Raw genomic sequence first — 57671 nt, forward strand, 5'->3', positions numbered from 1 at the left:
ACTGACACATCGGACATAACGGAACTGCCATGCGTGAAATTGTTCTTGATACGGAAACAACCGGTCTGGACCCCTATGCCGATCATCGGCTGGTTGAAATTGGCTGTATCGAGTTGGTCAATCACATGCCAACGGGCAATCAGTATCATCAATATATCAATCCGCAGCGGTCCATGCCCAAAGAAGCCTTTGATGTGCACGGGCTGGGCGATGAGTTTTTGGCAAAACAACCGGTTTTTGCCGAAGTTGTTGATGATTTTCTGGCATTTATTGGCGATGATTCCAAATTGGTGATCCATAATGCCGCGTTCGATATGAAGTTTTTGAATGCGGAACTGGGTTGGCTGAACAAACCGCTGATTGCCAATGACCGTGCCATCGATACAGTGCAAATGGCGCGCAAGAAATTTCCCGGATCACCTGTTAGCCTGGATGCCCTGTGCCGTCGTTTTAAAATCGACAATTCCAATCGTACCCTGCATGGCGCACTTTTGGACTCCGATTTGCTGGCCATGGTCTATCTGGAACTTCTGGGCGGGCGTCAACACGGGTTGGGCCTGGATTCCAGCCTGTCGGGTCAGTCTGAATTGGGTTCGGCCCATCGGGTGGTCAAATCGGCAAAACCGTATCGTGAACCGCGGCCCCATGCGGCAAAACCCGAAGAAATCGCACGTCATCAGGCCTATATTGCAGATAAAATAAAAGATGCTGTCTGGTTGAAATAGCACGCATCATGTCGGGGGGTGAGGGTGTTGGTCGGTCGAAAAAAACTGCGGGTTTTGGGCCTTAAGACAGGCTTGAATACTGGCATTGTATTGATATGTCTGTTTGTGTTTGCAAGGCAGGGATACGCCCAACAACAATTTGCAACATTGCCCGATGCGACCTTAACGGAACAGGTACCCCCGTATATTCTGCATCAGAGTTTTCCCCGTGATATGGAGGAAGGGCGCCCCGAACAGTTGTTTTTTGACGCGATGGCCCGGAACCTGTTTGAGGATGCCGGGCTTTCCTTTGTCGAGCAACCGCAACAACCCTGGAAACGGGCCTATCAGGAAACAATATATGGCCCGCGCCACGTTATTTATCCGACAACCCGTACAGAGGACCGTGAAGATAAACTGAAATGGGTTGGTCCCATCAGTCGCACATTCTGGAATTTATATAGTCGTAAAAATTCGGTTTGGGCGGGGCGCTCGCTTGCTGAAATTTTCAAATCTGCCCGGATCGGCGTAGCGATGGGCTCTGCCCGCGAGCATTATTTGCGCAAACGGGGTGCGCAAAACGTTGTTGCCTTTGCCCGGGATGAGCAGCTTTTTGCCATGTTAAATGCTGACCGGGTTGATGTTTTGGCAATGGGGGTCCCATCGATTGATTTTTTGACCCATAGTTCCGAACAGCCGGAAATAGATATTGGTCGGCTGACAAGCTACCGGGTGTGTTATTTGTATTTTGCCCTGAGTAAAGACAGTCCCGATACCGACATAACGGATTTGCAAAACAGTCTTGAACAATTTTATCGTGATGGACGTTTTTTGGCGATGCGCCGCAAATTTGACCTGAATGCAGACCCGGAAAGCAATTTTATCAAGGCCATTACAAACCCTGAAAACCGGAATGTCGGCTGCAAAGATATTGACTAGAATGTATTGATTATATCAATTTTGAAAAAATCATAGGAACCTGAACAGAATTTGCCATTTTAGTCCGGTTTTTTCTTCTTTGATTTCTGGAATGCTTTTCAGATCGTCCTGCATCAAAGGCTGGACCGCAGAATACAAAATTGGTAATACCAATTAGATATTTTTGGCAAAAGAGCAGACAGATCCCGCATATCATGCCTGCCAATGCGCCTATCAGAGAGGGAATCGGAATGTCTTTTGCGCCATCATCGGCATCGTCTGCGTCGTCACCATCATCCAAACCCCGTGTCGGTTTGTTTGTGACCTGCCTGGTTGACATGTTCCGCCCGACTGTTGGCTTTTCCGCGGTTAAATTGCTCGAAGAGGCAGGCTGCGTTGTTGATGTGCCGATGGAGCAGGTGTGCTGTGGTCAGCCAGCCTTTAATTCCGGCGATCTGGAATCGGCGCGCAAGGTGGCAAGGCCCCTGATTGCGATGTTTGAAAACCATGATTATGTGGTTGCCCCCAGCGGGTCCTGTGCGGGTATGATGATCAAACATTTTCCCGAACTGTTCGCCAATGACCTGGAACTGGCCGAACCGGTCAGGGCGCTGGCGGGCAAAACCTGGGAACTGGTGTCGTTTTTAACCGATGTGATGAAGCTTGATGGCGTTGCCGCTGCCTTTGAGGGCAGCATTACCTATCATGACAGTTGCTCGGGTTTGCGGGAGCTTAAGGTTAAGGAACAGCCGCGTAAATTGTTGCGTAGTGTGAAGGGTCTTGAGATCAGGGAATTGCAGGAACCTGAAACCTGCTGCGGGTTTGGCGGGACATTTTGCGTCAAATACCCGGAAATTTCCGGCAAAATGGTCGGCGATAAAACCACAGACATTAAAAATAGCGGTGCCGACATGCTGGTGGCTGGCGATATGGGGTGCCTTTTGAATATGGCAGGCAAGCTGCGCCGTGAAGGGTCGGACATGGAAGTGCGCCATGTTGCCGAGGTCCTGGCGGATATGACAATGGCGGCCCCGGGCATTGCCGGTTCGGAGAAGGGCTAAGTCATGGAACAGTCAACCTCGCCGAAATTCAAACAGAACGCCCATCACGCCCTGCATGATGCCAGCCTGCAGCGTGCCCTTGGCCGGCTTAAAACCGGTTTTAAGGACAAACGCCTTGCTGCCATTGCCGATATGCCGGAATTTGAACAGCTTCGTGATACGGCGCGTGACATTAAAAATCATACCCTGGCCAATCTGGACCATTATCTGACCGCCTTTGAAGCCAATGTTATTGCCAATGGCGGGCATGTGCACTGGTGCGCGGATGCCGAGGAAGCCCGGCAGACGGTTTTGAAGATTTGCCAGGATAAAAAGGCCAAATCGGTGTTAAAGGGCAAATCGATGATTTCGGAAGAAATCGGCCTGAATGCCTTTTTGGAAAAGCAGGATTTGAAGGTCGTGGAAACCGACCTTGGCGAATATATCATTCAGTTGCGCAATGAACCGCCCAGCCACATCATTGCCCCGGCCATTCATGTTCACAAGGAACAGGTGGCCGACAGTTTTCGGCAAACCCACAAGGGACGCGATATTAACCGCCCGCTTGATGAACCGCGCGATTTGCTTGATGAAGCCCGCGAAGTCATGCGCGAGCATTTTTTTGCCGCCGATGTTGGCATTACCGGGGCCAATTTCCTGATTGCGGAAACGGGAACCTCGGTGATTGTCACCAATGAAGGCAATGGCGACCTGACCCAGACCCTCTCGAAGGTGCACATTGCCATTGCCAGCCTGGAAAAAGTCGTGCCAACACTGGAGGATGCCTCCAGCATTTTGCGGGTGCTGGCACGTTCGGCAACCGGGCAGGAAATGTCGTCCTATACCACCTTTTCAACCGGGCCCAAGCGTGATGGCGACCTGGATGGACCGGAAGACTATCATGTTATTTTGCTTGATAATGGCCGGTCCAACATGCTGGGCACCGAATTTCAGGAAATGCTGCGCTGTATTCGCTGTGCCGCCTGTATGAATCATTGTCCGGTTTACGGGGCGGTGGGCGGCCATGCCTATGGCTGGGTCTATCCGGGGCCGATGGGATCGGTTTTGACACCATCGCTGATTGGCGTGGACGAAGCGGGGCATTTGCCCAATGCCTCGACCTTTTGCGGGAAATGCGAGGAAGTCTGCCCGATGCGCATTCCCCTGCCGAAAATGATGCGTCACTGGCGCGAACGCGAATTTGAAAAGCATCTGGGGCCGCAATCGATGCGGTTTGGCATTCGTTTATGGGCCTGGTTTGCCAGCCGACCGGCACTGTATGGCAAGGCGACCGGGCTGGCAGCGCGAATTTTAAAGTCAATTGGCGGACGCAAGCAGAAGATTGGCAAATTGCCATTGGCCAGCGGTTGGACAGACATTCGCGATTTGCCAGCACCGCAGGGCAAAACCTTCAAACAGCTTTGGGCGGAACAGCAAGCCGCGAAAAAAGCCTGACGCCGGAGCAGATTTTATGAACCAGTCATCATCATCTTCGCGCAATGCCATTTTGGGCCGTATTCGCAAAAATCTGGGTCGGGGGAGTGGCCCGCGGGATGCCCCGGCCGAAGTAGTCGCGAGGCTTGCCAACCCGCCGCGCAATATCATGCCTGCGCGCGCGCAGATTGATCATGATGCCCAGCTTGATCTTTTTGTTTCTATGGCAAAGGGCGTTGCCGCCAGCGTAACACGCCTTGAAAATATGGATGGGGTACCGGCCGAAATATCGCGTTATCTGGCTGAACATAACCAGCCTGCTGTTGTGCGACTGGCGCCGGACGCCGCAATTACCGGTTTGGACTGGGCCAAAACCACACTGGAAATTTCAAGCGGGGTTGCCGGGCCGCACGATATGGTCAGTGTCACATCGGCCTTTGCCGGGGTGGCCGAAACCGGCAGTTTGATGCTGCGTTCCGGGCCGGATCAGCCCTATACGCTGAATATGCTGCCCGATACCCATATTGTGGTGGTCAAAACCAGCCAGGTTGTCGGTACTTACGAGGAAGTCTGGAGTTTGCAGCGCCAGGATCAGGGCCGGGGTACCATGCCGCGAACCTTTTTGTGGGTGACAGGCCCGTCGCGCACTGGGGATATTGAACAAACGATACAGTTAGGCGCGCATGGCCCACGTCGATTGCATATTGTTCTGGTCAATGACGAAACCTGAGGCGATTTAAAGATCAAGTGCCATGATGATGCCGGATGATTGGCAAATCAGATCGAAAAAACAGTTTGAAAAACCGGCGGCAGCGATCGCCGGTTTTTGCTATTTGGCATGATGAGGCCGGTTTTGATCAAATTTCACCGGTTTTACCCGTTTCTGACCGATGCAATTTTTAAACATTCCGGCTATATGTTAGCCGATGACAGATCGCAAGAACCATCGCCGACGCCGAAATGTGACTGAATCGGAAAAAGCCCTGTGGGAGGCTTTTACCCGTGATGTCGTGCCCTTGCGCGCGCGCCGCAAAGCATTGCGGGATCACGACGATGCCGATTTGGAAGATGAACTGGCAAAGAGCGCCAACCAGCCTGCCGGGGATACGGCAATTTCACCCACGGCGTCATTGGGGGACGAACTTGCCCGCTCCGAAGCCAACCGGCTGGCGCGGAACCTGCCGTCCGCCCGCGATGCGGATCGCACGGCAACTCCGAAAAATGCCGGTCTTCAGGAAATTAAAACCGGCAATATGGCCGGTATTGACCGTTCGACGGCGGATCGGTTCAAAAAGGGCCGTATGCCCATTGAAGGCCGGATCGATTTGCATGGCATGACCCAGGATGTGGCGCACCGGGCGCTGAACAGTTTTATCGAAGCGGCCTGGCGCAGTGATAAACGCTGTGTGCTGGTGATTACCGGCAAGGGCAGCCGGGCCGATGAATATGGCCGTACCGGTCTTTTGCGCCAGCGATTGCCACAATGGCTTAGCGCGCCACGGTTACGCCCGCATATTTTGGCGGTAAGCCAGGCACAAATCGGTCACGGTGGGGCCGGGGCCTTTTATGTTTTGTTGAAACGGAGACGTGTGTGACCCCTTTTGGCAATCGCATTCGCGAATTGCGGACGCGCCAGAATGTAACGCTAACCGAAATGGCCAATGCGCTGCAGCTTTCGCCTGCCTATCTTTCGGCGCTGGAGCATGGTCATCGTGGTCGTCCCAGCCCTGGTCTGGTGCAGCAGATTTGCGGCTATTTTAATCTGATCTGGGATGAGGTGGATGAAATCAAACGCCTTGCCCAGCTTTCCCATCCCAAAATTACCGTTGATACGGCGGGTCTTGAACCCGAGGCGACGGAATTGGCCAATTTGCTGGCCGAGCGTATTGCCGGGTTAAGTGATGATCAGCTTGCGCGTATGCTCATGATCATTCGCGAATAATCAGGTTAATCAGGTTCCAGGACGGTTAAATTCCGATTTGGATATATGGGGCGGATGGTCAATGACACATCCTTGAAGTGTAGATCCTGCATTACAATATCCCTAATTGCACCTGAGAATGGTGCCAGATCAAATACGTGGAATTTTTACAATACTATTATCGTCGCAATTGGCATTGGTTTCCGATGTCAGGAGCGACGGTATTTGTTTGTCCGTTTGATGATGATTTTTTCCAGGGAATAAAGATGTTTAGCGACATTCGGATTGGGGTGAAACTTGCCATTTCTTTGGTGCCACCCGTCATTGCACTGGTTGTGTTATCACTGTTTGTGATTGGCGCGCGTTACCAGGAAATGAACGAGTTAAGCAAGATTCGTGGCCTGGCTTCGCTGGCCGGGGAAATCGGGGAAACGGTTCACGAATTGCAAAAAGAACGTGGCGCATCGGCCGGGTTTATTGGCTCGGGCGGAAAAGAATTTGGCGCTCAGCTTCAGGAGCAACGCACCCTTTCAGACCAGAAAATCACCGCCCTGAATGATGCGCTTTCCGGTTTCGACATGGATCGTTATGATTTGGAACTGCAATCAAAGATCATGGCTTTTACCCGCCAGGTCGACCAGATTGGCAAAACACGCATTGCGGTTGATGCTCTTGATCTCAAGGTGCCTGATGTCGTTGGTTTTTATACCGGTATCATCACAAGCATGCTGGGGACTGTTAATGAAGCCGCCCAGCTTAGTAATGATCCCGAAATTCTGCGTTTCATCGCGTCTTACAATAATTTCATGCAGGCCAAGGAACGTGCCGGGCTGGAACGTGCGACCGGCGCGGTTGGCTTTGGTATGGGGAAATTTGAACCGGCCCTGTATCGCCGCTTTATAGAATTGATCACCTTGCAGGATGGCTATCTGTCGGTTTTCAAGGAATTTGCCAATCCGGATCTGACAAATTTTTATAATCAGACGATGGCTGATCCGGCGGTTAAAAAGGTCGCCGATTTACGCGCGATTGCCCTGAATTATCCGGTTACGGGCACAACAAATGATGTTGCCGGTTCGGACTGGTTTGCCACGATTACCCAGAAGATCAATCTGTATAAGACGGTCGAGGATTATATTGCCGCTCAGCTTGTGCTGCGGGCAGATAACAAGTTTTCCACGGCACAGATCTTCTTTTTCGCCACACTGGCGGGTCTTTTTATCGTTATTGCGCTTGCCTGCGGACTGGTTTTTGCGGTTGGACGCAGCGTTACAAATCCGATCCGGGATATGACCTCCTGTATGACAGCCCTGGCTGATGGCAATTTCAGCCAGAATATTGGCGGCCAGGATCGCGGGGATGAAGTTGGCGATATGGCCCGTTCGGTCGAAGTTTTCCGGCAAAATCTTGAGGAAAATCGCAATATTGTCCGTCAACGCGAGGCCGATCAGCGGGCGCGGGACGCGCACGCCGAACGCATTGAAAAACTGACCAATGCTTTTCGGGGCAATGTGGATAGCCTGCTTGACCGGGTTGCGCGCGCAAGTGACGATTTGCAGGGCACCTCGATGACAATGAATGATGCGGTTTTACAAAGTCGTGACCGGGCCATCGAGGTTGCCAGCAATGCCGAGGAAGCGTCGGGCAATGTGTCGACGGTTTCTGCTGCAACCGAGGAGTTGGCAAATTCGATCCTTGAAATTTCCCGGCAGATCGAAGCGGCCTCCAGTGCGGCGTCCGAAGCAGCCAAGGATGCGCGTGATGCGGATGGCATTGCCAATACACTAAGAGAGGCGACAGGCCGCATTGGAGAAGTCATTGGTTTGATTGGGGATATTGCCAATCAGACGAACCTTCTTGCATTGAATGCGACGATTGAGGCCGCCCGTGCCGGCGAGGCAGGCAAGGGTTTTGCCGTGGTTGCGGGCGAGGTTAAAAATCTTGCCAGTCAGACGTCAAAAGCCACGGATGAAATTAGTGGTCATATCAACAGTTTGCAAGCTGCGACGGACCAGGCCATCGGGGCCTTTGGCCGTATTGGATCACGGATCGAGGAACTTGATACAACATCTGCTTCCCTCTCGGCAGCGGTCAACGAGCAACAGGCGGCCACATCGGAAATTGCCGTGAATGTTGAGCGTGCCGCAAGTGGCACGGGGGAAGTCTCGCGCAATATTGCCGATGTCAGTGCCGCCACCGAACAGGCTGATCAGGCGGTACAGAACCTGATGAAGGCCTGTGAAAGTGTCACGGGTGTATCGACCGATCTGCGTACCGAGATCGAGGACTTTCTTAAATCGGTTGCGGAAGACAAGGCCGTTTGATTGCCTTGTGCACCATCGGAGATTTGATAGCGGGACGGGCATGTGTCCTGTCCCGCTGTCAGCCTGAGCGGTATGATCCACCGTTGATGTGTGAATGTGCGACTTGCTGGTTAAACCTGTTGCGGGATTAAAACCGGATATATTGACGGATATGCGGCCAGTTTTGTTGCAATGGGGTTGAAATTTTCCGTCAATGTGACCTCAATCACATTGATAGCGCCTGTTGGGGTCAAACCGGTTTGACTAATTGCCAGATCGGCGTTATCTGTTCCTCATGTCTCGTCACGTTCTGGACGAAGCATCCCTACCTTAAGCAATCAGCGGTTTTATTGTTGGTCTTTCTATGTCGTATTTCAAATGCGGCTTGGAACACCATACGCAAATATCGCCCTTCCATTCTGATCTATTCGCCCTTTCCGGCAATTACAAATCATCATACGCAGACATGCATCTCCAGGAACTGAAACTTAAATCCCCGACCGAGCTTTTGGCCCTGTCTGAGGAACTCGAAATTGAAAACGCCAGCACCTTGCGCAAGCAGGAGCTGATGTTTGCCATTCTCAAGCAGCTTGCAGAAAACGACCATGCCATTTACGGCGAAGGCGTTCTGGAAGTGCTGCCGGACGGTTTCGGCTTTTTGCGCAGCCCGGAAGCCAACTATCTGGCGGGCCCGGATGATATTTATGTCTCGCCAAGCCAGGTGCGCCGGTTTGGCCTGCGTACCGGCGATACGGTGGAAGGCCAAATTCGTTCTCCCAAGGAAGGGGAACGTTATTTTGCCCTGCTGAAGGTCGACAAGGTTAATTTTGATGTGCCGGAAAAGGTCCGTCATCGTATCAACTTTGACAACCTGACACCGCTCTATCCTGACCAGTCCCTGAAAATGGAACGTCATCTGGATCAGGAAGGCAACAAGGACATCACCAACCGGGTGATCGAACTTGTTTCGCCACTGGGTAAAGGTCAACGTGCCCTGATCGTCGCGCCGCCGCGCACCGGTAAAACCGTGATGCTGCAAAATATCGCGCATGCGATCGAGGAAAATCATCCGGAAGCCTATCTGATCGTTCTTCTGATCGACGAACGCCCGGAAGAAGTGACCGATATGGACCGTTCGGTGAAGGGCGAGGTGATTAGCTCGACCTTTGACGAACCGGCACAGCGCCACGTCCAGGTCACCGAAATGGTGCTGGAAAAGGCCAAACGTTTGGTCGAACACAAGCATGATGTTGTCATCCTGCTCGATTCGATCACCCGTCTGGCGCGGGCATACAACACCGTGGTTCCAAGCTCGGGCAAGGTTTTGACCGGTGGTGTCGATGCAAATGCCCTGCAGCGCCCCAAACGGTTCTTTGGTGCGGCGCGTAACATCGAAGAAGGCGGGTCGCTGACCATCATTGCAACCGCGCTGATTGATACCGGTTCACGTATGGATGAAGTCATCTTTGAAGAATTCAAAGGTACGGGGAACTCCGAACTTATCCTGGATCGTAAACTGGCTGATAAACGTATCTTCCCGGCAATCGATATTCTTAAATCGGGGACCCGTAAGGAAGAACTGCTGGTGGGCAAAAACGAGCTGTCGAAAATGTGGGTGCTGCGCCGTATCCTCAACCCGATGGGCCCGCAGGATGCGATGGAATTCCTGCTGGGCAAGCTCAAGACCACCAAAAACAACGACGATTTCTTCGATTCCATGAATGGCTGATCGCCGTTTCATCCGGTAATCGACCTGTCATTGAAAACCCCCGGCTTTGTCGGGGGTTTTTTCTTGGCCGGGGAAAAGACAAATCGCTTTAAATCAGTGTGATCTACTTCGCTTGAAGGGGAACGGGGACCTGCCTACATAGCGTAAAGTATCAATAACATATTGTTTTAAAATGAAAATTACGCTTCCTTCAAAGCCGGTTCAAACAAGTCGTCTTCTGCTCCGTCCTTTTATGGCGTGCGATTTTGAGCAATATGCTGCCTATCATGCTCTGCCATCGGTTTATCGTTATCTTTATGCCTCGCCACCGGTTGGCAAGGCGTTGCACGAACAGTTCTCTGCAATTCTGAACGCATCATTTGAAACTGAAAATGATGTGTTCCGGCTGGCCGTAATTCGGCAGGATGATGATGCTTTGATCGGCGAGGTTTTGCTGAAGATTGCCAGTCTTGGCGCCCTTCAGGCCGAAATCGGCTATATTTTCAATCCCGATTATGAAGGCTATGGTTATGCGACCGAGGCGGTTTCGGCGATGATCGATCTGGGTTTTGATCATTTTGGCTTTCACCGCATTTTTGCCCGTCTGGACCCGCAAAATGTCGGATCGGTCGGGATTGTTGAACGGCTGGGGTTGCGCTGCGAAGCGCATCTGATCGAAAACGACCGCTTTAATGGCGTCTGGGGGGATGAGTATATTTATGCGATTCGCGCAGTCGAATGGCAGGCGCGCCGTCTTGTTCATGCGCGATAGGCCAGGTGCAGGGACACGCGCCATCCCCTAAAGCGATGTGTCTTTTCGATTTTGATGCGTGACGCAAAATGTTTCACGGGAAACATTCCGGCCACTTGCAAACGATGTTTTAGCCCAGGCGAAGGGTGATGTCGGCCTGATGGCCCGAGATGGCCTGATATTCTATCTCTGCCAGGCCCGGTTCTACCTCCAGCTTGCCATTTTCCAGCGAAATTCCGATATGCCAGCTGCCATAATGCAGGGTGATGGCGAGACGATCGGACGTGTCGATGCGACAGGTTTGCCGTGTACCAGGGGCGAGATGGCGGGGAGGTGGGGTTTGCCAGCCCTCTTGCGGGGCCAGGCTGGTGAGATGCAGGGGCGTTGTCGCATGCCTGTTTTCCAGCGTCAGCATTAAGGTCATGGGGGATGACATGGAGGTTCTCCGGGTTTTTGTATTTGCTTATCCGGCCTTTATGTGGGGCGTGCGAAATTCAATGTCGAGAGACGATCAGTGCTTGCAGCGATTTTAAAGTCGTGGGAGGCTGAGGCCAGTATTCACGATGTCCGACAGGAAGATGCAGCTTCTTTTAAAATCCGTTGATTTCGCCGCCCGTGCCCATCGCGATCAGCGCCGCAAAGGTCCGGCCCAGGAACCCTATATCAACCATCCGGTCGAGGTCGCCCGCCTGATTGTGGAATGCCAGCCTGATACGTCGGAAGATGTGCTCTGTGCCGCCATTTTGCATGATGTGATCGAGGATTGCGGGGCGACCCACGCGGAAATCGCGGCCTGTTTTAACGAAAATATCGCCAATATCGTTCTGGAAGTTAGCGATGACAAGGCACTGCCGCGCGACGAGCGCAAGGCCAAACAGATCGAAATGGCACCGCATTTAAGCGAGAGCGCAAAACTGGTACGCCTGGCTGATAAAATTGCCAATGTTGGTGCCATGCTGACTGATACGCCGATTGGCTGGGATCGGGCACAGATTTTAGGGTATGTTGACTGGGCCGAAGCGGTTGTTGCCCCGTGCCGGACGGTTTGTGACGGCCTGAGCGACCGCTTTGATGCCATCTCGCGCGATGTCAGGGCGTGGCATGACAGCAAAATGCAGCCAGCAGAAGGCTGATTTTATCTGCTATCGCGGCGATCATGTGCATCCGCAAGATATAATGGATTTTTACTTAGATATTCTCGTTTGATCCAAGAACGGGAATTATCGGCAAAATAGATACACTAAAAGGCTCATTAGCATCCGGTTTGGCGCTTTTCCCGGCTGTTTTATAGATTGAAGGTATCCTGCCTTTGGTCTTGGCCGGGGTTGTAAAGATCAACGCCTTCGAGCCTTAACAGCATTTCCTTGGTTTCCAGCCCGCCATCGCCGGAATAGCCACCGGGCTTGCCGCCGGTTGCTAGAACCCGATGGCAGGGGATCAGGATGGGAATCGGGTTTTTGCCACATGCCATGCCCACGGCACGAAACCCCTTGGGGGACCCGGCAGCGCGGGCCAGTTCCTGATAGGTGGCTGTTTGTCCCAGCGGAATGTCACGGATTGCGGCCCATACGGCAGCCTGAAAGGTGGTACCACCTGGCGCGAGGGGCAGGTCAAAGCGGTGCAGTTTTTTGGCGAAATAGGCGTTGATCTGTGCCTTGGCCTCGTTCAGTACCGGGCTGGTTTCCATTTCTTCGACAAAACCCCAGTCCAGCGAGACAATCTGGTCGTCAAATTCAAAAATGGTCAGCGCACCAACCGGGCTGTTGATTGAAATCTGGGGCATGGTGCTTTTCCAATGTGGCAAAGGGGACAAAGGTATTGTTGTCCCGTTATGCGGCGTTTTTCCCCGGGACTGCAAGTGTTTTGCGATGGCTTACGGCAGCTTGACGCCTCCTGGATGGAGCGTATCGCGATCAGTCTTGTCCAATATGGTTTTCAGTTCTGGCAGGGTCATTGGCACGCAATAGGCCGGTGTGCCGCGTTCAAATCGCCAGCTTTCCTCAAGACTGCCGGTATCAAGCGCATCAAAGCCAAATTCTTCTGTCAGTTGAAGGGCGGTGTTGCGGGCAAGGGGATCATTTGCCGCAATCGGAAGGGCCCGGCGGCCTGGTGTGTGGGCCGGTTTGCCATCCCTTTCAAAGTCGGACATTTTAATGGCGTTAAACGCCTTGGCGATACGCACAATGTTGCCTGCTGAGCTGAGATGGGCGGCAAGAAGGCCTGTGGTGGTTGCCTGTTTTTGGTCAAGTGCTTCAATTCTGCCATCGCGTTCCGGAGCGTAATTGCCGGTATCAATCACAATTTTGTCCGCCAGAGCGCGTGCCGGGAGAGACGGATAGGCATGATAGGGAATGGCAATGACCACGACATCGCCAAATTCAATGGCATCTTCGCGCGTGCCAGGGGCGCAACCAAGGTCCGCTGCCAGGGTTGAGAGTGTATTAATAGAGCGCGAATTGCTGATCATGACCTGATGGCCTGATTTTATCGCGTGCTTTGCCACGGCACGGCCAACATCGCCTGCACCAATGATCCCGATTTTCATTTTTGCTCCTTCAAACGGGTTTGTTCTGTGGCAGGATTTTAATTCAACCTAAATTGGCGAAAAATGGTTGGCTTGAAGGTATACTCAACACTATTGGTAGGGAATAGGCGGGGAAAAGATGGATCGTTTAACCAGCATGGCGGTTTTTGTCCGCGTTGTTGAGCTTGGATCTTTTGCCGCTGCGGCAAAGGATTTGGGCCTTTCGCCGCAAATGGTGGCCAAGCATGTTGTTCATCTTGAAAATCGGGTCGGGGCAACATTGCTGCATCGTACAACGCGGCGTCAAAGCCTGACGGATCTGGGCCGTGCTTATTTTGATCAATGCAAACGGGTTATTGCCGAAGCCGACATGGCCGATGCCCTGGCCGATGAGGTTCGTACCCAGCCAAGTGGTCGTTTGCGTGTGGCGGCACCCGTGACGTTTGGGACAAGCCAATTAGCCCCGTTTATCACGGCTTATTTGCACGATTTTCCCAATATACAGATTGATTTGATCTTAAATGATCGAATTGTTGATCCGCTTGAGGAGGGAGTGGATGTGGTGATCAGGATCGGGGCGCTTGAAGATAGCCGTTTGATTGGCAAGCCATTAGCACCCTATCGGCTTATCGCCTGTGCTGCGCCGGATTATCTGGCACGGCACGGAACACCAAAAGTTCCGCAGGATCTGATTGCGCATAATTGTTTGGGATTTGCCTATTGGTCGCCATCTCTGTGTTGCCAGTGGACATTTTCCAATCGCGACCGTCTTGAAACGGTGAATGTCACCGGCACGTTTCGCAGCAATAACTGGGCGGCATTATTGTCGGCCGCGATTGGCGGGGCAGGGATAACACTGGGCCCTGAAATTGCTTTGCACGAAGCCCTGGCATCTGGCCGTTTAGTGCAGGTATTACCTGATTATCAGGGGCCGGAACGCCCCTTATATGTGCTTTATCCTGCCAATCGGCGGCCAACAGCCAAAATGCGCCACTTCATCGCGGCAATGAAAGACGCATTTGGCCCCAATCCCGCGCGGGATGCCCTGCCTGATGTGCAGGTGCCTGATGATGCGCTGGCGTGATCAGGCTGGTTTTTCATCAAGGCGGGAAAGCAATTTGACCAACTCCTCGGGTGATGTGACGGGGGCGGAGCAAACCGGCCCCTGACAGACATACGCCGTGGCCTTGCCATCGATACGGGTTTTACCAAAGGCAGGATGGCTTTCGGGCAGGGTGTTGTCGCCTGGCAGGATTGTCATTGCCCGGTTGGGCAGATAGGCGGCAAATACCGCCCTGCGCATGTCATATAAATCGGGACTGCCCATAGGCGCCAATATCACGATCTGGAGCGGATTTTGCAGCATTTCCGCCCCCAGCAGCAGGCTTGGCATGGCCGGAAACTGGTCGCGCAGGCGCCCGGCAAAGCAGGCAATGGTGGTTTCGGCACGGGTTTGATAGTGCGTGTTGCCCGTCAGGCTGTATAGCTTGGCCAGGTTTTGCACCATGATGCCATTGCCTGATGCTACCGCCCCATCGGTAATGGGCTTGCTGCGCACGACAAGATCGCTGCTATTGATTGCGGATTGGAAATATCCGCCCAGGCGCGGGTCTGAGAACTGCATTTCAACTTGTTCGGCCCAGTTTTCAGCATCGCGCAGATAGGACATTGAACCCGAAATTTCAAACAGGCGCAGGGCCGCGCGGATCATATGCGCATAATCTTCCAGCATACCGGCATGCTGGGAGCGCCCGGCACGATAGCTGTGCAGCAATTTGTCGTCCTGGCCCAGATTGCGCTTGATGAAATTATAGGCCAGGCGGGCATAATCCAGCCATTCCGGATGACGAAACACCATTGCCGCATCGCACAGGGCGGCGATGGTCATGGCGTTCCAGTCGGTCAGGACTTTGTCATCCCAGCCCGGGCGGACCCGTTTATCCCGTTTTGCCAGCAAAATTTGGCGCATATCGGCCAGGGAGGCCTCGGTTTCATCATCGGCAAGGGACAAACCGGACTGTGTGCGGTTCGGGATATTGTGGCCTTCCCAGTTGCCGGCCGCCGATATGTCGTAATAGCGGGCAAACAGGGGGGCATCACTGGTCAGGGTTTTTTCGATCTCTGACTGGTCCCAAACGTAAAAACGGCCTTCTTCGCCCTCGCTATCAGCATCCAGGCTGGCGGCAAAGGCCCCGCCCGCAACCCGCATTTCGCGCAAAATCCAGTTAATTGTTTCCTCGACCCGTTGGCGATAAAGCGGGTTTTTGGTGACACGCCAGGCATCGGTCAAAAGGTCGATCAGCTGGGCGTTGTCATACAGCATCTTTTCAAAATGCGGGACAAGCCATTGGTCATCCACGCTGTAGCGGGCAAAACCGCCGCCCAGATGGTCGTAAATACCGCCTTGCGACATGCGATCGAGGGTCAGCTTCACAGCGTTTTCCAGGGCCGCGTTATGGGTGCGCATGGCACAACGCCATAAAAAGGAGAGCAGGGCAGGCTGGGGAAATTTCGGTGCGCCCTGGGTACCGCCATTTTGCAAATCCATCATTTGCAGGCAGCTTTTGCCAAATTCATCGATGGTTTCAGGCAGGGGTATATCGCCGCTTTTGGTATTGTTCAGGCGCAACAGCGCAGTGTTGATCTGCTTGACGTTATGGGCGACGTTATCGGGCTCGTTGTTATAGATTTTGGCAATGGACTGCAAAACATCGCCAAAGCCGGGCCGACCATATTTGGCCTGTTTGGGGAAATAGGTCCCTCCCCAGAAGGGTTCGCCTTTGGGGGTTAAAAACATGGTAAGCGGCCAGCCCCCCTGTTGTCCCAGCAGGGCCAGGGCATTTTGATACAGGGCATCCAGATCGGGGCGTTCTTCGCGGTCCAGTTTGATATTGATGAACAACTCGTTCATCAGACCGGCAATGTCGTCATCCTCGAAACTTTCATGCGCCATGACATGGCACCAGTGACAGGCGGCATAGCCGACCGAGAGTAAAATCGGCTTGTTGGCCTGTTGGGCGGCGGCAAGAACATCCGGGGACCAGGGCTGCCAGTGGACCGGATTTGTCTGGTGTTGCAAAAGATAGGGGCTGGTTTCCTGCCCCAGATTGTTGCGTCCAAGATCCATAAGAGCGTGCTGTCCCAAGCTGTTTTGATTGCGTTTCGCGTTCCTGTCGTCTGCGGCATTAATCGAGCCGTGCGGGGACGAAAGGGGTAAATTCGCAAATTCTTATCTTCACAAAATAGGGTGAAAACTATTGAAAAGAAAGGGAAATGCTTTGTCTGATTGCCATGAAGTGCAAATGGGATGAAAATGACAGCCGTGACAAAGCCGTTAATGCGTGGAAAATGGTGCGGCTTTCAGACTTTAGTCATGGTCTATGCCATACCATAAAATAATCAGCGAGGAGGTCTGGCGATGAAAATTTCAGTCGATATCGATTGCACACCCGAAGAGTTGCGCACATTTTTCGGTTTACCGGATGTGCAGCCCATGCAGCAGGCTTTGATGAAGGATATTGAAGATCGCATGAAGGCCAATTTGCAGGCGATGGACCCGGAAACAATGTTGAAAACCTGGTTGCCGCAGGGCATGCAGAACTGGGAACAGATGCAAAAGGCATTCTGGAACCAGTTCAATAATGGCGGCACGATGAAAAAGGATTGATTGCGGGTGACGATGTCAGAGCATTTTTACCAGTCGCATGTATTTGTGTGTCAAAACGAGCGTCCAGACGGGCACCCGCGGGGCTGTTGTCAGGCTAAAGGTGCCACGCGCTTGCGCAATTATATGAAGGTGCGGGTCAAGGAACTGGGTCTTCCTGCAACGCGGATCAATACAGCAGGGTGCCTTGATCGCTGCGAATTGGGGCCGGTGATGGTGATTTACCCGCAGGGAACCTGGTATCGTTATGAGAGCCAGGATGATATTGAAGAAATTCTTCAGACTCATTTGATAGAAGGCAAAATTGTCGAAAGGTTGCAATTGCAGCCGGATCAATAAAACGGCTGTTATAGCAGCCCGATCAGTAAAACAGCCCCGGCCGCCCATTGGCGGCCCTTTTTACACTGCCAGAAGAACGGATTTAAGGTTTTGTACGGCCATTCTGATACCATTTTTGCTCTGTCTAGCGGTGCCGGTCGCGCCGGTGTTGCGGTTATTCGCCTGTCTGGCCCGCGTTCGCTGCCGGTTTTATGTGCGCTTCTGGGCCGCGAAAACCCGCCCAAGCCGCGTGTTGCGGTATATGCGCCCATTGCCGACCCGCAAAATGGCGAACGGCTGGATGATGCCATTGCCCTGTATTTTCAGGCACCGGCAAGCTTTACCGGCGAAGATGTGGTTGAACTGCATGTGCATGGTGGCCGGGCGGTGATTGAAGGGGTACTGGAATGTCTGGGCCGTCAGCCTGGTTTGCGCCTGGCTGAACCGGGGGAATATAGCCGACGCGCCTTTCAGAATGGCAAAATGGATTTGACCGAGGCCGAAGGCATCGCCGATTTGATTGATGCCGAAACCGCTGCCCAGCGCCGCCAGGCCGTGCGCCAGATGGCCGGGGAACTCGGCCGGTTATACGAGGATTGGCGATTACGGCTGATGCGCGCTTTGGCGCATATTGAAGCCGATATTGATTTTCCCGATGAAGATTTGCCCGAAGGCATCGTTGCCGTCTTGCGAAATGATTTGCAGCATATTGGCAATGAGATTGGCGGGCATCTGGCCGATAACCGGCGCGGTGAAAGGCTGCGTGAAGGGTTTCAGATTGTTATTCTGGGCGCGCCAAATGCGGGCAAGTCCAGCCTGTTAAACCGTTTGGCGCGGCGCGATGCGGCAATTGTTTCCGACATTGCAGGCACAACGCGTGATACAATTGAAATCCATCTCGATCTGGGCGGTTTTCCGGTGACAATGGTCGATACGGCCGGGCTTCGCGAGTCTGGTGATGCCATTGAGACCGAGGGGGTGCGCCGTGCAGCAGAACGGGCCGAAAATGCCGACCTTAAACTGGTAGTGATTGACCGGATCGACTGGCCCCGGATTGACGGCGAAGCAAAACGCCTGATCGACCAAAATACCCTGATTTTGGTGAACAAGGCTGACCTGGGGGAAGATGATGTTTTGTCTCGTACAGGCGAAACATCCACTTGGTCTTGGCAGGACGGGCAGGGTAACGCGGTCGAGCTACCGGTTTTGGCCATATCGGCTATGACGGGGGCCGGGATGGAAAGCCTCTTGCAACTGCTCGAAACTCGCGTAAAAGAGGGGCTCGATTTTGCCGGGCCGGTTCCGTTAACACGAATGCGCCATCGCCATGCACTGGAAAATGCCCTGGGGCATTTGCAGCGCGGTTTGGCGACAGACATTGCAGAGCTGGCTGCCGAAGATATTAGATTGGCGGTTCGGGAAATCGGCAAGATTACCGGTCGCGTTGATGTTGAAGATTTGCTCGACATCATTTTTGGCGATTTCTGTATCGGAAAATAGGCTCAATCAAATGTGTTTCACGTGAAACATTTTGCCTTCCGATAACGGATTTATATCTGACTAAACGAAACATATATGCGGTCTTTGGATAATTATTGCCGGGGATTTGCACCTTTCAACGCCTGTAAGGGGCATGAGGAACTGATGTCACAGAACCGTTTTGATGTGATTGTTGTCGGGGGTGGACATGCCGGCAGTGAAGCTGCTGCTGCGGCGGCCCGCATGGGCGCACAGACTGCCCTGATTACCCACCGTGCGGACAGAATCGGCGAAATGTCCTGTAACCCGGCCATTGGTGGTTTGGGTAAGGGACATATGGTGCGCGAGGTCGATGCACTTGATGGTGTGATGGGCCGGGCGATTGACCGCGCGGGTATTCAGTTTCGTATGCTTAACCGCTCCAAGGGACCGGCCGTGCGCGGGCCACGCGCCCAGGCGGACCGCAAGCTGTATCGTCAGGCGGTGCAGGATATCCTGGCAGAACAGGAAAACCTGTCGGTCATTGAAGCGGCGGTGGAAGACCTGATCATTGATGAAAACAATCGTGTTGGCGGGATCATCACCGGTGAGGGGGTTCGTTATACCGCTGGTGCCGTGGTGTTGACCACCGGGACGTTTTTACGCGGTGTTATTCATATTGGCGAAGAAACAATGGCCGCAGGCCGGATGGGCGATGCCCCGTCGATGGGGCTGTCGGAAACGCTGGGGAAATATGAGTTTGCCCTGGAAAGGTTAAAAACCGGAACGCCCGCCCGGTTGGATGGCCGTACCATCGAATGGCATCGCCTGGTTGAGCAGCCGGGGGATAACCCGCCGGACCCGTTTTCGTTCCTGAATGATACAATTACCGTTCCGCAGATCTCGTGCTATATGACGCACACGACGGACGAAACGCATAAAATCATCCGCGATAATTTGCATCGCGCGCCGATGTATAGCGGCCAGATCAGCAGCAGCGGCCCGCGTTATTGCCCGTCGATCGAGGATAAGGTGGTGCGGTTTGCCGATAAATCCGAACACCAGATTTTCCTTGAGCCGGAAGGGCTGGATGATCATACCGTCTATCCGAACGGGATTTCGACATCCTTGCCCAAGGATGTGCAGTTGGCCTTGCTGGCAACCATTCCCGGATTGGAACGGGTGGAAATTTTCCGTCCCGGTTATGCAGTTGAATATGATTTTGTTGATCCGCGAGAGCTGCGTCATACACTGGAAACCAAAAAAATCGCCGGTTTGTTTTTTGCCGGGCAGATCAATGGTACCACCGGCTATGAAGAAGCCGCCGGGCAGGGCCTGATTGCCGGGGTCAACGCCGCCCTGGTGGTGGATGGTGGCGCGCGTCAGTTTGTGCTGGACCGGGCGGATGCCTATATCGGTGTTATGATCGATGATCTGGTCACGCAGGGAACGCGCGAGCCGTATCGTATGTTTACTTCACGCGCTGAATATCGGTTGATGCTGCGGTCGGATAATGCTGACCAGCGTTTGACGGAACGGGGCCTGGCAATCGGGTGTGTTGGGTCATATCGCCGGGATATGTGGGGGGCAAAACGCGATGCGCTGCTGGCGGCAAAAACACGCATCGGTGATCTTGCGGAAACACCCAATCAGCTGATCAAACATGGTATTCGTGTCAACCAGGATGGGGTTCGGCGCAGTGCTTTTGACTTGCTGGCCTATCCCGACATCTCGTTTGACCAGTTGGTTCAGGTCTGGCCCGATCTGGCCGATATTGCACCTGCCATTCGCGAGCAGCTTGCCATCGATGCGCAATATAAGGGCTATCTTGACCGTCAGGCCGCAGATGTTGCCGCTTTCCGCCGTGACGAGGAACTGCGTTTGCCGCGGAACCTTGATTATGATCAGGTAGGGGGCCTTTCAACGGAAATCCGTTTGAAGTTACAGCAAATCATGCCGGAAACAATTGGTGCCGCATCGCGTATTCCCGGTGTAACACCCGCTGCGATTACCGCCCTTTTGGGGCATATCCGGTCGCACCGCCATCAGGCAATTAACCGCAAGACCGCTTAAGTCGGGTTTTGTTTTGCACTGTCGCGCTGTGTTTAATGGTATGATGCTCTAATCTTACTCTGTTGATCAGAGGTTTTTGCGAAGCTTAATAAAGGCCACCCGTGTTTCACGTGAAACATTGGTGGCCTTTTTTTGATAAAATTTTCCCAATTCGCCTAAAAAGATGCCTTGTTATAAAAACAACGCTGGCGAAGGATGCGTTCCAGATTTATAAGAAAATCATGCACACAAATAAAAATGCCGTAAAAAACTGGTTCGAGACAGAACTTGATGTTTCACGTGAAACAATGTCTCACCTTGAGCTTTATGCCGATCTGGTTGTGAAGTGGCAGCCCCGCATTAATATCGTTGGCGCCAGCACGACCGAAGACGTTTGGGCACGTCATTTACAGGATTCGGCACAGATTTGGCCGCATCTTGCCGAAAACGCCCAAAAAGAAGAAACAAAAATCGTCGATTTTGGATCCGGTGCCGGTTTCCCCGGCATTGTTTTGTCCATTTTGGGGGCAAATCACGTTACCATGATGGAAAGCGTGACCAAAAAGACCGTGTTTTTGATGGAAGCCTGCCGTGTTTGCGGATGCCTGGCTAAGACACGGGTGGCCCGTGAACGGATTGAGGCCGCCAAGCCGGAAAATGCCGATATTATTACAGCGCGCGCTTTTGCCCCTTTGCCCAAGCTGCTGGAAATGGGGCAAAGGCATTTAAAAGCTGGTGGCAAATATGTGCTGCTGAAGGGTAGGGCATATGAGGCGGAATTGGCCGATGCGCGTGATGCAGGCTGGAAATTCTCTGTGACGACCTTCCCCGGGATCGTTGACCCGGATGGTGTGGTAATGATCCTTGAGGGAGTAGAGCGATGAGTGATGTGATTGAATTGGCCGCCAATAGCGGCGGAAAGCGCCCACGTATTATCGCCATTGCCAATCAGAAGGGAGGCGTTGGCAAAACCACGACCACCATCAATTTGGCAACTGCTCTTGCCGCAGTTGATCAGCGTGTGTTGATTGTGGATCTGGACCCGCAGGGCAATGCCAGTACTGGTTTGGGATTACGCTCTTCTGAACGGGATATCAGTTCTTACGACGTCCTGATCAATGGGGCCAGCTTGATGGAGGCGCGGCGCGCGACCGCTATTCCGCGCTTGCAAATCGTGCCGTCGGGCATGGATCTGTCCGGCGCGGAAATTGAACTGGTCGATTTTGAGCGTCGCGAAATGCAGCTTAAAGAATCTCTCTCTCGACTGCCGCAGGATGTTGACTACGTATTAATTGATTGCCCGCCTTCGCTGGGTTTGCTGACGCTGAATGCTTTGGTTGCGTCGGATGCGGTTTTGGTCCCGCTGCAATGCGAATTTTTTGCCCTGGAAGGGGTGAGTCATCTGGTTCGCACCATTAAACGGGTTAAAAAGGCGTTTAACCCCAATCTGGAAATCCAGGGCATCGTATTGACGATGTATGACAAGCGCAATAATTTGTCGGCCCAGGTGGCGAGCGATGTGCGCGATTATTTTGGTGACATTGTTTATCGCACCGTTATTCCACGCAATGTTCGGGTGTCCGAGGCACCGAGTCACGGTGCGCCGGTACTGGTTTATGACATTAAATGTCCGGGATCGCGGGCATATTTGAATTTGGCAAGTGAAGTCCTGAAACGCGAAGGAGTGAAGGCATGAGTGAGACAAAAAAGCGCGGTTTGGGACGGGGGCTTTCGGCCCTGTTGGGCGAAGAGGATGATGAAGTCGGCGCAGCCGTTAGTGCCGGTTCTTCTGGTGCCAGCGAGGTTGCCCATCCCGGGCCGGGGGGAACAACACAGTTGGTTGCGATCAGCGACCTTGCGCCGTCACCCTTTCAGCCACGCAGCAATTTCGACGATGAGGCAATTGATGATCTGGCCGCGTCGATTCGCCAAAAGGGCATTATTCAGCCTATTTTGGTTCGTGCGTCGTCTACGGGCGAAACCGTTTATGAAATTATCGCCGGTGAACGGCGTTGGCGGGCGGCGCAGCGCGCACAGCTTCATGAAGTGCCGGTGTTGGTCCGTGAATTTGATGATCGCGAAACGGCCGAAATTGCCCTTATTGAAAACCTTCAGCGTCAGGATCTTTCTGCCTTGGAAGAGGCAGAGGGCTATAACCGCCTGATGGCCGAATTTTCCCATACCCAGGAAGCCCTGGGGCAGGCACTGGGCAAAAGCCGCAGCCATATTGCCAATAGTTTGCGCCTTTTGTCTTTGCCGTCACCGATCAAGCAGATGCTGACAGATAAGGTGCTGAGTGCAGGCCATGCGCGCGCTTTGCTGGGGGCTGAAAATGCGGTCGAACTGGCGACACAGATTGTCAAAAAAGGCCTGAATGTGCGTCAGACCGAAAAGCTTGTTAAAACCGATGGCGGTAAGCTTTCCCGGACCAAAAAGGAAAAAACAAATACGGCGGCGCAAAAGGACCCGGATACTGTTTCGCTTGAACGTGATCTGAGCAATATGCTTGGCTTGGCGGTCAGTATTGATTTTGACGGGGCAGGCGGGCGTTTGACGGTTCGTTATGAGACGCTCGAGCAGCTTGACGACATTTTACAACGTCTAACCCATGGCCGTGCTGAAAGTGTGGCGAATGACGGTGGCGATGCAGCCGGGTTTGATGGAGCGGAAGACGATAACGAATTTGATTCCATGTTTTTGGATGAATCGGCAGATCGTGATGATGTTGATGAAACAAATTCCGAGGAAATCACCAAGGAACTGGAATCGATTGCAGATACATCGGGAATCTCGCTGCATCTGACCCGGGATGACGAAACAGAAGAAGAGCAGGGACCGGAAGCTGATGTACCGGTGGAACGTGAAGAAATTGACGAGGCTGCTTTTGCTGATGTGTTCGCCGAAGAGGGTAAAAAGTCGTCCTGAGTTACAATAAATGTAATGCTGCAATGCAACAAAGGCCGGTCGTTAGCGATCGGCCTTTGTTTTATTTGCGACTCGTTAGTTTTGAAGGAAAGCAGTGAAAATTCTAGCGTCTTCCCTGTTTTTGCCGTGCAACAGTAACTTTGATCATCGCGCGGTGCGCCAGGGTTTCGGGAATGGCAAGCCCACTTTTGCAGTCCTTTTCCGCTTCCAGAAATATTTGCAGGGCGCGCTGAATATGGGCCAGCGGCCAATAGTTCAAGTTCGCCTTAAACTGATCTGCTGCCTTGAAAAACAGCGGCGGTCGCAGGGATTTCATTGCCTGGTCAACAGACGTTCCCTGTGCCACCTGGCCTTTGACCAGATGAAGTTTCTGAAAATAGCCAATCATCATGCGCAGCGCGCCAACCGGGTTCAGGCCCTCTTCGACCAAGCGGGTCAATGCAACGTCCAGATTGGTTACATTGCCCGCTGAAACCGCCTGAAGCACATCATCATAATGACGGGCCGAACTGTCGCCGATACAGGCCATCGCATCACCAAGCGAGACGCGTTGCTGGTTTAGGGCATAAAGAGCAAGCTTTTGCAGTTCGTTACGTGAAATCATGCGATCACTGCCCAGATTGGCAACAAGATAACGCACGGCGTCGGTGTCAATGGCAAGGCCATGTTCATCCATGACAGAGCGGACGAGCCCTTCCAGGTCGCGCCCCGAATCGGCATAACAGGGCAGGGCCATGCCATTGCCGGCCTTTTCCACGGCCTGACGCAGCTTTGAACGTGCTGGCAGGCTTCCTGACTCGCAGATGATCAAGGCGTCTCCTGCCGGGTGTTGCAGGAAGTCTGCGATAACGGGTGCCTGGGCATCGCCAATATCGCGCAGACGGACGACGCGCCGCCCGCCACCAAAGCTGATGGCGGCAGCTTCGTCACGCAAGCGGCTGCCATCTTCCTTTAAATGCGTCGCGCCCAGTTCAACAACACGGAACGGATCTTTAAGATCCTCGACAACGGTCTTTGCCAATTGTGCACCACGTTCGCGCACCAGCCCCTCATCCTCTCCATAGATAAGGATGAGCTGTGCCTTTGCATCCGGAGAGCGGAGGAACGAATCGACCTGGGCTGCTTTAAGCTTCATGGCGTCCCGGTAAAAGTTTATTCAACGCTGCGAACGCCGATCGCCACCTGATTGGAAATTTGCCGCGCCAGGTTACGGGCGGCATCTTCCTGGGCAGCTGATTTTGCTTCCAGGCTGGCAAAATCGGATTGAACGATATTGTAGCTTGTTCTGGCGCGAACCGTTCCCGTACGCAGAATTTTGGTATCTGATATCCGGATGAGCTGATACTTGCCCGTCAGAATATAGTCCGAAACGGTTGCTTCATTTTGTTTGGTAAAACCAAGATCGACATTGGTTTCGTCAAGATCAACCTTGAGTTCATAAAGCGGAGACTGGTTCTGGCTTTCTGGTCTCAGGTTTTCCAGCAGGATGTTGCGCGTCAATTGCCCGACACGATTTTCCATCATGTCGACCTTGACGGCGGCAAGAGGATCCGTAGCGGTCTCGCCGACCTGATTTTTGGCATAAAGCGGTTGAAAACCGCATGCACCCAGAGCCGGCAGGGCAAGGCACAAAAACAACGTCATGATCGGGCGCAGCAACATTAGGTCAGGACTCCGTTTGATCCGGCGATTTGATAGCTCCATAGCGATACAATAATTCATGCCCGATGTAAGGACAAAATAGCCGCAGGAGCTCAATAAAGCATAGCTGCAACGCATTTTGCCGATTCGCAGGTGCTTTTTGCAAATATTGAAACATTATGCGCAATTCGGCCAGCGCGATGTTAAGGCGGTATTGCTCAATCTGTCGTGCAATCGACATAACATCCGCCGATGGCGCGACTGAAGGCCTGTCCGTTAACGGGGTTCCTTCCGGCCTGGAAAAATGAGACCAGACCAGCCGTAACCAGCGCCATTGCGCGACAAGATCTTCCAGTTCAAGGTTCCGGGGCCGGTTCAGCGGTACATCGGCAAGAACGGCCAGGGCGAGGACGTCGATACCGGTTTCTTTAACAAGATCATCAAGGCTGGAAATATCGTCTTTTAACAAAACAGGCGCTATGTCGGGGGGGCATGACGCCGTCGCCCGGGCGTGTGTGATCTTGTGATATGCTTGGGTTTGGGATGCGGAGGCAAGGAAGGACTGTTGAAAGTCTGTCTGTATCCATTTTGCCAGTTGTGACCGAAAGGCCCGGGTTTGCCGATTCGGGGCTTGTTCGTTTGGCAGATGGTTCAATATCCGCCCGGAAAAAAACAATCCCCATCGCCGGGAGAGCGAATGGGGATTGTATGTTGGCGAGGCGTAGCCTGTGTGGATAACTGCCACAGAAGCCATTTCCGAAATTACTGGTTATTGGCGCTGTCAATACGCAACTGACGGGCGCGGGTCAGGATCGAATCTTCCATTGCGGTCACGGTTTTCGGGTCCACCACGGCATCGGCCCATTCATTGCCACCGGCACGGACCTGGCGGAAAATCGAAACCTTGATGGCATCGGAGCGCAATGCCGTTCCCAGAATATAACCGGTGATTTTGAACCGTTCGTTGGGGGTTTCGGGCGGGCTGTACCAGTCGGTAATAATGACACCGCCAAACGGGTCAGCCGAGTTAAGCGGCATGAAGGAAAGCGTATCAAGGGTAGCGCGCCACAAATAGCTGTTCACACCAATACCCGAACCACCCTGCTGCTTTTTGCTGTCGCTGCCAAACAGGTTGAGTCCCTCGTCGCCAAAAACGCCGCCCTGTTTCTTTTTGTCTGCAATGGTGGCGGAACGACCGAGAATACGTTCATTGCCAGGGGCTGAACCCGGATAATTGTCATAGTCGGATTGCGATGCGCCGCTGCAGGCTGCAAGTGTTGTAACCAGGGTGCAGGCGGCGATGATTTTCAGTTTTGAAACAGACACGTTGTACGGCCTTCTGATCAGTCAATGGCAATGCAGAGCGCACTATAAGCAGCAATTGCGAGGAGAGCAAAGAAAACAAGTGTGTCCTTTTCGCCACAGCGGCGCAAAAATGTTACATCGTCGCCACAGTTTGGTTGACGGGATGGCAAAATGCTGGCTCCATAGCGTCGAACCGGGCGGCAGGAAATTGTCGTTCACACTTCAAATAACCGCTTAAGCGGGTTGAAGAAGACGTTGAGGGAAAAGATGAAAAAGATTCTTATTGCTACCAGCGCACTCGTCGCTGTTGCAGTTGCAGGCCAGGCACAGGCCTCTGAAAAAATTAAACTGTCGGTTGGCGGTTACATGGAACAGTGGGCCGGTACTGTTTCTCAGGACGATTCCGCTAGCAACATCAATGCATTCCAGTCTGATACCGAGGTTTATTTCACTGGTTCAACCACGCTTGATAACGGCATTGAAGTTGGGGCTGTTATCCAGCTTGAAGGCGAAACCTCAGGCGACCAGATCGACGAACAGTACCTGTACATCAACGGTTCTTTCGGTCAGGCCCGTATGGGTGAAGGCGATGGCGCCGCTGCTGCCATGGGTATCACTGCTCCGGCCGTTGGCCCGGTTGGCGTGAATGATGGTGACCTGACGAACTGGGCTGATATTCCTGCAATGCCGGACACTGTCTGGGATGCTGGTGATGATCCCAAAGTTACCTACTACACCCCGGTAATGGGCGGTTTCCGCGCTGGCGTTTCTTATACCGATAGTGCCGATGCCAAAAACGACGGTCCTGGCGGCGATACCGATACCGGCCAGAATACCACTGGTGGTATGCCGGTTGTGTCTGCTGGTCTTGAATATAATGGCGAGTTTGATGGTTTCTCGCTTGGCCTGTCGGCTGTTGGCGAACATCAGGGTGGCGGTGAATGGTTCAGCCTTGGTACCAACCTTGGCTTTGGTAACTTCACCGTTGGTGGTTCCTACGGTGTGAAAGCCAAAGACTACGGTGTGAACGACAACGTCGCTGACAAAGCTGACGACACCACTGGTTTCGACGTTGGCGTTGCTTATAAAATGGATGCGGCTTCTATCTCCCTGTCCTATGCAAATGCTGACATCGTTACCAATGATGCAGGTGACGGCTCAGACGTTGATACCGTTGATCTCGGTCTGGCATATGCTCTTGGCGCTGGCGTTGATTGGAAGACATCGATCTTCTGGTTCAACAGCGATGCAAAAACCGCTGCTGGTACCGACAACGATGGATTTGGTGCCGTTACCGGTATTAAATTGTCCTTCTAATCCTCGGGTTAGTTGAACGAATTGAGGAGGGAGCGTTTTTACGCTCCCTCCTTTTTTGTTTGAAATCGACGTGAGAATTTAGTGTTTGTTTTGTTTGGATGAGTAGGTGCGGTTCTCTGTATAGCTAAATTGATCAACAGTTTTGTACTATTTATTTGCCTGTTTCATGGAATAAAATCAGTAGGTTAGAGTCTTTGATACTCCCGCTGTATCACGAACGGGTTGCATTAAGGGCTGTTGAAAACCTTGTTTCATTCTTGTCTGATTGTTCCCTTGGAATAATGCTCTCCAGTTTGGAAGTTCGGGAATCTTTAATCTAAATTTTTTGCTGATTTTGCCCTGTTAACGTTCCTCCATGAAGGATGGATGTCGTCACATTTAACCAAGCCATTTTAAATTGTGACAAAAAAATGACCAGTGGTCATTAAATGAACTTGTTTTGAATTCTCTGAGTGATTCCAATCACGGGTATTTTACATAAATTGGGCTTATACTCGAGAAACAGCCGAATTCAGAAGTCGACTGTGATTTTTTTATCACGCATCGGGCAAAAAGATCACGTTTGTCATCTCTTTTAATTGACCAATGGTCATTTATTGGATTAGTTAGGTCTCAGCAAACAGAAAAATGTTCTGCTAACCAACGCCAACAGCGTTTGTTTTCAATGAGGGAAAAGATGAAAAAGATTCTTGTTGCGACCACGGCACTTGTCGCCGTTTCCGGTTTCGCCGTTTCTGCCAGCGCATCCGAACCGATCAAACTTTCGGTCGGTGGTTACATGGAACAGTGGGCCGGTATCACCTCGCAGGATGATGCATTTGATAACAAAAATGCTTTCCAGTCCGATACCGAAATTCATTTCTCGGGTTCGACCATTCTTGATAACGGCATCGAAGTTGGCGCCGTTGTTGAACTTGAAGGTGAAACTTCTGACGATCAGGTTGACGAACAGTATCTCTATATTAATGGTTCGTTTGGTCAGATCAGAATGGGCGAAGACGACGGTGCAGCCGACGACATGGGACTCACAGCACCGGCAGTCGGCCCGGTTGGCGTCAATGACGGCGACTTGACTAACTGGGTTGACACTTATCTTCCTGACACAGTCCAGAGTTCTGGTGATGATCCCAAGATCACCTACTTCACCCCGGTCATGGGCGGCTTCCGCGCTGGTGTTTCTTACACCGATAGCGACGAGTCGAAAAATGCTGGTGGTAGCGGTGGTAATCTGGGTCAGGGCACAACTGAAGGTCTGCCGGTTGTTTCTGCTGGTCTGTCTTACGACCATGATTTTGATGGTGTTGCACTTGGCCTGTCCGCTGTTGGCGAACATAAAGGTCAGGGTAACTGGTACGGCCTTGGTGTAAATGTTGGTTTTGGGAACTTTACATTTGGTGGTTCTTGGAGCCAAATTGAAGACGATTATGGCATTAACGACCGGGAAACTGAGGCTACCAAGGACACCAACAACTACGACATCGGTATCGCTTATGCCATGGACGCAGCAAGTGTTTCCCTGAGCTACGCTTACTCTGATTACGGTAATCGTTCGACCAAAGCTATGAGCAACAACATTAGTCCGAGTGCAAATGGCGAAATAAGCACGGTGGATCTTGGTCTCGCTTATCAGCTCGGCGCTGGCGTTGCATGGAAATCGTCGATCTTCTGGTTCGACGATGACAATGACAACTCTGCTGCCGACAATGACGGCTACGGCGCTGTTACCGGTCTGCGTCTCGACTTCTGATCCTGTAAAGATCAGCAATTGCAAGAGAGAGGGTGCTTCGGCGCCCTCTCTTTTTTTGTTTGATGGTCGGTTTCGAAACGAACGGTGAGTCAGGCTTTGGTGATTTGTTTTTTGAAATCGGCGTGTAAAAACGCTTCGAATCGGTCGAATTCGGTAAGCAGATGTTTCACGCAGGGAACAGGATCAGTTGTCGAGGTGCGTTGAACAAGTGCCGGATCGCGCCGATTCGGCAGGGCAACGAGCTTGTCTTTGGTAACTGTCAGGCTTCCCATACAGCCTATCTTTCCGTCTTCGGTGGCATGCATTTTTGCTAATCCGCATGGGGCAGCACAATAATCACCGCGAAAATCACTTTGCCAGGCTTTGATATTGCGAAAACGGCCGTGCAGAACTTCTGATGAGGCCGAACTATAAACGCCAATACCGGGAATACCGGCAAGTTTGGTGATATGGGCAGGGCCACTATCGGCCACCAGGACATAATTGCAATTGCCAATAAAGCTCACCAGCTCGGCAATCGTTTTAAATCCGTCTACAAGCTCGATATGATCATCCTGCGCTATGTCCTCGCCAAGGGCGGCCTTATAGGCTTCCTTGACCCCCTGATAGGCATTAAGAATGACTGTAATTTTAGCAGTCGCCCCTGCGCTATCTCGTAGAGCATGGATGCTTTTTGCCACAAATTCGGGTGGCAGGGTGCGCAGTGGCGAGGATGCCATCGGCAAAATACCGATTTGGAGCATATTGCCCTTTGCCACGTCCTTGTGGGGTAATGGGACAGGCGGAACATCAAATTCGCGACATAATACGCCTTCGCAATCAACGGGTGCCGTCGCAATATCTTTCCAGCCATCCATCTCGGACAGGTCGATGATAAAATCAAACCGCTTGAGAGCATTAGCCGAAATAAACAGCTGAAAAATTTCGATATTTTTCAGACTGGCGAAAATGTCACTGGCGCTTCCGGTATTCAAAAGGCCGATTTTGCAATGGGGAAAGGCGGCCAGAAAGGCGCGTAAAAACATTGTCATGCCCACGCAATCGCCCAAGGCATCGGCCGGAATCAGAAACAGAACACGTTTGCGATCAAATGACCGGGTCCATTGCGGTTTGGGTAGAACATCCAGATGGATTTCATCCGATACAATCTTGACGGATGCAGCGCGTGGTAAAACCTGCTGGCGCAAAAGCGACGACACCCGTGTCAGATAGCTGGAACTGCCATCGGATTTCTGGCTGATCCCGGCAGCAACATTGGGCAGACCAAATTCAAAGGGCTGTTTGGTTTTAAAGCGGGTGAAACGGGCGCGAGACAGATGCACGTTGCTGGAAGCCAAAGCGGGAATCCTTGGAAATTTACGGGGGCTGATCACGGGAAATGATTGTTGGCCCAATTACGCCGACATTAAGTGGCGAATCCGATCCCGGCAATACCGCAAATCGGCAATTTTCCAAGCATATGTCCCCTGGAAACGTCAACGCCCCCCATAGCATAGACACCTATCCCATGATAGGTCGCCAGGTGCGCCATCCGCTCAAATTTCGCATAACCCAAACAGGGTGCTCCCGGGTGGCTTTGGGTTGCAAATAACGGGGAGATGATGGCGGCATCAATATTGCGCCCAAATGCCAGCAGTTGCCTTAGCTGGGGCATGTCATGAATGGCAGCACTGACCATCAAACCATGTTTTTTTGCGGTATTAAGCAGATCATCGGGGGTTTTCTGTATGTAGCCTGGCATATGAAGCCCGTCTGCCTGTAGGCGGATGGCCAGCAGAATGTCAGCAGCAACAAAAAAGCGGTGCCCCAACCTGCGACAGATTTTACGTAAGATTAGTGCCTGTTGTGCCCGGTCAGGGGCATCATAATGCCGGAAAACCAGGGTGCTGCCCTTGGGCAGTTTGGTGAGTGCCTGGTGCGGATCAGGCAGTCTTTTATCGTCGCTCATTAATATAACGGGTGAAAGCCTGCGATCTGGTGCGTTACGTAAATTGAGTTGCTGCGCCAGCTTTGCTAGTTTGGGCTCCATTATGTTGTAACGTCCTTTTGGGCACTGAACCGGAATCTCGCATAACATGAGCGATCATAACGATTCATCAGGCGATGTCGATATCGTTGCCAACCTTGCCACCATTCAGCAAAATATTGACGAAGCTGCCAGTGCCGTTGGCCGGAAAAGCGATGACGTGACACTGGTATGTGTCAGCAAAACCCACGATGCCCCCCATGTAAGGGGTGCGTTGGTTGCTGGGCGGCGGATATTTGGCGAGAACCGGGTTCAGGAAGCGTCTGAAAAATGGCCGGAGTTAAAGCAGGAATTCCCTGATGTCGAACTACACCTGATCGGCCCGTTGCAAAGCAACAAGGCTCGCGAGGCCATGAGCCTGTTTGATGTCATCGAGACACTGGACCGCCCCAAACTGGCCCGAACCTTTGCCCGCCTTCGCGATGAAACCGGCCAGTGCCCGGAATTATATATTCAGATCAATATTGGTCGCGAACCGCAAAAAGCGGGAATTGACCCCGCCGATGCCGATGATTTTATTCGTGAATGTATCCATGATCTGGCATTGCCGGTAACCGGGCTGATGTGCATTCCCCCAGTTGACGAAGAACCTTCACCCCATTTTGCCCTGTTGGGAAAAATCGCAGACCGGCATGGTTTAAAGGTGCGCAGTATGGGCATGAGCAGTGATTACGAATGTGCAATTCGCCTTGGCGCTACGCATATTCGGGTTGGAACCGCAATTTTTGGGCATCGCGCCTATAATCTTGCCCATTGATGCTGAAAAAGGGCGAAATTCAAACTAATTCCGTCCTTTTTACCTGAATATTTGCTGTTATTAGGTCTTTTTGCCGGGTTTTCCGCGTTTAAGCACGCAGTTGGCTAAACTGGCTTTTGAACAGATCGATTTTTCCCCAATCAGATGAGACGTCAAAGTTGGTAATCTGTGACGCAGATTTTTGGGAAAACCAAAAATCGTGATCGGAGCGGATCGGGAAAGCTGCGTGATAGGGATTTTTATCCGCCTTAAAGTAATTGAGCCTGCAAGGCAGGCTCAATATCGCGCATCATCGGAAAACGGGATTAAACCCGGTTCAGGGGACGAGTTTGTAGCCACCGGGTTCGGTAACCAGGATCGTCGCGCTGGAGGGGTCTTTTTCGATTTTCTGGCGCAGGCGATACACATGCGTTTCAAGTGTATGCGTTGTCACACCAGCGTTATATCCCCAAACTTCATCAAGCAGGGTTTCACGTGAAACCGGTTTATCCCCGGCACGGAACAGGAATTTCAGGATCGATGTTTCCTTTTCCGTCAGGCGGATTTTTTTGTCGGTTGCCGTTTCAACCAGAATTTTGGCGCTGGGCTGGAAGCTATACGGACCGATGGCAAAAACGGCATCTTCGCTTTGTTCATGCTGGCGAATATGGGCGCGAATACGGGCCAGCAGCACATTGAGGCGAAACGGTTTGGTGACATAGTCATTTGCGCCGGATTCAAGACCCAGAATCGTGTCAGAATCGCTATTGGCACCGGTCAGCATGATCACAGGGGATTTGACACCGGCACGGCGCATCAATTTGCACACATCGCGCCCGTCTATATCGGGCAAACCAACATCAAGCAGGATGACATCGAAATAGTTGTCTTTAACGGCTTCAAGCGCTTCCTGGCCGCTATTGGCAACCACGCAGTCAAATTCTTCATGAAGGCGGAGTTGCTCGGTCAGTGACTGGCTCAGCGCCGCATCATCTTCAACCACTAAAACCTGTTTACCTGTCGTCATTGCCATCCCTTGCTGGTCCCTAAATTCCGTCTATATTCAGGCCCTGTTCTTGTTTTTGGCAACCCGAGTGCATTGCCTGTTTGCAATATAGCGAACTCTCACACTCAAATCGTCCTTTTTTCAAGAACAAACTGTTTTGGCTTTAGACATTGACGAATGAATGATCCAGCCTCATACCGACCTGATCGCGATCTTGTGATCGTGTTGGCCCCAAATCGGTAATAACATTAAGTATGACGATGACCACGTCCAAAAGCTTTTCGGCAGATACCGAAATTTCAACAACCGAGCTGATTTCGGTTTCCCGTGCCGTTGCCGACCTGCGCCGTGGCGAGATGATATTGATCCGGTCCGAAAAAACGGCAATTGCCGCCATCGCGACCGAACCCTTATCGGATCACGGGCTGGCACGTTTGCGTGCGATTGCCGTCAATGCCCGGGATATTGCCCTGATATTGCCGCGTGTGCGGGCCCGCGCCCTGGGATATGTCGATGCCAGCAATGGCTTTTGTGCTCTTCAACCGGCACATGCCGATCAGGTTGATGGGACAACATTCGGTATTTGGGCAAACCCGCTGCTGGATATGGTCGAGGCACCCTCGGCAAGCTGGCGTCAGACTGACGCAGGCGAGGATGCCGCCATTCGCTTGGCAAAACTGGCACGTTTGCTGCCTGCTATTGTGGCGGTGCCCGTTGATGCGGATCGCGTTGCGGAATTTGCCACTGCCGAAAACCTGCTGTTGCTCGAGGCAGGCATCATTAACGGCTATGAAGATGCCGCTGCCGGGTCTCTGCGCCAGGTTAGCGATGCCCGCGTGCCGCTGGAGAATGCGGAAAATACCCGTGTGGTGGCGTTTCGCCCGGTGGATGGCGGACAGGAACATATTGCCATCATTATCGATGAACCCGCCGCGGACGAACCGGTGCTGGTACGTCTGCATTCGGAATGTTTTACCGGCGATCTGATCGGATCGCTGCGCTGTGACTGTGGCCCGCAATTGCGCGGGGCCATTGCCGAAATTTCAGCCGGGGGCAAAGGCGGCATTGTTCTGTATTTGCGCCAGGAAGGGCGCGGTATTGGTTTGGTCAATAAATTACGCGCCTATGCCCTTCAGGACCGTGGTTTTGATACGCTCGATGCCAATGAAGAACTTGGTTTTGATGCCGATGAACGTGTTTATCGTCCGGCGGCGGAAATGCTGCGCCAGCTTGGCTATTCCACCGTGCGGATTTTGACCAACAACCCGGAAAAACTGCGCGGGCTGGAAAACTGGGGCGTTCGTGTCAGCGAACGGGTGCCCCATAAATTTCCGTCCAACGGCCATAATGCGTTTTATCTGAAAACCAAAAAGGACCGGGCAGGGCATTTGTTTTAGGCCCTGTCGGACATTTCAGCACGGAACGCATTTCTTGTCCCGGCAGCTTCTGCCGGGATGTTTTTTTGGCGGCGTCTGATGGGCTGTTTGGGTTAAAAAAGAACCGCATTCTGGCGATAAAACAGTGACGATCGATTTTGGCATCCTGATTGCATATCTATCGGCAAGAGGAGGATTGCGATGTCGATAGGTGCAGATTGGCGGCAAATTTCGCCCGGTGCGGGGGCGCAAACGGCAAATGGCGCGCAGCAAAGCGCAGCCAAAGCGGGCAACCCGGCACAGCAGGTGGCAGAAAATGGCGAATCCGGGGGATTTGCCAGCTTCCTGTTTGGTGATGATGGCTTTGATTTTGGTGACATCATTGATGTGATCAATCCGCTGCAACATATTCCTGTTGTCGGCGCGCTCTATCGTGAATTGACCGGCGACCAGATGGGCAATGGAGCCCGTATTGTTGGCGGCGGCCTGTTTGGCGGTGTCTTTGGTCTGGCTGGTGCTGCGGTTGATGCCGCTGTCGAGGGTTTTACCGGCGAGGATACCGGCGCGCATGTTCTGGCCCTGTTTGAAGGGGGGGATGATGCCCCCGATCCGACCGGGGCAACCGCAATTGCCCAAAATGACAGTGCACATGCGGGCTCTTCGGGCAAAACCAAGGGTGGTAGCCCTGATAACGGGCTGGTTTTGCCGTGGTCAGCGGGCGATACATCACTGGCATCGGTGATGGCCGGGGATCAGGCAACGGCGCAAAGTGCAGGGGCAGCGGCACCCTCAGCGGCATCCTCCCTGCCGTTTGATCCGGATGTTGCGGATGTTGCCAGCGGTGACAGTGTGGCGGAAAATATTGCCCAATCTGCAGCCGGTATGGCGACCACCCGGTCTGCCTACGCGCCTTCGTCCGTTGTACAGCCAGACGGGCAGGAGCCCCCCCAGCCTGAAAATCCGTTTGAAAAAGGTGCGGTGCGCGCGGCTCAAAATGCCGACCCGGCAGAACTTGCCGTAACCCTGGCCCGCGCCGGGCATAGCGATTATGCCTCGCGTTTGACAGCGCAGCGTGAAACAGGAACGGTGTCGTCGCGGTCGGCTGGCACTGTTCATGTCAATTATGCCAAGGGCGCAACCGTCTGGCAGCGGGCGGAACATAACGGGCGTGTATCGGGTCCGTCTTTTGGCGGTGATGTGCAGGGTGAATTGATCAGGGCGCGTTCTCGACAGGGCAGCGCCGAAACCGAAACCATGAATCCGGCCCTGATGACGGATGCTGCAATGCGCGATGATTTTCAGTCTGGTCCGGCTCTTTCGCCCGCAGAAATGGCGGCACGGTTTAATTCGGCCCTGGGCCTGGCACCGGCTAGCACGGGGGGTGACACCAGCACATCGTCCCATAAGGCAACTAGCCATAACCGAGTTTCTGCCAGTGCGGAAAACCGTAAGGGGGCTGATCGGGCTCAGCAGGATCTTGCCTCTGACAATGCGGCATCAAAAAATGTTGCCACGGCCGAGGAGCATCCGCTGTTACGCGAGGCCGAGCAGCATGATGCTGGTCAGGCCCCGGTGGGGGCATGGTTTAGCCAGACTATGATGGATGGTTTGCAGAAATACCAGGCGATGCAAAAACGCCAGCAGAGTCATGGGTCGATTTGATATCCCGGCATTTTTTCCTGGCATGACAAAGGCCCGGTTTCGTGTGAAGCCGGGCCTTTTGCCAGAAGATTGAATTTTAGCGGTTCAGGAAGCCGACCACTTCCTTCACCTCACGCAGGATCGGCTGGGCGATGGCATCGGCGCGCTCCGCCCCTTTTGCCAAAACCGCATCGATATAGGACGGGTCATTTTTCAAACGGGCCATTTCTTCGGTAATCGGGGCCAGTTTATCAACCACCACATCGGTCAGGGCCTGCTTGAAACCCGAAAACTGGGTACCGCCATGCTCGGCCAGAACGTCCGCGACCGGTTTATCCATCAGGGCCGCATAAATGGTGACAAGGTTGCGGGCTTCCGGGCGGCCTTCAAGGCCGTCTGCCTCGGAAGGCAGCGGTTCGGCATCGGTTTTGGCCTTGCGGATTTTCTTAGCCAGGGTATCGGCATCGTCGGTCATGTTGATGCGTGCCATGTCCGAGCTATCGGACTTTGACATTTTCTTGGACCCGTCACGCAATGACATCACACGGGTTGCCGGGCCAAGAATAAGCGGCTCGGGCAGGGGGAAGAAATCTTCCGCGCTGAAGTCATTGTTGAATTTCGTCGCAATATCGCGGGTCAGTTCAAGATGCTGTTTCTGGTCTTCGCCAACCGGCACATGGGTCGCCTTATAGGCCAGAATGTCGGCTGCCATCAGGCTGGGATAGGCATAAAGACCAAGAGAAGCATTTTCGCGATGCTTACCCGCCTTTTCCTTGAACTGGGTCATGCGGTTGAGCCAGCCGATGCGCGCGACACAATTGAAAATCCAGGCCAGTTCGGCATGGGCGGAAACCTGGCTCTGGTTAAACAGAATGTGTTTTTCCGGATCAATGCCCGACGCAATCATACTGGCCGCCAGTTCACGAATATTGGCGCGCAGTTCACCTGGTTCCTGCCAGACGGTGATGGCATGAAGATCGACGACGCAATAGATGCACTCAAAGTCGTTCTGCAGGGCAACCCAATTGCGGATTGCGCCAAGATAATTGCCAAGATGAAGATTGCCGGTGGGCTGTGCGCCCGAGAAAACACGTTGCATGTGTATCGTCCATTTCAGGATTGTTCACAAAAAATCCGCATGCTCCGCCAGGTTGTGGACACCCGCCGGCGGACGAGCATACGAACAGACGCGCGGAGTTAAGCCCCCGAAGGCGAACAGGTCAAGCAGCTTGTCGTATATCGGGCAAATTAGCCGCGATCACGCCATGCCTGTGGTCCCGGCACTGTTATTATGCCGGGTTGCCGCGCTTCAGGGTTGATTTAAGTTCGCGAAAGCTGGTGGCACCGCTTAACTGGGCAATCACGGCATACACAACCATGCCGGTGATCACGATCCCGGCCATGATGGCCGCCCGCAGGATGGCATCGTAACCGGCATTCCAGAAAAAGACGATCGCCGCCCACAGAACCAGCCCCATCAGGAGGGATGACAGCAGGATGCGCGGCACCCGGCGTTTCAGCCGGTCATCCAGCGTTAAATGGTTGCGTTTGCGCAAAATTGTCGCCAGCGACAGGGCATTGATCCAGGACGACACCGCCGTTGCCGCTGCAATGCCCAGATGACCGAAAAACGGCATCAGAACAACAATCATGCCGATATTGAGCAACATGCAGATAATGCCGATCCGAATGGGGGTTTTGGTATCTTCCCGGGCAAAGAAACCAGGAGCCAGCACCTTGACCAACACCGATGCCGGAAGCCCGCAGGCAAAAATCGTCAGCGCCATGCCCGTGGCACTGGTTTCGGTTGCGCTAAAGGCCCCGCGCTGAAACAGCACGTTAATGATCGGGGTTCCCATAACCGCGAGCGCGATGGCAGCAGGCAGGGTGAGGAGCAGGGCGATTTCAATGCCGCGATTTTGGCTATACATCGCAACAGACGGGTCTTTGCCCTGTAACTGGCGCGAAAGTGTGGGCAGCATGGCCGTACCAATGGCAATACCAATGACCCCCAGAGGGAGTTGATGCACCCGGTCGGCATAATAAAGCCAGGAAACCGCCCCGTCGGACACCATCGAGGCCAGCATGGTATCGACCAGCAGGTTAAGCTGATAAACGCCCACCCCGATCATGCCCGGGATCATGCGTTTGCCCAGCAGTTTGACCTTGTCGTCAATGCGCGGCAATTGCCAGCGGATGGCAAATCCGGCCCGTTTACACGCAATCACCAGCCAGACAAATTGGCCAATTCCGGCCAGCAATACCCCCCAGGCCAGGGCATGGGACGGGGTTTCGGTCACGGGGGTTAAACCCAGCAAAGCCCCGATCATGAAAATGTTCAAAACCACCGGGGCGGCAGCGGCGGCAGCATAACGGTGCAGGGTATTTAAAATGCCCGACATCAGCGCAACCGCCGAAATAAAGGCCAGATAGGGGAATGTAATGCGCGAGAGTTCGATGGCCAGCGCGAATTTTTCCGGGTTTTCGGAAAAACCGGGGGCAAAAACCAGCATCGCCCAGGGCATGATAATTTCGATAAGGGCGACCAGAAACCCGGTAATCACCACCAGGATTGATAAGGCATTGGCGGCAAAATCGCGTGCTTCCTCGATCCCGCGTTTTTCAATGTCACCGGCGAGCAATGGAATGAAGGCCACCGAAAAGGCCCCTTCGCCAAACAGACGGCGGAACAGATTGGGAAATTTGAAGGCGACAAAAAAAGCGTCCGCCATGCCGCCTGCGCCCAGCATAGCGGCAATCAGAATATCGCGGGCAAATCCCAGCAACCGTGACAGCAGGGTAAAACCACTGACAGTGGCAATCGAGCGAACAAGTGACATGGCCTATCTGATCCGAAATTTCCGCACTTTGGCCGCGAGAGTGCCAGTGGAAGGTGAAAGAAACGGTAATTTTTGCCCGTTTCGAGCCTGTGACCTCACAAATTATTTATGCTTTGTGATGGCTGTCACAGGCTTGTGGCGGTGATTTGGTTCATTTTGGTGTCTCCAGTTTTTGTTGGGACACGAGCTTCTGGAATTTGACGGACGAGAGCATAAAAAGGATCCCCCATCCTGTCAGGCCAAGAGTAAGGCCGATCCGGTCAAACAGACCGACAGGGCTGGTGGAGATATCCTCGCTCTCGTCACATGATCAGGGAATTGGTTTTGGCCGGGATAATTGACCGGCCTTAACGCGGGTCATGTTTGCTTAAAACATCAATCAGGCTTTCCTTGATCTGGACAAATTTTGTCCGGCTATCAATTTTCAGGCCGAAAACATCCTTCACATAAAAAACGTCCACCGCGCGTTCACCAAAGGTGGAAATGCGCGCCGACGCAATTTGCAAAGACAGATCGCGCAAAACGCGGGTGATGTCATAAAGCAGGCCCTGGCGATCCCGTGCGTTGACTTCGATCACGGTGTGGGTGCGGCTGGCCTTGTTGTCGATAATCACATTGGGTTCCACCCGGAACACCGCGGTGCGGGCCTTGTTATCCACCACCTGGCGTTTTTTGATTTCCCCGCTGGGGCGCAATTGTCCGGAAATGACTTCTTCCAGGGTTTTACGCAGTTTGTTGAGCCGCCCCTTGTCATTAAACGCCTCGCCATTGGCATCCTGAATCCAGAAGGTATCAAGGGCCATGCCGTCGCTGAGTGTCAGGATTTTGGCATCGACAATGCTGGCACCACATACCGCCATGCCCCCGGCAATTTGTGAAAACAGGCCAGGATGGTCGGTGGTGTGCACCGTGATTTCGGTGGCATCCATGTCGGTTTCAATGCGGGTATCAATGGTAATGTCCGCTCCGGATTTTTTGGCATTCCGGGTCAGTTCGGCATGGCGCAACTGGGTTTCGGTATCAAAACTCAGCCAATAGGATGGATAACCGCGCGCGATGAAATCTTCGATATCCTGCTCGCTCCAGCCGGTCAGGGCCTCGCGCACTTTTTGCTGGGCACGGGCCACGCGGGAATCGCGGTTATCCGCATTCAAACCACCCGACAGCAAATCATCGGTGGCGTAATAAAGCTCGCGCAGAAGCGATGCCTTCCAGCCATTCCAGATATTGGGGCCAACAGCCCGAATATCGGCCACCGTCAGGCATAACAGCAGGCGCAAACGCTCCTGCGACTGCACCAGATCGGCAAAGGCACGAATGGTGGTCGGGTCATTGAGGTCGCGTTTGAAGGCGGTGGCACTCATCCATAAATGCGCCTTGACCAGCCAGGCCACCGTTTCGGTATCAGCCGGGCTTAATCCCAGGCGCGGGCAAAGCCTTTCGGCGACTTCAGCCCCCAGTTCGGAATGGTCGCCACCACGCCCCTTGGCAATGTCATGGAGCAACACGGCCACATATAAAACCTGACGCGATATGACCTTGTGGATCACCGATGTTGCCACCGGAACCTCGTCAGCAAGGTCGCCACATTCGATTTGGTTAAGAATGCCGATGGCGCGGATGGTGTGCTCGTCCACGGTGTAGGTGTGGTACATGTCATATTGCATCTGGGCCACGACACGGCCAAAATCGGGCACAAAGCGCCCCAGAACACCGGCTTCGTTCATTTTGCGCAGCGGAATGTCCGGGGTGATTTTATGGGTCAGGATTTGCAGGAAAATGGCGTTTGCCGCCGGATCCTTTTGCAAATTCTGATCAATCAGTTGCAGGTTTTGCGTCACCCAGCGCAGGCTTTCGGGGTGAATGCCAACGCCGTTCTGATGGGCGACCAAAAACAGGCGCAGCATCTGGATCGGGTCGTCGCGAAACACATCACGGCTTTCAACGGCCAGCCGGTCATTGCGCAACTGAAAGCCGTCAATTTCCTTGTTGCCAAAAAAACGGGCCGGAAAGCGGATTAGCGGGCGGCGCTGATGGCGTTCCTCAAGGGCGGCACAGAAAATGCGCGTCAGATTGCCCACATGTTTGACCATCAGGTAATAGTGCTTCATGAAGCGTTCAACGCCAATGGTTCCGGCATGGTCGGTATAGCCAAGGCGGGTGGCGATTTCGCGCTGCATGTCAAATGTCAGGCGGTCTTCGGGCCGGTCAGACAGGTAATGCAGCCAGCAGCGCACTGACCATAAAAAATTCTGCGCTTTCAAAAAGCCCTGGGCTTCCTTTTTGGTCAGAACCCGCTGATCGACCAGTTCCATCGGTGTGTTCACACGGTACAGATATTTGCCAATCCAGAACAGGGTGTGCAAATCGCGCAGGCCGCCTTTGCCATCCTTGACGTTGGGTTCGACAACATAGCGCGAATCGCCCATACGGATATGGCGTTCGTCGCGTTCATTGAGTTTGGCTTCAATAAATTCCAGGCCGCTGCCCTTGACCAGTTCATCCATGAACCGGGTGCGAAACTGGTCATAAATGTTCTCGTCACCCCAGACAAACCGGCTTTCCAAAAGGTTGGTGCGAATGGTGATATCCTGGCGCGCCATGCGCAGGCAATCCTCGACCGAGCGGGTGGCATGCCCCACCTTCAGGCCCAGATCCCACAGCATATAAAGGACATACTCCACAACCTGTTCGCCGTGCGCGGTCTGTTTGTAGGGAAACAGAAACAGAATATCGACATCCGAATGCGGTGCCATATCCCCCCGGCCATATCCCCCCACCGCGACCACCGCCATGCGCTGTTCCTTGGTCGGGTTATGCAGCGGATAAACAAATTCGACCGCATAATCATGGATCAGCCGCACGATCTGGTCGATCAGGAAGCTGTAGGAAAAAACCGCATCATGGCCGGAATTGCTGGCTTCAAATCGCGCGCGGATTTCGGCCCGTCCGTGTTGCAGCGTGTCTTTCAGACAGCGCAACACCGCTGCACGCTGCTTGAGGGGTTTTAAATCACCCTCTTTGCCAATATTGCCAAGTTCGGTGAAAACTTTGCGACGGTCGATAATATCACGCTGATTCTTGACTTTAAGCATGGCGAAATGCGGTGTCCTTGTTGTCGGGACGTGGATGCCAGGTTCCGGGGCCGGGCATGAAAGCAACAGACCATTATGGTGGTGCCTATATCCAGGCAACCTTGGTGCAGGGGGCGATTTTTGCGTGCCGCCCCCTTGATTACCAGTAAAATATTTGCCATCAGCCGGTTTTATATATCTGGCGCAAAACCGTTTTTTCTAGTGTTGCCGGGCAAAGGCGATACAGGGTTTCGCCAATAATCGGGGTTAGCTTTCCGCCTGGCGTTTCAAATCGCGCAGGCGATACAGCGCATCCAGTGCTTCACGCGGGGACATGTCATCGGGCTCAAGGGCGCTTACCGCATCAAGCAGCGATTGCTGTTGCGCGCTTAATGCCGGGGCGGCGTCCTGTTCTTCCTTTTCCACCTGGGCCATTGCGGCAGCAAAAAGCGGCAAATCATCGGCCAGTTTGGAAACGGCACCGCCCTGTTGCCCCTTTTCCAGGGTTTTTAACACCTGTTCGGCCCGTTTGATCACGGCCTTGGGCAAACCGGCAAGCTGGGCCACATGGATACCATAGGACCGGTCCGCACTGCCGGGGCCAACCTCGTGCAAAAACACCACTTCGCCCTGCCATTCCTTGATCAGCATGGTATGGCAGGAAAGATGCGCCAGCTTGGCGGCAAGGGCGGTCAGTTCGTGGTAATGGGTGGCAAACAGCCCCCGGCATTTATTCACTTCATGCAGGTTTTCCACCACCGCCCAGGCAATAGAGAGGCCATCAAAGGTGGCGGTACCACGCCCGATTTCATCGAGAATAACCAGCGACCGGTCGGTTGCCTGATTGATAATGGCGGCGGTTTCCACCATTTCGACCATAAAGGTGGATCGCCCGCGCGCCAGGTCATCGGCCGCGCCAACGCGCGAAAACAATCGGTCAATGGCGCCAATATGGGCCGATTGCGCCGGAACAAATGCACCAATTTGCGCCAGCACGGCAATCAGCGCATTCTGGCGCAGGAAGGTGGATTTACCCGCCATGTTGGGACCGGTAATCAGCCACAGTTTCTGTTCGTCCTCAAGGCGGCAGTCATTGGCAACAAAGGGCGATTCCCCGGCATTTTGTAAGGCAGCCTCGACCACCGGGTGGCGGCCTGCGCGAATGTCAAAGGACAGGCTGTTGTCAATGATCGGGCGAATGCAGCCTTGCTCGCGTGCCAGTTCGGCAAGGGAGGCGGAGACATCCAGCCCCGCCAGCGCCTGGGCACAGCGGGCAATTGGGTCGGCATGGGCCAGCACCGAATTGATCAGATCGGCAAACAGTTCCAGCTCCAGTGCCATTGCCTGGTCACCGGCCTTGGCGACTTTGCTTTCCAGTTCGGACAGGGCAACGGTGGTAAAACGCACGGCATTGGCCATGGTCTGGCGATGAATAAATTCATCTACATCCATCATCTTGTCGGCCTGTTTGGCCGGCACCTCGATGAAATAGCCCAGCACGTTGTTGTGTTTGACCTTCAGGCTGGAAATGCCGGTCTGTTCGGTATAGCGCGCCTGCAAATTGGCAATCAGCTTTTTGCTTTCGCTTGACAGCATGCGCAATTCATCAAGCGGCGGGTGATAGCCGCTGGCGATAAAACCGCCATCACGCGCCATCAAAGGCAGGCTTTCGGAAAGGGCGCGGCGCAGCAGGTCAACTAGGTCACCATGATGGCCCATTTCGGTCAAATGATCGTTCAGGGCGGCGGGCAGGGTATCCAGGCTGTTATCAGCCGGATGGTCCAAAAGGGTGCGAATGGCAAAGGCACAGGCAAGGCCATCGCGAAGGGCGGCCAGATCACGCGGGCCGCCCCGGCCAATCGACAGGCGCGACAGCGCACGTTCAATATCGGGGCATTCCGATAGGGCATTGCGCAAATCGCCCCGCAAATCGTCATGGTCATGAAAATAACTGACCAGATCAAGCCGCTGGTTAATTGTCCTGGCATCGGTCAGCGGGGCGGAAAGGCGGGCGGCCAGCAACCGGGCACCGGCCCCGGTGCGGGTGCGGTCAATCACCGATAACAGCGACCCTTTGCGTTCCCCGCTTTGGGTCTGGGTCAGTTCCAGGCTGCGCCGGGTGGCGGCATCAATTTCCATTGCCGCGCCCTGTGCCATGCGCGTGGGCGGCGACAGGCGCGGCATCTGGCCCTTCTGGGTCAGCTCGACATAGTCAATCAGCGCGCCAGCGGCCGAAAGCTCGGCCGTTTCAAACCCGCCAAAGGCATCAAGCGCGGCGACATCATACAGCTTTTTCAGGCGCAGTTCGGCATTGGCCGAATCGAACCGCGCGGCAGGCTGCGGTGTGATGATGTTTTTATATTCGTTATATAAATCAAACATCTCCGACCGGTTCAGCAACCGATCCGAAATCAGGATCTCGCCCGGGTCCAACCGGGCGATGGCGGCACTTAACCCCGCACTGGTGCAGGGCTGCACATAAAAATCACCCGTTGAAATATCCAGCCAGGCCACCCCCATTTTGCCACGCACATCGGCAATGGCCGCCAGATAGTTGTGGCGTCGCGCATCAAGCAGGCTGTCTTCGGTCAATGTGCCGGGCGTGATCAGGCGCACCACATCGCGTTTGACCACCGATTTGGAACCGCGTTTTTTGGCTTCTGCCGGGTCTTCCATCTGTTCGCACACCGCGACGCGAAATCCCTTGCGGATCAAACGCTGCAAATAGGTTTCGTGACTATGAACCGGAACACCTGCCATCGGAATATCGTTTCCCTGATGTTTGCCACGTTTTGTCAGGGCAATATCAAGGGCTTCGGCGGCTTTGACGGCATCGTCAAAGAACAGCTCGTAAAAATCGCCCATCCGGTAAAACAGCAGGCAGTCCTGATACTGTTCCTTAAGCTCAAGGAACTGGATCATCATCGGGGTTGCGCCGTCGCGGTTAAAATCGGGTGTGGTCATGGTTTTTTCAGAAAATCCGGGCATTTTGTTCATGGCAGCCTTGATAGCAAACCCGGCGGGACTTGGCGAGGGGGGCCGTTATTTTGCCCTAAAGTTTTGCAATATATGATAAAATACTTTTGTTGGATGTTATCGGACCAGTGACCGAGGAGAAAAACAATGTCTGAAGAACACATCACAGCCCAGGTTCCGGAACTGGTCGGCTTGTTTGATACCAAAGAATCCTTTGATGCGGCGGTAAAGGCGCTGACGGCTTCGGGTTTTTCCCATACCGATCTTTCCGCGCTTAGCACCCATGAAAGCATCGATGTTGCGGGCAAGGAAGGCCAGTCCTGGACCGATGTCCTGACTGCGATGTTTGGCGAGGTCAAATATGAAGTTCCGCTGGTGGCATCGGGTGCGATTGCCCTGTTTGGCGGGGCGGCAACAGCGGCCCTTGCGCTGGCGATTGGGGCCGGGGTTGGCACAATGGCCCTGACCGATTTTATCGACAAGGTCACATCCACCCCCCATACCGAAGATTTCGCCAAGGCGATCAAGGAAGGGTCAGCCGCCTTGTGGGTCCGTCTTGACCCGAAAGACCCGGCCAAAGAAGCCAAAGCCCGCGAGATTTTTGCGCTGAATAACGCGCATAATGTTCATATCCATGAACCGGTTGAACCGTTGGCTGAAGCCTGATTACGGGCTGGTAACGAATTGCTTAAAGGCACCCTGCCTGCGCGCCGGGTGCCTTTTTTTATTGGTGTCATTGAAATCCTCTGTTCCGATGTGCTGATGTTGCGATGCAACATACGGAAAATGCAGGAAAAATTGCAATTTTCATCAACTGGTCCTTTGACCGGCGTGCGGAACCCTGATTTATTACGAGGTTCCCTTTGGCAGTCCCACAACCTGTCTTCGGGTTCACCGCTTTTCTCACCCACCATGCAAGCGTCAGTGAAGACATATGGAAGAAAAAGAAATCAAGGTTCGTGACCGCGAAGCACTGCTGTTTCATTCCAGCGGCCGCCCCGGAAAAATCGAAATTACCGCCTCCAAGCCGCTGACCACCCAGCGCGATCTTTCTCTGGCCTATTCGCCAGGTGTGGCTGTGCCGTGTCTGGAAATCGCCAAAAACCCGGCCACGGCCTATGATTATACCTCCAAGGGTAACATGGTGGCCGTCATTTCCAACGGCACGGCTGTTTTGGGCCTGGGCAATCTGGGGGCACTGGCCTCCAAACCGGTGATGGAAGGCAAAGCGGTTCTGTTTAAACGCTTTGCCGATGTTGACGGCCTTGATCTTGAAGTTTCGACCGAAGATGTGGACGAGTTTGTCAATTGCGTGCGTTTTTTGGGTGCGACCTTTGGTGGCATCAATCTTGAGGACATCAAGGCACCGGAATGCTTCATTATTGAAAGCCGCCTGCGCGAACTTATGGATATTCCGGTTTTCCATGATGACCAGCATGGTACGGCGATTATTGCCGCATCGGGCCTGATCAATGCCTGCGACCTGACAGGGCGTGACCTGGCCGACATTAAACTGGTGGTGAACGGGGCAGGGGCTGCTGCCATTGCCGTGGCTGCCCTGGTGAAAAGCATGGGTGTGTCACCCGATAATGTCATCATGTGTGATTCGCGCGGTGTGATTTACAAGGGCCGCGAAGATGGCATGAACCAGTGGAAATCGGCCCACGCCGCCGATACCGATGCCCGCACCCTGGAAGATGCCATGAAGGGGGCAGATGCCGTTTTTGGCCTGTCGGTCAAAGGGGCGATTACGCCCGCGATGGTTAAAAGCATGGCCAAGCGACCGATCATTTTTGCAATGGCCAACCCGGATCCGGAAATCTCGCCCGAGGAAGTTGCCGAAATTCGCGATGATGCCATTTGCGCCACCGGCCGCTCGGATTACCCGAACCAGATCAATAACGTGCTGGGCTTCCCCTATATCTTCCGGGGCGCGCTGGATGTTCAGGCATCGACCATCAATGAGGAAATGAAAATTGCGGCCGCCCATGCCGTGGCAGCACTTGCGCGTGAAGACGTGCCTGACGAGGTCGCAGCGGCCTATTCCGGCCGGCGGTTGCAATATGGCCCGGAATATATCATTCCCGCCCCGTTTGACCCGCGCCTGATTATTGCCGTGCCCAAGGCGGTGGCCCAGGCAGCAATGGATAGCGGTGTTGCCCGCCGTCCGATTTTTGATATGGGCGAATATGAAAACCAGTTGCGCAGCCGTCTTGATCCGACAGCAGCCCATTTGCAACTGATTTCCGATTATGTGCGCGCCCATCCCAAACGCATCGCCTTTGCCGAAGGCGAGGAAGAAACCGTTATCCGCGCGGCTGCGGCATTCCGCAATTCGGGCTATGGCACGCCGATCCTGGTGGGGCGTGAAGACCGCATTTTGCATACGGCAAAACAGTTGGGGATTGAAAGCCTGGAAGGGGTGGAAATTACCAATGCGGCTCTGTCGCACGATAACCGCAAATATGCCGAGTTCCTGTATGAGCGCCTGCAGCGCAAAGGTTATTTGTGGCGGGACTGCCAGCGCATGGTGAACCAGAAACGCAATGTGTTTGCCGCCACGATGGTGGCAATGGGCCAGGCCGATGGCATGATCACCGGCCTGACGCGGAATTTTAATCGCAGTTTTTCCGATATCAGTTCCGTGATCGATGCCAAGGATGGCGAAATCCCGATGGGGCTTTCGATCGCCATTGCCAAGGGCCGCACGGTGTTTATTGCCGATACGCGTGTGCATGATGTGCCCGATGCCCAACAATTGGCGGAAATTGCCATTCAGGCGGCTAAAAAGGCCCGTCAGCTTGGCCATGAACCGCGTGTGGCTCTGATCTCGCATTCGACCTTTGGCAACCCCTGGACCGAGGATACCGACCGCATTCGCGAGGCGGTATCGATTTTGGAAAATGCCGATGTCGATTTCGAGTTTGATGGCGATATGAGTGTCGATGTCGCGCTTGATACCGAACTTCTGAAGCTTTACCCGTTTTGCCGCCTGTCCGGCCCGGCCAATGTGCTGGTCATGCCGGCCCTTCATGCCGCGACCACGGCATCGAAGCTTTTGGGCAAACTGGGCGGTGGCACGGTGATTGGCCCGGTGATGATTGGTCTTGCCAAACCGGCCCAGATTACGCAAATGGGGGCCACTGTGAACGACCTTGTCAATCTGGCTGCCCTTGCCGCCCATGAGGCAGAGCACGGCTAAGCGGGCCTTTCCCGGGGGTTTGTTGACCGGGTTATGATACCGTTCACCTTGGCTTTTTTGTTATTTGGGCGGTAAAAACATCATCTGATAGGATATGGCGGAAACGGGAGACCCGATTTCCGCCATATCTGTTTTATAGTGTGTTGAAAATTGACCACCGATCGATGAAAAAAGGATCGAACCTGATGCTGCGCCTTGTCGCCATTTTTGCTTTTTTGCTGATCGTGCCGGTTTTATCGGCCTGCAATGACGAGGTCAGTGCCGAACCGAGTGCCGATGAAATTACCACGGCCGTGATTGAACGTTTCCGCAACGATCCCTATGCCCGTGTCGCCCATGTCGAGAATGTGCATAAAACCAACAGCGTGCCCGAAGGCGACGGGGTTGTGACGGTGATGGTCAGTTATGACATGGTATTTGATCGCAGCATTGCCGAATTCGCCGATGATGTGATGGAACAGGGCAAGCAGGCCGAAAATCTTGATGCGGCAAGTGAGGCAGCCCGCGATGCGGTGGATGTGTTGAAAATGAAAATGCTGGCCCTGAAAGAAGGCGGTTTTACCGTGGGGGACCGGCGCGGTATCAGCAATGAAATCCGGCTGGTGAAATCTGAAAAGGGCTGGATCTATCGGCCATAGCCATAGCTTGTTGGAACTGGATAAAAAAAGGGTGCCGCTGATTGGGCACCCTTTTTTCGTCATCTGATTTTCTGGTTTAATCCTGCAAAGATGCCAGCAGGTTTGGTGGTGGTGGAACATCCTCGGCGGCAAATTTCATGCCATCAAGATCGTCAAGATTATTGGCCCGCATGATGGCATGCAGGGATTCCACGTAATCTTCACCGCGTTCCGAATATTTCACCAGCGTATTGGCCAGTTCCCAGCCGGTGATGTTATCCCCTTCGGCCCGCAGACGGGCGCGTTCTTCCCGCAGGGATTTATAGGCCGGATGGGAATTGATGTTCCGGGCATAGGCGCGTACGGAATCCATCAGGGTATCAAATGCCTTGATCACGTGGGTTTTACCCTCTTCGCGATCTTTTGGAACAATGCCTTCTTCCTCGTTATAGGCCCACTGGCCAAACAGGGCATTGCCCTTGCGGACAAAACGCGACGTGCCCCAGCCGCTTTCTTCGGCCGACTGCGCCAGAATCAGCGAGGGCGGGATAATATCAATGCGCTCAAGCAGGGCCGAAATGCCACCGCTTTCGACACGGTAGCGTTTCATCATTTTTTCAACCCATTTTTGCTGGGTCGGTGTTGCTGGCACACCGGCATATTCGTTGCTTTGAATGGACAGCAACCGGTCGCGCCGGGCGGTAATTTCTTCATTCACCCGCAGGGCAAGCGGCAAAATGATGCGCAGGAAAATCTGTTTGCGTTCCGCAACCGAGCTTAGATCGCGCAGGCCTTTGGGCACGCGTTTGATATAAACACGGGGAATGGCATCGGAATTACCCAGCTTATAGTCGATGCTTTTGAAATACTGATCCAGCGCGACCACTTCCGGGTCGCGCTGATAAAGCTTTTTAACCTTCGGTTTTTCCGGTTTTACCGGCACAACAACCGAGGCATCAATCACCATGCCAGCCGGTTTCGGGGCAATATCAAAGTCGCCAAACATCAGCGCATATTGCAAGCCCACCGCGCCAATTAAGGACGCAAGTGCGACTTTTGTAAATGTCGTCTGGTTTGCGCTACTCATTCATCTCTCTCCAGGATCATTGAACCTGTTCGTTTTTCCGCGCCCCGTTACCTATGACCGGCCCGGGAAAGCGGTGCAACCGTAAAAAAACAATGCACGATTAACCCCCCGCCAATACTCGTATTCCGCATAATAGCGGCAACGCATCACGAACCCGAAAGATCGCGACGGGGCGTAAAAAAGTTACGAATCGGTTAATGGGGGATGCGTTCACCCCTTCTTGTCAGGTTGGTCATGGCGTTTTCCCAACCTGTTTATTTGCCATATGGTCCGGCATTTATGGCACATCCCCACTTTATGTGGTGTGCTTCTTTGATGCACGGCAATACATCATGTGGCAAAGGCATTCAAGCGTACAATGCGGTAAAAATCGCGCCGAACCCTCTCAGCCAGTTTATCTGTTGGAAAACCGATAGCTGACGATTCCGGCGCGATTATGAAAAGATCGTGGTCATAGCATGAGGTGGCAATTTGCCACCTGTCAGTATTCCGCCATCACCGGTTCGACGGCCTGCACTTCGGGCACATAATAGCGCAGCATGTTTTCAATGCCCATTTTCAGGGTCGCGGTGCTGCTCGGGCAGCCAGAGCACGCACCGTGCATTTCCAGATAGACAACACCGTCTTCAAATTTGTGAAAAACGATGTCACCGCCATCCTGGGCCACAGCCGGGCGTACACGGGTATCAAGCAGTTCCTTGATCTGGCTGACCAGTTCGTCATCGCCTTCAGAGGCGGAGCTGGTTGCCTTGGTGGCATCGCTGCCCTGATCGAGAACAGGCTGGCCGGAGGTATAGTGCTCCATAATGCCGCCCAGGATCTGTGGTTTCAGGGTTTGCCAGTCGCGGCCATCTTCCTTGGTGATGGTGATAAAGTCACCCCCCAGGAAGACACCGGTAATACCGTCAACTTCAAACAGCTTGCGCGCCAGCGGCGATTTTACATGTTCATCGTTGCTGGTGAAATTGGCCGTTCCCTGACGGCCCATAACTTCTTCCCCCGGAAGAAATTTTAGGGTGGCGGGATTCGGGGTTGGTTCGGTTTGTATGAACATTTTCACCAAGTCCTTTTTCTGTGGCGCCGCAGGCATGGCACAATGCGGCGGCCTCATGTCTTTCACTTTGGTCTCTAAATGGGCCAATTTTGCAAAAAGATCAAGTCCGACCATGCAAGTCGGGTATTCAACAAAATACCATATTGCGCCTAGCGTTGCAGGATGCTGATGATTTCATTCATTTGCGTGCGGGCCCGCAGCAGGTAAAAACCCAGGCCGGCAAGATGGTTGGGTAAAATGATCCCGTCGGCGGAACCGTTAATCACAACCAGCGGGTCCAGTTTTGCTGCCGCCTGCAAGGATGCGACCATTTCCGCCCAGATCTGGCTGACCTGGCGTTCATTGAGGATATTCTCGAAATCGGTGCCAAGGTCCCGCAGGATCAGACTATAGGTGTAAAGCCGACCCTTGGTGGCGTAAAATACGTCGTCTGCAGTGGTATCGAAAATCGACGGGTGGGCCACCTTGTTGTCAATCAGTGCCGATGCCGACCCCAGATCATTGGCAATGCGTCCCAGGGTTTCCTGTAAATTGTCAGCACGGCGTTCAAAAACCGCATTACCAGCGGCCAGCCGTTCATTATAGCGCAACAGGGCGGAAATGGCCTGGCGGTATTGCTGTTCGGAAGATACACCGGGCAGCAGCGAGATGCTGGGATCAAAGACCCATTTGTCGCCGCGGAATTTTAATGCCCCGGCAGCGTTATCGAGATCACTGTCAACCTGGCTGGACCCGCGGGCCCGGCCGATCTGGTCGGACATTTCGATGGCGAATCGCGACAGGGCGTAAATAATGCCGGTTTGGTAATTCGGCATATTGTCCAGCGCGGCACCGGGCATAAAGAACGGGTCATTCGCCGTCCAGTCATGCTGGTTGACCTCACGGTCAATCAGGGCCGCAGCCGTGGCAACGGCATGGCTGCCCCCCTGATAATTACCGGTAAAATCGGTATTATCATCAATATTTTGAACCACAAGCATACCGACCGGATAATAAATCAGGGCGAGAACAACAATCACGGCAAGGGCCCGAAGCCAGAAACGCCCGCTTGTAAAAAAGCCGCGCAGTTTTGCACCAAAACCTTTGATGCCGCCCTTGTTGTATAGGTAATCGTCTTCGATCATGTCCTGTCCCGGTCTGATGAATGTACGATGATCAAACTAGGGTCTTGGCGGTTAGGCCGCAAGGATATGTTAGGCCCGATCCGATTTCCCGGCCTTGATACAAAGTCGTGTTGCCGTGTCGCAACCTGCAAGAATTTCATAAAGATCGTCGCGGGCAAGGGCAATGCAGCCTTCTGTGCCTTCGTATTTTGGGCGGGCGATATGGATGAAAATGGCCGATCCCCGGCCAGCGACTGCCGGGCTGTCATTATGGTCCAGGGTGACAATGACATCATAAACAGGGTCGTCGCGCCAAAGCTTCTCGTGGCTGGCGTTAAAGGGCAGGCGCACCGGGCGGTTGTAACGGCTGCTTGAGGGCGCATCGCACCAGCCATCCCGGGGATTGAGGACGTGGGTGGGCAGGCCGGTTTTTGGGGCCGGAACCCGGTCGGCCCGATACATCACGTAACGCAGTTTCCATTCGCCAATCGGGCTGGCCCCGTCGCCTTCGCGTTTATCGGCTGTCATGCCTGTCTTGCCAATTGCGGCGCGATATTTTTTGCCCATAAAGGTCAGCTTACCGCTTTCATCAACCGTGATCCGTGGCGCTGTCGGGGCGGATTTCGCGCTTTTATGGTCGGCCATGATGGCAAATTTCCCTGATTGATATTTGGTTTTTGGGTGGCGGTTTTGATCGCTGCCATCTGATAGGCGGAATTTGTTCTGGTGATGACGGCCTTTGAAAATGACAACGCCCCGCAATATTGCAGGGCGTTGTATCATGTCATGCGGATTCTTGCTGTTAGCGTAATGACAGCAAAACCGTCACAGCCTTATTTTGCAAAACGTGCGATGGCGGCATGGATCAGTTCGGCGGCGGTTTCTGCACCTTTCCAGCCGGTTACTTTGACCCATTTGCCTTTTTCAAGGTCTTTGTAACGCTCGAAGAAATGCTGGATCTGGTCGCGCAGGATTTCCGGAAGGTCTTCGTGCGATTTGATGTCCTTGTAGTAAGGATCAACCTTCTCATGGGGCACACAAATCAGCTTTTCGTCCATGCCGGCTTCGTCTTCCATCATCAGCACGCCAATCGGGCGGGCGCGAATGACAGAACCGGCAACCACCGGCTCGCGGAACATGACCATCGCGTCAACGGGGTCGCCATCTTCACCCAGGGTATTGGGGATGAAGCCGTAATTGACCGGATAATACATCGAGGTATGCAGAAAACGGTCCACAAATACCGCGCCTGAATCCTTGTCGACTTCGTATTTGATCGGCCCGCCCTGCGGGATTTCAATGACAACATTGACGTCCCAGGGAACGTCTTTACCAACCGCAATCTTGCTGAGGTCCATCGGGTAACACCCTTTCGCATATGCTTCAGATCACCCGTTGCCGGGCGTGGTTATGGGATTTGTTTATGTACCTTGATTAAGGCAACAATAATGGTGCCGCCCTTTTATCGTGAAATGTACGATGTTCCAAGAACCTGCTTGTTCATCCTTGGTCGCAGTTGCGTTATTCCGCTGCTTCTGGCGGCAAAAATATGCTTTGCACGGGAAGGAAACGTTGTTTTTCAGCTTCCAGGGTGCGGAAAAGCAGGCCATTATCGCTGGCACCGGAATGGCGCTGGGCGATTTTGCGGGCATGGAAAAGATGCAGGACGGGCGAACTGTATTCCAGATTTTTGCGACGGACACCAGCCCGGATCAAACGCAGGATAAAATCCGAATCCTCCAGGCCGTGGCTTTGATAAGCCTCGTCAAAACCGGCAATTTTATCAATATCTTCGCGGAAAACTGCCAGATTGCAGGCCTGCGCTTTTTTCCACGATGTTTCATATTGCCACATGCTTTTGTGCGATTGCGGCAGGGGTATAAACTGGAACGGACGATTGCATTGACCGGTAATGCCAAGTCCAAATAACGCAGCCCGTGGCCATTTATGGAACGCGGGCTGGTTGCGCATGACGAATTCGGTAAAACGGCGTTTCAGAAAAACGCGCTTGCCGGTGACAAAACAGCCCGGGGTCGCGGCTGCCCGGTGTTTGGAGATAAAATCGGGCATGACACAGCAATCGCCATCAATGAAAATCGTCAAATCGCCCTGAGCAAGCTTGAGCGCGCCATTTCTGACTTCAGAAAGGCGAAAACCCCGGTCTTCCTGCCAGAAATGCCGGATTGGAATGTCACTTTGTCTGGCGAAACGGGCAATGAGGTCGCGGGTTTCATCTTTGGACCCGTCATCCGCGATAATGATTTCAAAATGCCGGTCTTTTTGATCCAGCAATGATTTCAACACCATCGCAAGAGCTGTCGGCCAGTTGTAAGTGGCGACAATCACGGAAACGAGACTGGATTTCGACATCTTTCCCCCGATACAAGATCTAATCCCCCATTATTGCCCCTTAACAATAATGTGATTGAAAGTTGTACAGAGCCGGGGAAGGCGGGGCAATAGCCAGATGGTTACAAATCGGTATTTTCGTACACTTCACGACCAATCAATTGGCGAATCCAGTCTGCTGCGGCCATGACGGCAGGGTCGCGTTCGCGCGACGGGCGGATCAAAAGCCGATACCACCAGCTTGACATGAAATCGGGAAAATCGAGCATGACCAGTTCCCCGCGATCGACATATTTGCGGGCGATCACATCGGTACTGGCGACAATGCCATGTCCTTCGCGGGCGGCCTCAAGCGCCCAGATATGGTGGCTGAAGGTCCAGCAATCGGACAGGGCAAAGCGGGTATTTTCGAACCAGGATGTGATCTGGGAAAACTGTTCGCTGTCGCTGTCAATCAGCAGAATATCGCGGGGTTCCAGTTTGGCGACATCCACACTTGTCCGGTCAAATCCTCGTTGCGCCAGCCATTGCGGGGAAACCAGCGCATGATAGATTTCCGGCGATAAAAGCTCCATTGTCCAGCCGTCCGGACCCTGAAGGTCTTTGGGTGCAATTTGCAGCGCCAGATCAATTTCAAGCGGGTCAAGATCGTCATCAAATTCGATTTTGCGAAATTGTACCGGAATATCATCGGGAATAACGGCCCGCAGGCTATCGAGTTCTTCGATCAGAATGCTGAGCGCCGGGGTTGCCAGCGCCCCAATGCGAATGGCGCGGCCCTTGTCAGGCCCGATTTCCCCGGTAATGCCGGAAATATCATCCAGGGCGGCGGTCAGGCGGGGCAAAAGCTGGCGGGCCGATTTTGTCAGCGACAGGCCACGTCCTTTACGCAGGAACAGCACAACACCCAGGCTTTCCTCAAGCTGGCGCAATTGATGGCTGATCGCACTTTGGGTGACATTCAGTTCCTCGGCAGCATCTTTGACGCTTTGATGCCGGGCGGTGGCTTCAAAGGCGACAAGGGCGCGTAAGGGCGGTAATTTGCGACGCATTCCAGTACATCCGCTAACAGGCTTTGTGGGACGATCCTGTTTATCAGCACAGGTTGTTTATTTCGTACAAAATTTTCTCATCGGTCGCTGAAAACTCTTCATTCGTTTTTTTGAATGGTTCCGGGCAAGATAACCAACGAGAGGGTTTCCAGACCCATTGTCTCCTTGCGCCACCCGCAGTATTTGACTGATCCAGGCTTTGGAAACTCCCTCTTTATCCTTTTCATATCCAACACGGGAAGAATGGCGATGGACAGGACGCCGATGCGCCTGAGCGGAAATTTGCGCGGCGTGCTGTGGATGACCGGGGCGATGGCTTCGGGTATTTTTGTTGATGTTTGCGCCAAAATGGTTTCGGCTGACGTGCCGACAGCGCAGATTCTTGCCATGCGGGCCATCATCACGGTGGTGATTTTTCTCGCCGTGCTCAAATTTGTTGGTGTGCGTCAAATTCGCACCCGTCGTCCCTATGGTCATTTGCTGCGCGGCGTCATCTGGTACGGGTCGCTGTTTTGCGTGTTTTTCGCCCTTCGGCAGATGAGCATCAGCGAGGTGAATGCCTATCTGTTTATCGAGGCATTGCTTACAGTTTTGCTTTCTGTGGTGTTTTTGGGGGAAAGGCTGACGGCCCGTAAACTGGGCGCAACCCTTCTGGGTCTTGGTGGCGTCTGGATCATGTGTGTGCCGAAAATGGATGGTTTTGGCGTGCCGCTCGGCGTTGCCGCCGCATTGGTTGGCGCGTTTTGTTTTTCCGCGCAAACCATGTTGGCCAAGGTGCTGACGCGCACGGAAACCAATTTTTCCATGCTGTTCTGGCCGCAAATTGTGGCGGTGGTCATCTGGGTGCCGGTGGGGATCATGCTGTGGCAGCCTGCCGCACTGTCGGACTGGGTTTTTTCCGGTGGTGCCGGGTTTTTTGCCATGCTGACCAATTATCTGGTGCTCCGTGCGGTGCGTGTGGCCGATGCCAGTGTCATTTCGCCAGCGGCCTATACCGCATTGCCGTTTTCGGTGGCCGTTGATCTGGTGTTTTTCGATGTGCTGCCGATGCCGATTGTTTTTGTTGGCGCCGGGCTGGTGATTTTTGCCGTCATGATGCTGGATTTCAAGGGCACGGCCAAACCGGCCCCGTCTGCGGATCAGAATAAGGGTGAAGACGAAGATGCTGCTGCGATCGCACCATCAGAGCAGCCCGCCGAAGCCCGCACTTAGGCCAGATTTGGCCCGGACCATATATTTGGGTCCGGGCTGATTTTTCAGGCATTGTGGTGGCGTTGGGAATCTCCGGGCACCTCGTTTCTGTTGGTCATGCCGTAATCGCGAGCAACCTTGGCAACGCGCAGGCGGTAATCCTCGAATATGCGTGCCCGTCCCTTTGACTGTGCTGTGCGATGTTCTTCAAGGCTACGCCAGGCCTTGATCGCCTTTTCATCGCGCCAAAAGGAAAGCGAGAGAATCTTGCCCGGTGTGGTGAGGCTTTCAAACCTTTCGATCGAGATAAAGCCGTCTATGTCATCGAGCAAGGGACGCAGCGCAGCAGCAATGTCGAAATAGTCGGATTTATGATCGGGCCGGGGCAGGGCCTCGAAAATAACGGCGATCATGGTTCGATCCTTTGCGCATGCGGGCCGGAGGCCAGCGTGTAAAATTGCCGTTCTTCGCGGCGAATGAATTGTTCTTTGTGCGCGAATCGGTAGTTTTCCTGTCCCAGTGGGTCGGCCATTAAACGGGCGCGATAGGCTTCGTAAGCGGCAAGGCCGGGCAGGGTATAAACCCCGTAGGCAGTGGTGGTTGTGCCTTCA

Annotated in this window: 53 protein-coding genes (2 of these 53 running past the window's edge); 29 read left to right on the plus strand and 24 right to left on the minus strand. The window is 53.5% G+C overall.

Annotated features, from left to right (window positions below; genetic code table 11):
• The 11 genes from coaE to TH25_RS00830 all read left to right on the plus strand — a co-directional run.
• Positions 1-19: the 3' end of a dephospho-CoA kinase gene (coaE, locus tag TH25_RS00780; RefSeq protein ID WP_114086522.1), read on the plus strand. The gene continues 575 nt to the left of window position 1, outside the view; the window shows 19 of its 594 coding nt (coding positions 576-594); its start codon lies off the left edge, out of view; the stop codon is at positions 17-19.
• Positions 20-29: 10 nt separating this feature from the next.
• A complete protein-coding gene (dnaQ, locus tag TH25_RS00785; protein WP_114086523.1) occupies positions 30-725 on the plus strand; it encodes a DNA polymerase III subunit epsilon in 696 nt (231 codons plus the stop codon).
• A gap of 213 nt (positions 726-938) precedes the next feature.
• A complete protein-coding gene (locus TH25_RS00790) occupies positions 939-1643 on the plus strand; it encodes a substrate-binding periplasmic protein (protein ID WP_147252960.1) in 705 nt (234 codons plus the stop codon).
• Positions 1644-1873: 230 nt separating this feature from the next.
• On the plus strand, positions 1874-2683 hold the full coding sequence (locus tag TH25_RS00795; protein ID WP_114086525.1) for a (Fe-S)-binding protein: 810 nt from the start codon (positions 1874-1876) through the stop codon (positions 2681-2683).
• Between the two features lie 3 nt (positions 2684-2686).
• On the plus strand, positions 2687-4117 hold the full coding sequence (locus tag TH25_RS00800) for a LutB/LldF family L-lactate oxidation iron-sulfur protein (protein ID WP_114086526.1): 1431 nt from the start codon (positions 2687-2689) through the stop codon (positions 4115-4117).
• Between the two features lie 16 nt (positions 4118-4133).
• The gene (locus tag TH25_RS00805; RefSeq protein ID WP_114086527.1) at positions 4134-4826 is read left to right on the plus strand and encodes a LutC/YkgG family protein; all 693 of its coding nucleotides are present in this window, start codon (positions 4134-4136) and stop codon (positions 4824-4826) included.
• A 232-nt stretch (positions 4827-5058) separates the two neighbouring features.
• On the plus strand, positions 5059-5691 hold the full coding sequence (locus TH25_RS00810; RefSeq protein ID WP_258548973.1) for a Smr/MutS family protein: 633 nt from the start codon (positions 5059-5061) through the stop codon (positions 5689-5691).
• On the plus strand, positions 5688-6038 hold the full coding sequence (locus TH25_RS00815; RefSeq protein ID WP_114086529.1) for a helix-turn-helix domain-containing protein: 351 nt from the start codon (positions 5688-5690) through the stop codon (positions 6036-6038). Before TH25_RS00810 ends, TH25_RS00815 begins: the two co-directional genes overlap by 4 nt.
• A 245-nt stretch (positions 6039-6283) precedes the next feature.
• Entirely contained in the window at positions 6284-8341 is a 2058-nt protein-coding gene (locus tag TH25_RS00820; RefSeq protein WP_114086530.1) for a methyl-accepting chemotaxis protein, read from the plus strand.
• Positions 8342-8786: 445 nt separating this feature from the next.
• The gene (gene rho, locus TH25_RS00825) at positions 8787-10049 is read left to right on the plus strand and encodes a transcription termination factor Rho (RefSeq protein WP_114086531.1); all 1263 of its coding nucleotides are present in this window, start codon (positions 8787-8789) and stop codon (positions 10047-10049) included.
• 172 nt (positions 10050-10221) lie between these two features.
• Positions 10222-10800 carry a GNAT family N-acetyltransferase gene (locus TH25_RS00830; RefSeq protein ID WP_114086532.1) on the plus strand — a complete coding sequence of 193 codons (579 nt, stop codon included), beginning with the start codon at positions 10222-10224 and terminating at the stop codon, positions 10798-10800.
• A gap of 109 nt (positions 10801-10909) precedes the next feature.
• Here the strand turns inward: TH25_RS00830 and TH25_RS00835 are convergent, their stop codons facing one another.
• A complete protein-coding gene (locus TH25_RS00835) occupies positions 10910-11215 on the minus strand; it encodes a hypothetical protein (protein WP_114086533.1) in 306 nt (101 codons plus the stop codon).
• Positions 11216-11342: 127 nt separating this feature from the next.
• On the opposite strand from TH25_RS00835, the gene TH25_RS00840 reads away from it, so the two are divergent.
• Entirely contained in the window at positions 11343-11912 is a 570-nt protein-coding gene (locus tag TH25_RS00840) for an HD domain-containing protein (RefSeq protein WP_258548974.1), read from the plus strand.
• Between the two features lie 152 nt (positions 11913-12064).
• On the opposite strand, the gene TH25_RS00845 is transcribed toward TH25_RS00840, so the two are convergent.
• Entirely contained in the window at positions 12065-12562 is a 498-nt protein-coding gene (locus tag TH25_RS00845; protein ID WP_114086535.1) for a methylated-DNA--[protein]-cysteine S-methyltransferase, read from the minus strand.
• A 90-nt stretch (positions 12563-12652) separates the two neighbouring features.
• Entirely contained in the window at positions 12653-13324 is a 672-nt protein-coding gene (locus TH25_RS00850; RefSeq protein ID WP_114086536.1) for an NADPH-dependent F420 reductase, read from the minus strand.
• 118 nt (positions 13325-13442) lie between these two features.
• On the opposite strand from TH25_RS00850, the gene TH25_RS00855 reads away from it, so the two are divergent.
• Positions 13443-14387 carry a LysR family transcriptional regulator gene (locus tag TH25_RS00855; protein ID WP_114086537.1) on the plus strand — a complete coding sequence of 315 codons (945 nt, stop codon included), beginning with the start codon at positions 13443-13445 and terminating at the stop codon, positions 14385-14387.
• Here TH25_RS00855 and TH25_RS00860 read toward each other — a convergent pair whose 3' ends face one another.
• Positions 14388-16430, minus strand: a complete 2043-nt coding sequence (locus tag TH25_RS00860; RefSeq protein ID WP_114086538.1) for a thioredoxin domain-containing protein — start codon at positions 16428-16430, stop codon at positions 14388-14390.
• 291 nt (positions 16431-16721) lie between these two features.
• On the opposite strand from TH25_RS00860, the gene TH25_RS00865 reads away from it, so the two are divergent.
• The 7 genes from TH25_RS00865 to TH25_RS00895 all read left to right on the plus strand — a co-directional run bounded on the left by TH25_RS00865 (position 16722) and on the right by TH25_RS00895 (position 23720).
• Complete coding sequence (locus tag TH25_RS00865) at positions 16722-16970, plus strand: DUF6489 family protein (protein ID WP_114086539.1); 249 nt, start codon at positions 16722-16724, stop codon at positions 16968-16970.
• A 111-nt stretch (positions 16971-17081) separates the two neighbouring features.
• On the plus strand, positions 17082-17306 hold the full coding sequence (locus TH25_RS00870; protein WP_309471276.1) for a (2Fe-2S) ferredoxin domain-containing protein: 225 nt from the start codon (positions 17082-17084) through the stop codon (positions 17304-17306).
• A gap of 90 nt (positions 17307-17396) precedes the next feature.
• Positions 17397-18785 (plus strand): tRNA uridine-5-carboxymethylaminomethyl(34) synthesis GTPase MnmE, encoded by a 1389-nt coding sequence (mnmE, locus tag TH25_RS00875; RefSeq protein WP_114086541.1) that lies wholly within the window; start codon positions 17397-17399, stop codon positions 18783-18785.
• Between the two features lie 144 nt (positions 18786-18929).
• The gene (mnmG, locus tag TH25_RS00880) at positions 18930-20816 is read left to right on the plus strand and encodes a tRNA uridine-5-carboxymethylaminomethyl(34) synthesis enzyme MnmG (RefSeq protein WP_114086925.1); all 1887 of its coding nucleotides are present in this window, start codon (positions 18930-18932) and stop codon (positions 20814-20816) included.
• A 221-nt stretch (positions 20817-21037) separates the two neighbouring features.
• Positions 21038-21679, plus strand: coding sequence for a 16S rRNA (guanine(527)-N(7))-methyltransferase RsmG (rsmG, locus tag TH25_RS00885; RefSeq protein WP_114086926.1), 642 nt, complete (start codon positions 21038-21040; stop codon positions 21677-21679).
• Entirely contained in the window at positions 21676-22491 is an 816-nt protein-coding gene (locus TH25_RS00890; RefSeq protein ID WP_114086542.1) for a ParA family protein, read from the plus strand. The genes rsmG and TH25_RS00890 overlap by 4 nt, the downstream gene beginning before the upstream one ends.
• Positions 22488-23720, plus strand: a complete 1233-nt coding sequence (locus TH25_RS00895; protein WP_114086543.1) for a ParB/RepB/Spo0J family partition protein — start codon at positions 22488-22490, stop codon at positions 23718-23720. The genes TH25_RS00890 and TH25_RS00895 overlap by 4 nt, the downstream gene beginning before the upstream one ends.
• A gap of 103 nt (positions 23721-23823) precedes the next feature.
• Here the strand turns inward: TH25_RS00895 and holA are convergent, their stop codons facing one another.
• The 4 genes from holA to TH25_RS00915 are packed head-to-tail and all read right to left on the minus strand — an operon-like array spanning position 23824 to position 26687.
• The gene (gene holA, locus TH25_RS00900) at positions 23824-24855 is read right to left on the minus strand and encodes a DNA polymerase III subunit delta (protein ID WP_114086544.1); all 1032 of its coding nucleotides are present in this window, start codon (positions 24853-24855) and stop codon (positions 23824-23826) included.
• A 17-nt stretch (positions 24856-24872) separates the two neighbouring features.
• On the minus strand, positions 24873-25382 hold the full coding sequence (locus TH25_RS00905; RefSeq protein WP_114086545.1) for a hypothetical protein: 510 nt from the start codon (positions 25380-25382) through the stop codon (positions 24873-24875).
• Between the two features lie 4 nt (positions 25383-25386).
• A complete protein-coding gene (locus TH25_RS00910) occupies positions 25387-26115 on the minus strand; it encodes a hypothetical protein (protein WP_147252961.1) in 729 nt (242 codons plus the stop codon).
• 8 nt (positions 26116-26123) lie between these two features.
• The gene (locus TH25_RS00915; RefSeq protein WP_258548975.1) at positions 26124-26687 is read right to left on the minus strand and encodes a DUF3576 domain-containing protein; all 564 of its coding nucleotides are present in this window, start codon (positions 26685-26687) and stop codon (positions 26124-26126) included.
• Positions 26688-26933: 246 nt separating this feature from the next.
• Here TH25_RS00915 and TH25_RS00920 point away from each other — a divergent pair, with 246 nt between their 5' ends.
• Entirely contained in the window at positions 26934-27983 is a 1050-nt protein-coding gene (locus TH25_RS00920) for a porin (protein ID WP_114086547.1), read from the plus strand.
• Between the two features lie 676 nt (positions 27984-28659).
• On the plus strand, positions 28660-29730 hold the full coding sequence (locus tag TH25_RS00925) for a porin (RefSeq protein WP_085587306.1): 1071 nt from the start codon (positions 28660-28662) through the stop codon (positions 29728-29730).
• 89 nt (positions 29731-29819) lie between these two features.
• On the opposite strand, the gene TH25_RS00930 is transcribed toward TH25_RS00925, so the two are convergent.
• The gene (locus TH25_RS00930) at positions 29820-31067 is read right to left on the minus strand and encodes a glycosyltransferase family protein (RefSeq protein WP_114086548.1); all 1248 of its coding nucleotides are present in this window, start codon (positions 31065-31067) and stop codon (positions 29820-29822) included.
• A 68-nt stretch (positions 31068-31135) separates the two neighbouring features.
• On the minus strand, positions 31136-31759 hold the full coding sequence (locus TH25_RS00935) for a thiamine phosphate synthase (protein WP_114086549.1): 624 nt from the start codon (positions 31757-31759) through the stop codon (positions 31136-31138).
• Between the two features lie 46 nt (positions 31760-31805).
• Between TH25_RS00935 and TH25_RS00940 the strand changes: the two genes are divergently transcribed.
• On the plus strand, positions 31806-32513 hold the full coding sequence (locus TH25_RS00940) for a YggS family pyridoxal phosphate-dependent enzyme (RefSeq protein WP_114086550.1): 708 nt from the start codon (positions 31806-31808) through the stop codon (positions 32511-32513).
• A gap of 316 nt (positions 32514-32829) precedes the next feature.
• On the opposite strand, the gene TH25_RS00945 is transcribed toward TH25_RS00940, so the two are convergent.
• On the minus strand, positions 32830-33519 hold the full coding sequence (locus TH25_RS00945) for a response regulator transcription factor (protein ID WP_101265272.1): 690 nt from the start codon (positions 33517-33519) through the stop codon (positions 32830-32832).
• 239 nt (positions 33520-33758) lie between these two features.
• Between TH25_RS00945 and ribA the strand changes: the two genes are divergently transcribed.
• Positions 33759-34895, plus strand: coding sequence for a GTP cyclohydrolase II (ribA, locus tag TH25_RS00950; RefSeq protein WP_114086928.1), 1137 nt, complete (start codon positions 33759-33761; stop codon positions 34893-34895).
• A gap of 180 nt (positions 34896-35075) precedes the next feature.
• Positions 35076-36536, plus strand: a complete 1461-nt coding sequence (locus TH25_RS00955; protein WP_114086551.1) for a hypothetical protein — start codon at positions 35076-35078, stop codon at positions 36534-36536.
• A gap of 76 nt (positions 36537-36612) precedes the next feature.
• On the opposite strand, the gene trpS is transcribed toward TH25_RS00955, so the two are convergent.
• The 4 genes from trpS to mutS all read right to left on the minus strand — a co-directional run bounded on the left by trpS (position 36613) and on the right by mutS (position 45393).
• Positions 36613-37614 (minus strand): tryptophan--tRNA ligase, encoded by a 1002-nt coding sequence (gene trpS, locus TH25_RS00960; RefSeq protein WP_114086552.1) that lies wholly within the window; start codon positions 37612-37614, stop codon positions 36613-36615.
• A 190-nt stretch (positions 37615-37804) separates the two neighbouring features.
• Entirely contained in the window at positions 37805-39355 is a 1551-nt protein-coding gene (gene murJ, locus TH25_RS00965; RefSeq protein ID WP_114086553.1) for a murein biosynthesis integral membrane protein MurJ, read from the minus strand.
• 347 nt (positions 39356-39702) lie between these two features.
• The gene (locus TH25_RS00970) at positions 39703-42450 is read right to left on the minus strand and encodes a [protein-PII] uridylyltransferase (protein WP_114086554.1); all 2748 of its coding nucleotides are present in this window, start codon (positions 42448-42450) and stop codon (positions 39703-39705) included.
• A 246-nt stretch (positions 42451-42696) separates the two neighbouring features.
• Positions 42697-45393 (minus strand): DNA mismatch repair protein MutS, encoded by a 2697-nt coding sequence (mutS, locus tag TH25_RS00975; protein ID WP_309471277.1) that lies wholly within the window; start codon positions 45391-45393, stop codon positions 42697-42699.
• Between the two features lie 159 nt (positions 45394-45552).
• Here mutS and TH25_RS00980 point away from each other — a divergent pair, with 159 nt between their 5' ends.
• The 3 genes from TH25_RS00980 to TH25_RS00990 all read left to right on the plus strand — a co-directional run bounded on the left by TH25_RS00980 (position 45553) and on the right by TH25_RS00990 (position 49245).
• Entirely contained in the window at positions 45553-46071 is a 519-nt protein-coding gene (locus TH25_RS00980) for a hypothetical protein (RefSeq protein WP_114086556.1), read from the plus strand.
• A gap of 268 nt (positions 46072-46339) precedes the next feature.
• Entirely contained in the window at positions 46340-48607 is a 2268-nt protein-coding gene (locus TH25_RS00985; RefSeq protein WP_114086557.1) for an NADP-dependent malic enzyme, read from the plus strand.
• A 185-nt stretch (positions 48608-48792) separates the two neighbouring features.
• A complete protein-coding gene (locus TH25_RS00990; RefSeq protein ID WP_114086558.1) occupies positions 48793-49245 on the plus strand; it encodes a hypothetical protein in 453 nt (150 codons plus the stop codon).
• A gap of 76 nt (positions 49246-49321) precedes the next feature.
• Here the strand turns inward: TH25_RS00990 and TH25_RS00995 are convergent, their stop codons facing one another.
• The 7 genes from TH25_RS00995 to TH25_RS01025 form a co-directional block, all read right to left on the minus strand.
• Complete coding sequence (locus TH25_RS00995) at positions 49322-50311, minus strand: glucosaminidase domain-containing protein (protein WP_114086559.1); 990 nt, start codon at positions 50309-50311, stop codon at positions 49322-49324.
• 481 nt (positions 50312-50792) lie between these two features.
• The gene (locus TH25_RS01000; RefSeq protein ID WP_114086929.1) at positions 50793-51365 is read right to left on the minus strand and encodes a NifU family protein; all 573 of its coding nucleotides are present in this window, start codon (positions 51363-51365) and stop codon (positions 50793-50795) included.
• Between the two features lie 149 nt (positions 51366-51514).
• The gene (locus TH25_RS01005) at positions 51515-52489 is read right to left on the minus strand and encodes a DUF2333 family protein (RefSeq protein WP_114086560.1); all 975 of its coding nucleotides are present in this window, start codon (positions 52487-52489) and stop codon (positions 51515-51517) included.
• Between the two features lie 69 nt (positions 52490-52558).
• Positions 52559-53113, minus strand: coding sequence for a L,D-transpeptidase family protein (locus TH25_RS01010; protein WP_114086930.1), 555 nt, complete (start codon positions 53111-53113; stop codon positions 52559-52561).
• Positions 53114-53301: 188 nt separating this feature from the next.
• Positions 53302-53826: an inorganic diphosphatase gene (ppa, locus tag TH25_RS01015; RefSeq protein ID WP_114086561.1), complete on the minus strand. Its 525-nt coding sequence runs from the start codon at positions 53824-53826 to the stop codon at positions 53302-53304.
• Between the two features lie 163 nt (positions 53827-53989).
• A complete protein-coding gene (locus TH25_RS01020) occupies positions 53990-54838 on the minus strand; it encodes a glycosyltransferase (protein ID WP_114086562.1) in 849 nt (282 codons plus the stop codon).
• A 101-nt stretch (positions 54839-54939) separates the two neighbouring features.
• A complete protein-coding gene (locus tag TH25_RS01025; RefSeq protein WP_114086563.1) occupies positions 54940-55869 on the minus strand; it encodes a LysR family transcriptional regulator in 930 nt (309 codons plus the stop codon).
• 249 nt (positions 55870-56118) lie between these two features.
• Here TH25_RS01025 and TH25_RS01030 point away from each other — a divergent pair, with 249 nt between their 5' ends.
• Positions 56119-57081 carry a DMT family transporter gene (locus tag TH25_RS01030; RefSeq protein WP_114086564.1) on the plus strand — a complete coding sequence of 321 codons (963 nt, stop codon included), beginning with the start codon at positions 56119-56121 and terminating at the stop codon, positions 57079-57081.
• Between the two features lie 44 nt (positions 57082-57125).
• On the opposite strand, the gene TH25_RS01035 is transcribed toward TH25_RS01030, so the two are convergent.
• Both TH25_RS01035 and TH25_RS01040 read right to left on the minus strand, forming a co-directional pair.
• Positions 57126-57473 (minus strand): antibiotic biosynthesis monooxygenase family protein, encoded by a 348-nt coding sequence (locus TH25_RS01035; RefSeq protein ID WP_114086565.1) that lies wholly within the window; start codon positions 57471-57473, stop codon positions 57126-57128.
• Positions 57470-57671 carry the 3' portion of an NIPSNAP family protein gene (locus tag TH25_RS01040; RefSeq protein ID WP_114086566.1) on the minus strand. The gene runs 128 nt beyond the window's last position, so 202 of the gene's 330 nt are visible here — the last part of the coding sequence; its start codon lies off the right edge, out of view; it ends in the stop codon at positions 57470-57472. Before TH25_RS01040 ends, TH25_RS01035 begins: the two co-directional genes overlap by 4 nt.

Source organism: Thalassospira profundimaris (assembly GCF_003326755.1).
Classification (GTDB): domain Bacteria; phylum Pseudomonadota; class Alphaproteobacteria; order Rhodospirillales; family Thalassospiraceae; genus Thalassospira; species Thalassospira profundimaris_B.

What these genes read in the sequence shown, in the direction of transcription:
- ribA (WP_114086928.1), top strand. Translation starts at nt 33,759, where the DNA reads ATGACCACGTCCAAAAGCTTTTCGGCAGATACCGAAATTTCAACAACC.
- dnaQ (WP_114086523.1), top strand. Translation starts at nt 30, where the DNA reads ATGCGTGAAATTGTTCTTGATACGGAAACAACCGGTCTGGACCCCTAT.
- TH25_RS00795 (WP_114086525.1), top strand. Translation starts at nt 1,874, where the DNA reads ATGTCTTTTGCGCCATCATCGGCATCGTCTGCGTCGTCACCATCATCC.
- TH25_RS01035 (WP_114086565.1), bottom strand. Translation starts at nt 57,473, where the DNA reads ATGATCGCCGTTATTTTCGAGGCCCTGCCCCGGCCCGATCATAAATCC.
- TH25_RS00860 (WP_114086538.1), bottom strand. Translation starts at nt 16,430, where the DNA reads ATGGATCTTGGACGCAACAATCTGGGGCAGGAAACCAGCCCCTATCTT.
- mutS (WP_309471277.1), bottom strand. Translation starts at nt 45,393, where the DNA reads ATGACCACACCCGATTTTAACCGCGACGGCGCAACCCCGATGATGATC.
- TH25_RS00790 (WP_147252960.1), top strand. Translation starts at nt 939, where the DNA reads ATGGAGGAAGGGCGCCCCGAACAGTTGTTTTTTGACGCGATGGCCCGG.
- TH25_RS00925 (WP_085587306.1), top strand. Translation starts at nt 28,660, where the DNA reads ATGAAAAAGATTCTTGTTGCGACCACGGCACTTGTCGCCGTTTCCGGT.
- TH25_RS00850 (WP_114086536.1), bottom strand. Translation starts at nt 13,324, where the DNA reads ATGAAAATCGGGATCATTGGTGCAGGCGATGTTGGCCGTGCCGTGGCA.
- TH25_RS00940 (WP_114086550.1), top strand. Translation starts at nt 31,806, where the DNA reads ATGAGCGATCATAACGATTCATCAGGCGATGTCGATATCGTTGCCAAC.
- ppa (WP_114086561.1), bottom strand. Translation starts at nt 53,826, where the DNA reads ATGGACCTCAGCAAGATTGCGGTTGGTAAAGACGTTCCCTGGGACGTC.
- TH25_RS00980 (WP_114086556.1), top strand. Translation starts at nt 45,553, where the DNA reads ATGTCTGAAGAACACATCACAGCCCAGGTTCCGGAACTGGTCGGCTTG.
- TH25_RS00830 (WP_114086532.1), top strand. Translation starts at nt 10,222, where the DNA reads ATGAAAATTACGCTTCCTTCAAAGCCGGTTCAAACAAGTCGTCTTCTG.
- trpS (WP_114086552.1), bottom strand. Translation starts at nt 37,614, where the DNA reads ATGCAACGTGTTTTCTCGGGCGCACAGCCCACCGGCAATCTTCATCTT.
- TH25_RS01030 (WP_114086564.1), top strand. Translation starts at nt 56,119, where the DNA reads ATGGACAGGACGCCGATGCGCCTGAGCGGAAATTTGCGCGGCGTGCTG.
- TH25_RS00990 (WP_114086558.1), top strand. Translation starts at nt 48,793, where the DNA reads ATGCTGCGCCTTGTCGCCATTTTTGCTTTTTTGCTGATCGTGCCGGTT.
- TH25_RS00945 (WP_101265272.1), bottom strand. Translation starts at nt 33,519, where the DNA reads ATGACGACAGGTAAACAGGTTTTAGTGGTTGAAGATGATGCGGCGCTG.
- TH25_RS01010 (WP_114086930.1), bottom strand. Translation starts at nt 53,113, where the DNA reads ATGGCCGACCATAAAAGCGCGAAATCCGCCCCGACAGCGCCACGGATC.
- TH25_RS01005 (WP_114086560.1), bottom strand. Translation starts at nt 52,489, where the DNA reads ATGATCGAAGACGATTACCTATACAACAAGGGCGGCATCAAAGGTTTT.
- TH25_RS00955 (WP_114086551.1), top strand. Translation starts at nt 35,076, where the DNA reads ATGTCGATAGGTGCAGATTGGCGGCAAATTTCGCCCGGTGCGGGGGCG.
- TH25_RS00800 (WP_114086526.1), top strand. Translation starts at nt 2,687, where the DNA reads ATGGAACAGTCAACCTCGCCGAAATTCAAACAGAACGCCCATCACGCC.
- rsmG (WP_114086926.1), top strand. Translation starts at nt 21,038, where the DNA reads ATGCACACAAATAAAAATGCCGTAAAAAACTGGTTCGAGACAGAACTT.
- TH25_RS00835 (WP_114086533.1), bottom strand. Translation starts at nt 11,215, where the DNA reads ATGTCATCCCCCATGACCTTAATGCTGACGCTGGAAAACAGGCATGCG.
- holA (WP_114086544.1), bottom strand. Translation starts at nt 24,855, where the DNA reads ATGAAGCTTAAAGCAGCCCAGGTCGATTCGTTCCTCCGCTCTCCGGAT.
- TH25_RS00995 (WP_114086559.1), bottom strand. Translation starts at nt 50,311, where the DNA reads ATGAGTAGCGCAAACCAGACGACATTTACAAAAGTCGCACTTGCGTCC.
- TH25_RS01025 (WP_114086563.1), bottom strand. Translation starts at nt 55,869, where the DNA reads ATGCGTCGCAAATTACCGCCCTTACGCGCCCTTGTCGCCTTTGAAGCC.
- TH25_RS00920 (WP_114086547.1), top strand. Translation starts at nt 26,934, where the DNA reads ATGAAAAAGATTCTTATTGCTACCAGCGCACTCGTCGCTGTTGCAGTT.
- TH25_RS00855 (WP_114086537.1), top strand. Translation starts at nt 13,443, where the DNA reads ATGGATCGTTTAACCAGCATGGCGGTTTTTGTCCGCGTTGTTGAGCTT.
- TH25_RS01000 (WP_114086929.1), bottom strand. Translation starts at nt 51,365, where the DNA reads ATGTTCATACAAACCGAACCAACCCCGAATCCCGCCACCCTAAAATTT.
- TH25_RS00820 (WP_114086530.1), top strand. Translation starts at nt 6,284, where the DNA reads ATGTTTAGCGACATTCGGATTGGGGTGAAACTTGCCATTTCTTTGGTG.
- TH25_RS00985 (WP_114086557.1), top strand. Translation starts at nt 46,340, where the DNA reads ATGGAAGAAAAAGAAATCAAGGTTCGTGACCGCGAAGCACTGCTGTTT.
- TH25_RS00840 (WP_258548974.1), top strand. Translation starts at nt 11,343, where the DNA reads ATGTCCGACAGGAAGATGCAGCTTCTTTTAAAATCCGTTGATTTCGCC.
- TH25_RS00905 (WP_114086545.1), bottom strand. Translation starts at nt 25,382, where the DNA reads ATGTTGCTGCGCCCGATCATGACGTTGTTTTTGTGCCTTGCCCTGCCG.
- rho (WP_114086531.1), top strand. Translation starts at nt 8,787, where the DNA reads ATGCATCTCCAGGAACTGAAACTTAAATCCCCGACCGAGCTTTTGGCC.
- TH25_RS00805 (WP_114086527.1), top strand. Translation starts at nt 4,134, where the DNA reads ATGAACCAGTCATCATCATCTTCGCGCAATGCCATTTTGGGCCGTATT.
- TH25_RS00970 (WP_114086554.1), bottom strand. Translation starts at nt 42,450, where the DNA reads ATGCTTAAAGTCAAGAATCAGCGTGATATTATCGACCGTCGCAAAGTT.
- TH25_RS00935 (WP_114086549.1), bottom strand. Translation starts at nt 31,759, where the DNA reads ATGGAGCCCAAACTAGCAAAGCTGGCGCAGCAACTCAATTTACGTAAC.
- TH25_RS00910 (WP_147252961.1), bottom strand. Translation starts at nt 26,115, where the DNA reads ATGGCTTCTGTGGCAGTTATCCACACAGGCTACGCCTCGCCAACATAC.
- TH25_RS00845 (WP_114086535.1), bottom strand. Translation starts at nt 12,562, where the DNA reads ATGCCCCAGATTTCAATCAACAGCCCGGTTGGTGCGCTGACCATTTTT.
- TH25_RS00890 (WP_114086542.1), top strand. Translation starts at nt 21,676, where the DNA reads ATGAGTGATGTGATTGAATTGGCCGCCAATAGCGGCGGAAAGCGCCCA.
- TH25_RS01020 (WP_114086562.1), bottom strand. Translation starts at nt 54,838, where the DNA reads ATGTCGAAATCCAGTCTCGTTTCCGTGATTGTCGCCACTTACAACTGG.
- TH25_RS00865 (WP_114086539.1), top strand. Translation starts at nt 16,722, where the DNA reads ATGAAAATTTCAGTCGATATCGATTGCACACCCGAAGAGTTGCGCACA.
- mnmG (WP_114086925.1), top strand. Translation starts at nt 18,930, where the DNA reads ATGTCACAGAACCGTTTTGATGTGATTGTTGTCGGGGGTGGACATGCC.
- TH25_RS00895 (WP_114086543.1), top strand. Translation starts at nt 22,488, where the DNA reads ATGAGTGAGACAAAAAAGCGCGGTTTGGGACGGGGGCTTTCGGCCCTG.
- murJ (WP_114086553.1), bottom strand. Translation starts at nt 39,355, where the DNA reads ATGTCACTTGTTCGCTCGATTGCCACTGTCAGTGGTTTTACCCTGCTG.